The following is a 51,154-nucleotide window of genomic DNA, read 5'->3' as shown; positions in this document are numbered from 1 at the left end:
GAGCGAAACCGTAAGTGGCCGTTACCGCAGGAATGGATATGTACACCTGCAAGAGATTGGTCGGCTGTCAGGCCGCCTTCGCAGGCAAGCCAGCTCCCACAGTTTTGATTGGTGTACATCTGCGGGAGATGGGTCGGCTGTCAGGCCGCCATCGCGAGCAAGCTCGGCTCGCACAGTGGAACGAGTGCATTCATGGAATCCCGGGCAATAAAAAACCCGCTGAAATCACTTCAGCGGGTTTCTTGTTAAAGCGCAGGAAGATCAGAAATCTTCCAGCCGCCACACCTCGTAAGCCGGCGTCTCATAGGGATGACTCTGCTTCAGAGCCGCCACCACAACACCAATCAACTCATCGCTGACCACCAGCTCAACCTTCCATTCCTCAACCTGCTCGACCAGCCCCGCCTGACCAATAAACGGCTGACTACCGTCCAAAGGCCGAAACTGACCCAACCCAAGCACCTGCCACGAACAGTGATCATAAGCACCGATCCGCCCACCACCGGCAGCGAACACAGCACCCTTGACCACCTCAACATGGCTCTGAGGAACAAAAAAACTGAGCTTGTACACAGCGCTTAGTTCACCCACACACGAGCGTTACGGAACATACGCATCCACGGCGCGTCTTCGTTCCACTCTTCCGAGCGCCACGAGTTCTGCACGGCACGGAACACCCGCTCCGGGTGCGGCATCATGATCGTCACGCGACCGTCACGGCTGGTCAAACCGGTGATCCCGCGCGGCGAGCCGTTCGGGTTGGCCGGATAGCGCTCGGTAACCTTGCCGTGGTTGTCGACGAAACGCATCGCCACGCAACCCGACAGATCGGCTTGCAGCAACGCTTCTTCGCTGGCGAACTCGGCATGACCTTCACCGTGAGCGATGGCGATCGGCATACGCGAACCGGCCATGCCCTGCAGGAAGATCGAGTTCGATTCCTGAACCTGAACCATCGCCACACGCGCTTCGAACTGCTCGGAACGGTTGCGCACGAAGTGCGGCCAGAACTCGCTGCCCGGGATCAGCTCGTGCAGGTTGGACATCATCTGGCAACCGTTGCACACGCCGAGGGTGAAGCTGTCGGTACGTTCGAAGAAGCCCTGGAACGCATCGCGAGCACGGCTGTTGAACAGCGCCGATTTCGCCCAGCCTTCACCGGCACCCAGTACGTCACCGTAGGAGAAGCCACCGCACGCCACCAGACCTTTGAACTCGTTCAGGTCGACACGGCCAGCAAGGATGTCGCTCATGTGCACGTCGATCGCGTTGAAACCGGCGCGGTCGAACGCTGCGGCCATTTCCACCTGACCGTTGACGCCCTGCTCACGCAGTACGGCAACCTGTGGGCGAATGCCTTTCTTGATATAAGGCGCGGCAACGTCCTGGTTCACGTCGTAGCTCAGCTTGACGCTCAGGCCCGGGTTGTCTTCTTCCAGCAGCACGTCGAACTCTTGTTCGGCGCAGTCGGCGTTGTCACGCAGACGCTGGATTTGATAGCTGGTTTCAGCCCACTGACGTTGCAGCAGACGACGCTGGCCTTCGAACACGGTGTCGCCGTTGAAAGTGATGCTGATCTCGCCGTTGTTCATCGGCTGGCCGATCACCGACACGCAGTCGCCCAGACCTGCGGCGCTGAATTGAGCAAGGATGTCCGGCGTCGAGTCCTGACGAACCTGGATGACAGCACCCAGTTCTTCGTTGAACAGGATCGCGGCGATGTCGGCAGATGTTTCTGCCAGACCGTCGAGGTTCAGGCTCAGGCCGCAGTGGCCGGCAAAGGCCATTTCCACCACGCTGGTCAGCAGACCACCGTCGGAACGGTCGTGGTAAGCCAGCAGGTGACCGTCGGCGTTGAGGCCCTGGATCACCGCGAAGAAGGCTTTCAGGTCTTCGGCATCATCGACGTCCGGTGCCTGCTTGCCGAGCTTGCCGTGAACCTGCGCGAGGATCGAAGCACCCATGCGGTTCTGGCCGCGGCCCAGGTCGATCAGGATCAGGTCGGTGGTGCCCTTGTCCATGCGCAGTTGCGGGGTCAGGGTCTGACGGATGTCAGTCACTGGCGCGAAACCGGTCACGATCAGGGACATTGGCGAAGTTACGGTCTTGTCGACGCCTTCGTCATTCCAGCGCGTGGCCATGGACATCGAGTCCTTGCCCACCGGAATGGTGATGCCCAGTTCCGGGCACAGTTCCATGCCGACCGCTTTCACGGTGTCGTACAGACGCGCGTCTTCGCCCGGGTGGCCGGCAGCCGACATCCAGTTCGCCGACAGCTTGATGTCGGAGATCTTGCCGATGCGCGAGGCCGCGATGTTGGTCAGGGTTTCGCCGATGGCCATGCGGCCCGACGCCGGAGCGTCCAGCAGTGCCAGCGGGGTACGCTCGCCCATGGCCATGGCTTCACCGGTGTAGACGTCGAAGCTGGTGGCGGTGACGGCAACGTCAGCCACGGGAACCTGCCACGGGCCGACCATCTGATCACGGGCCACGAGGCCGGTGATGGTGCGGTCGCCGATGGTGATCAGGAAGCTTTTGCTGGCCACGGCCGGGTGATGCAGAACGCGCTCGACGCAATCGGCAATGGTCAGGGTCGACGGATCGAAATCGTCGCCCAGTTCGGTTTCACGAACAGCCGAACGGTGCATGCGCGGAGCTTTGCCCAGCAGCACTTCGAGCGGCATGTCGACCGGGCTGTTGCCGAAGTGGCTGTCGGTGACAGTCAATTGCGGCTCGGCAGTCGCTTCGCCGACAACGGCAAACGGGCAACGCTCACGTTCGCAGATTGCCTTGAAGCGTTCGAAGTCGGCCGGGCCAACCGCCAGGACGTAGCGTTCCTGGGATTCGTTGCTCCAGATTTCGTGCGGGGCCATGCCCGGCTCGTCGTTTGGAATGTTGCGCAGTTCGAAGCGGCCGCCGCGGTCGCCATCGTTGACCAGTTCCGGGAAGGCATTGGACAGACCGCCCGCGCCGACGTCGTGGATAAAGCTGATCGGGTTGCGTTCGCCCAACTGCCAGCAACGGTCGATGACTTCCTGGCAACGGCGTTCCATTTCAGGGTTTTCGCGTTGTACCGAAGCAAAGTCCAGGTCGGCCGAGCTGGTGCCGGTAGCCATGGAGGAAGCCGCGCCGCCGCCCAGACCGATCAGCATCGCCGGGCCGCCCAGCACGATCAGCTTGGAGCCCACGAGGATTTCGCCTTTCTTGACGTGTTCCTCACGGATGTTGCCCATGCCGCCGGCCAACATGATCGGCTTGTGATAACCACGCACTTCATCGCCACGCGGTGTGGTGATGGATTGTTCGAAGGTACGGAAATAACCGGTCAGCGCCGGACGGCCGAATTCGTTGTTGAATGCAGCGCCGCCCAATGGGCCTTCGATCATGATGTCCAGCGCAGTAACGATGCGCTCAGGCTTGCCGTACGGCACTTCCCATGGCTGTTCGAAGCCCGGAATTTGCAAGTTGGACACGGTGAAACCGGTCAGGCCAGCCTTTGGCTTGGCGCCGCGACCGGTCGCGCCTTCGTCGCGGATCTCGCCACCGGAACCGGTGGATGCGCCCGGGAACGGGGCAATCGCGGTCGGGTGGTTGTGCGTCTCGACTTTCATCAGGATGTGCACCGGTTCCTGCACCGCGCCGTACTGGCGGGTCTCAGGGTCCGGGAAGAAACGGCCGGCGACAGAGCCGACGATCACCGAAGCGTTGTCCTTGTAAGCCGACAGAACGCCTTCGCTGTGCATCACGTAGGTGTTCTTGATCATGCCGAACAGGCTTTTTTCCTGGCTCTCGCCGTCGATGTCCCAACTGGCGTTGAAGATCTTGTGACGGCAGTGCTCGGAGTTCGCCTGGGCGAACATCATCAGTTCGATGTCGTGCGGGTTGCGCTTCAAGCCAATAAAGGCGTTGACCAGGTAGTCGATCTCGTCTTCCGCCAGGGCCAGGCCCAGCTCGACGTTAGCGGTTTCCAGTGCGGCGCGACCGCCACCCAGAACGTCGATCGCCGTCAACGGCTTCGGTTCGGAGTGACTGAACAGGCCAGCAGCCTGTTCGAGGTTTTCCAGCACGATCTGGGTCATGCGGTCGTGCAGACCGTCGGCAATCAGCTGTGCTTGTGCGTCGGTGAATTCACCGGTCACGTAGAAAGCGATACCGCGCTCCAGGCGCTGGATTTTCGCCAGGCCACAGTTGCGGGCGATATCGCTGGCCTTGCTCGACCAGGGCGAGATGGTGCCGAAACGCGGCAACACCAGGAACAGACGGCCGGTCGGCTCTTGTACCGGAACACTAGGACCGTACTTCAGAAGGCGCGCTAGCACCTGCTGTTCGTCGCCGGTCAGGACGCCGGTGACTTCGGCGAAGTGAGCGAATTCAGCATATAAGCCACTGACAGCCGGGACCTTCTGGCTCAGTTGCTCAAGGAGTTTGCTGTGGCGAAAGGCAGAAAGGGCAGGAGCGCCGCGCAGGATCAACATCTTCGGGACAGCCTCGGAAGGGGGTGTGCTTTGAGGCCGTGCATTCTAGCCTAAACCGCCCGCGACAGCACCCGAAACGCTACACCCGGTATTGTCCGAACGTCGGCCCGGGGCTCAAAGCCTGTAACCCATGCGCATCAAGGGGCACGCCGGGGGTTATTTTTGTTGTCACAATCAGGCCCGAGAGCCTGTTCTTGCGGGCTTTTGCCGATTTTTGAACGCTCTAGCAGACAAGCCCTTTACTGTCGAGATATGGCGGCCGTGGTCCTTTGCGTATACTGCGCAGATGTTTTCCCCAACGGCTTTGCGTCCGCGATTCGCCAAATGGCTCATCGCAACCGGACTCTTCCTGATGCTCAGTGGCTGTGTTGATAAACCCAACACACTGGAGCGCGTAAAGGAGGATGGCGTGCTGCGTGTGGTTACCCGCAACAGCCCCGCTACCTACTTTCAGGATCGCAACGGTGAAACCGGCTTCGAATACGAGCTGGTGAAGCGCTTCGCCGACGATCTGGGCGTGAAACTCAAGATCGAAACCGCAGACAACCTCGACGACCTGTACGGTCAGTTAGGCAAACCTGGCGGCCCGGTGCTGGCTGCCGCCGGTCTGGTCGGCAGCGACAAACGCAAACAGCAAGTGCGGTTTTCCCACTCGTATCTGGAAGTCACCCCACAGATCATCTACCGCAACGGTCAGTCTCGGCCGACCTCGGCAGCCGATCTGGTCGGCAAGACAATCATGGTGCTCAAGGGCAGCACCCACGCCGACCAACTGGCCGCGCTGAAAAAGAAATACCCCGGCATTGAATACGAAGAGTCCGACGCGGTTGAGGTCGTTGACCTGCTGCGCATGGTTGATGAAGGTCAGATCGACCTGACACTGGTCGACTCCAACGAAGTCGCGATGAACCAGGTGTACTTCACTAATGCGCGAGTCGCCTTCGACCTGGGCGACGCCAGCAACCAGAGCTGGGCGGTGGCCGCCGGTGACGACAATAGCCTGCTCAACGAGATCAACGACTTCCTCGACAAGGCGCAGAAAAATGGCACCCTGCAACGGCTGAAAGACCGCTATTACGGGCATGTCGATGTACTCGGCTACATGGGCGCCTACACCTTCGCCGAGCACTTGCAGCAACGACTGCCCAAGTACGAGAAGCACTTCAAGGCCTCGGCCAAGGAAGAGAAAGTCGACTGGCGACTGCTCGCCGCAATCGGATATCAGGAATCGCTGTGGCAACCGGCGGTCACCTCGAAAACCGGCGTTCGCGGCCTGATGATGCTGACCCAGAACACCGCGCAGGCCATGGGCGTGTCCAATCGCCTGGACGCCAAGCAAAGCATCATGGGCGGCGCGAAGTACCTGGCTTACACGAAGGATCAACTCGACGACTCGATCCAGGAGCCGGATCGCACATGGTTTGCGCTGGCGGCCTACAACGTCGGCAGCGGTCACCTGGATGACGCGCGCAAACTCGCAGCCAAGGAAGGACTGAATCCGGACAAGTGGCTGGACGTGAAAAAGATCCTGCCGCGCCTGTCGCAGAAACAGTGGTACAGCAAAACCCGCTATGGCTACGCCCGGGGCGGTGAGCCGGTGCATTTTGTGGCGAACATCCGGCGTTACTACGACATTCTGACGTGGGTCACGCAGCCGCAGCTTGAGGGCGATCAGGTCACCCAAGGCAACCTGCATGTGCCGGGCATCGACAAAACCAAACCGCCCGAAGAAAACCCACCGCTCTAGGCACACCCCTCCTCCCGTAGGAGCAAGGCTTGCCCGCGATAGCATCACCGCGGTGATTCAGGCGGACCGCGGCGCCTGCATCGCGGGCAAGCCTTGCTCCTACGGGTATGGGGTTGAACGTCAGGCTTTTGCTGCGGCGAGGATCAGCGCTTTCATCTCTGAAACAGCCGACTTGAACCCGACGAACAGCGCATGCGCCACCAGCGCGTGGCCGATGTTCAGTTCGTTGATGCCTTTGATCGCCGCAACTGCTTCGACGTTGTGGTAGTGCAGACCGTGGCCGGCGTTGACGATCAGGCCTTGCGTCAGGCCAAACGCCACGCCATCCGCCACACGCTTCAGCTCTTCAGCCACCGCAGTCGGCGTCTCGGCGTCCGCATAACGGCCGGTGTGCAATTCGATGGCCGGTGCGCCAACACGTTTCGAGGCTTCGATCTGGCGCTCGTCGGCATCAATGAACAGTGACACTTCGCAGCCGATTTTCGCCAGACGATCCACCGCCGCCTTGATCCGCGCTTCCTGCCCTGCCACATCCAGACCGCCTTCGGTGGTCAGTTCCTGACGGGTTTCCGGGACCAGGCAAATGTGCGCCGGACGAATGCGTTCAGCGAACGCCATCATTTCCTCGGTGACGCCCATCTCGAAGTTCATGCGGGTTTGCAGCACGTCCTTGAGCAACAACACGTCGCGCTCTTGAATGTGCCGGCGGTCTTCACGCAGATGCACGGTGATGCCATCAGCGCCCGCCTCTTCCGCGTCCAGCGCTGCTTTCACAGGGTCAGGGTAACGCGTACCCCGGGCCTGACGCAGGGTGGCAACGTGGTCGATGTTCACGCCAAGAAGAATGCGATTGCTGGTGGTCACGGAAGCGCTCCAGAAGAAGAGAAAGTTCGGTGCACAGCATACGGGTTGATCAGGGCTTGCGAAACAATTCGCGACTGACCAGTGGGCGACCGCCCAGGTGAACGGCCAACGCCTGACGCATCAAACGCTTGGCGGCGGACAAGGCACCCGGCGCGCTCCAGTCGGCGTCGGCCATGGCCAACAGTTCGGTACCGTTGAACAGACCAGGCTGCAGCAGGTAAACCCGCTCCAGACCTGCATCGACCTGCAAGCGATACAGGCCGTCGGGCGCGATAGGTTCGCCGTGGATATCCGCGTTCAGCGCAAAGCCGTAGCCCAGGTCATCGAGCAGCCGCCATTCGAATGAGCGCAACAAAGGCTCCAACGGACGCCCTTCGGCCAGCGCCAGCAAGGTCGCGGCGTAATGATCGAATACCGCAGGGTGAGGATCTTCGGACGGCAGCAGGCGGATCAGCAGTTCGTTGAGGTAGAGACCGCTGAACAGCGCTTCACCATTGAGCCAGGTCGAGACACCGGCGCTTTCCATGCGACCGACGTTCTTCAGTTCGCCCCGACCACGGAACTCGACTTCCAGCGGCACGAATGGCCGCGCCAACGTTCCGGCCTTGCCCCGCGCACTGCGCAACACCGCCCGCAGCCGACCTTGCGGCGTGAGGAAATCCACCAACGCGCTATTTTCGCGGTAGGCACGACTATGGAGCACGTAGGCGGGTTGGCCGGTTGGCGCGGTGGTCGACATCAGAGTCCAAATCTCAGAGGAGATCAACTGTGGCGAGGGAGCTTGCTCCCGCTGGGCTGCGAAGCAGCCCCGACATCAAGCAGCCGCGGAGAGTCAGGCACACCGGGGCAAATGGTTTTGGGGCCGCTTTGCGACCCAGCGGGAGCAAGCTCCCTCGCCACAAAGGCCAGCACAAGACCTTGAACCTTGTGCCGATCCTGATTACAGGTCGCCGTAACCCAGCGAACGCAGGGCGCGTTCGTCGTCGGACCAGCCGCCTTTCACTTTCACCCAAAGGTTGAGCATGATCTTGGAGTCGAACAGCAGCTCCATGTCCTTGCGCGCTTCGGTGCCGATGCGTTTGATCCGCTCGCCCTTGTCGCCAATGATGATTTTCTTCTGACCGTCACGTTCGACGAGGATCAACGCATGGATGTGCAGGGTTTTCCCCTGCTGCTTGAACTCTTCGATTTCCACGGTGATCTGGTATGGCAGCTCGGCGCCCATCTGGCGCATGATTTTCTCGCGCACCAGTTCGGCGGCGAGGAAACGGCTGCTGCGGTCGGTGATCTGGTCTTCCGGGAAGAAGTGATCGTTTTCCGGCAGGTGACCGGCGATCACCCGCTCCAGCGCATCGAGGTTGTGCCCGTGCTGCGCCGAAATCGGAATGATCTGCGCGTTCGGCAGCTGTTCCTGCAACCAGCTCAGGTGCGGCATCAGCTCGGCTTTGTCTTCGATGCGGTCGGTCTTGTTCAACGCCACGATCAACGGGCCCGTCACGTACTGAACGCGCTCGAGCACCATCTGGTCTTCTTCGGTCCACTTGGTGCGATCAACCACGAAGATCACCACGTCGACGTCTTTCAACGCGGCCGAAGCGGTCTTGTTCATGTAGCGGTTGAGGGCTTTCTCGCCACCTTTGTGCATGCCGGGGGTGTCGACGTAGATCGCCTGCACATCGCCTTCGGTCTTGATACCGAGCATGTTGTGACGGGTGGTTTGCGGTTTGCGCGAGGTGATCGCCAGCTTCTGACCCAGGATGTGGTTCAGCAGCGTGGATTTGCCCACGTTCGGACGGCCGACGATGGCGACATAGCCACAGCGAGTTGCAGTTGAATCAGTCATGGCCATTCTCCACGCCCAGGGCAATCAGTGCTGCGGCGGCCGCTACCTGTTCGGCAATACGACGACTCACACCCTGACCTCGGCTTTTTTCGTTCAGTAAGGTGATTTCGCATTCGACGAAGAACGTCCGGCAATGCGGCTCACCCTGGATATCCACCACTTCGTAACGCGGCAGTTCACAGGCACGCGACTGCAAGAACTCCTGCAGGCGAGTCTTTGGATCTTTGTTGGTGTCGACCAGCGTCAGGCTGTCGAACTCGGACGTCAGCCAGGCCAGCACGCGTTCGCGCGCCATGTCCATGCCGGCATCCAGGTAGATCGCACCGATCAACGCTTCGAGGGCATCGGCGAGGATCGATTCACGGCGGAACCCGCCGCTCTTCAACTCACCGGACCCCAGGCGCAGGTACTCGCCAAGATCGAAACCACGCGCCAATACGGCCAGCGTCTCACCTTTGACCAGGCGTGCGCGCAAACGCGACAGCTGGCCTTCGCGAGCCAGCGGAAAGCGGTCGAACAGCGCTTCACCGGCAACGAAGTTGAGAATGGCATCACCGAGGAATTCCAGGCGTTCGTTGTTGCGCCCGGCAAAGCTGCGATGTGTCAGGGCCAGGACCATCAGTTCCTGGTCCTTGAAGGTATAACCGAGCTGACGCTCGAGACGGCTTAAAGAGACGCTCACGGTTTACCCACGCTGAGTTCGTGGTCGACGTCCATCACAGCAACGCTGCTAGGCTCTTGGACAATTAACGCTGTGTTCAAAAATTACATCCTGAATATCGTTGGCTTCATGCATCTGCGGTGACCTTCTGCAGGCTCCAGAAATGCATTCGGCGCTGTGTTCAACAGCGCCGTGGGTGATTACTTGATCAGGCCAACCCGCGAGAAATTCGGCAGGTGACTGAGTTTGGGTTCCGGCCAGCTCATCCAGACGGCGAAGGCCTTGCCGACGATATTCTTGTCGGGAACCATGCCCAGCAGATCCTTGGGAATAGTTGGATCATCCCAGTAGCGACTGTCGTTGGAGTTGTCGCGGTTGTCGCCCATCATGAAGTAGTGCCCGGCAGGCACGGTCCATTGATGGTCCGGGGTTGCGCGGTAGCGGCTCATTTCCTTGCGGATCAGGTGCTCGGCGGCGCCGAGTTTTTCCTTGTAGAGCTCGGCACTGCCCAGCGTACCCGGCTCGGAGCCAACCAGCTGCTCTGCGATCGACTCACCGTTGACGAACAGACGCTTGTCGGCGGTGTAACGAATCTGATCACCCGGCAAGCCCACTACACGCTTGATGTAGTTGACGTTCGGGTCGCTTGGGTAGCGGAACACCATCACATCGCCACGCTGCGGATCACCCACCTGGATGACTTTCGTATCGAGCACCGGCAAGCGGATCCCGTAAGAAAACTTGTTCACCAGAATGAAGTCGCCAACGTCCAGGGTCGGCTTCATCGAACCAGACGGAATCTGGAACGGCTCCACCAGGAACGAACGCAAGACCAGCACGATGAACAGCACTGGAAAGAACGATTTGCCGTATTCAACCAGCATTGGTTCTTTGTTCAGTTTCTCGACCACCATCATGTCAGGCTCAGTGACGCTACCCTGATAAGAGGCAATGGCGGCACGCCGACGCGGCGCCAGAAAGATCAGGTCGAGCAACCCCAACAGACCGCAAACGAAAACGGCGATGACCAGCAACAGCGGGAAATTTAGTGACATAGGACCTAACTATCCAACCTGAGCACAGCGAGGAAGGCTTCTTGTGGAATTTCCACGTTGCCGACCTGCTTCATGCGTTTTTTACCGGCCTTCTGCTTTTCCAACAGCTTGCGCTTACGGCTAACGTCACCACCGTAGCATTTGGCCAATACGTTCTTTCTGAGTGCCTTGACGGTTGTCCGCGCCACAATCTGTCCGCCAATGGCGGCCTGGATTGCCACGTCGAACATCTGCCGCGGAATCAGTTCTTTCATCTTCTCGGTCAACGCACGACCTTTGTAGTGCGCGTTGTCGCGGTGCACGATCAACGCCAGGGCGTCGACTTTTTCACCGTTGATCAATACATCCAGCTTCACCAGATTAGCTGATTGATAACGATCGAAATGGTAATCCAGCGAAGCATAGCCGCGACTGGTGGATTTCAGACGATCGAAGAAGTCCAGGACCACTTCGTTCATCGGCAAATCGTAGGTCACCTGGACCTGGCTACCGAGGAACAGCATATCGTGTTGAATGCCACGCTTCTCGATGCACAGGGTAATGACGTTGCCCAGGTGCTCCTGCGGCACAAGAATATTTGCCCGAACGATTGGCTCGCGCATGTCTTCAATAGACGACAGGTCCGGTAGCTTGGACGGGTTGTCGACGTAAATCGTTTCACCGGTTTTCAGCAACAGCTCGAAAATAACCGTCGGCGCCGTGGTGATCAGGTCCAGGTCGTACTCGCGCTCCAGGCGCTCCTGGATGATCTCCATGTGCAGCATGCCGAGGAACCCGCAACGGAAGCCGAAGCCCAGGGCGTCGGAGCTTTCCGGGGTGTATTGCAGCGACGAGTCGTTCAGCGTGAGCTTTTGCAGCGCTTCGCGGAAGTCTTCGAAGTCGTCGGAGCTGACCGGGAACAGACCGGCATACACCTGCGGCTGAATACGTTTGAAACCTGGCAGCACGTCGACGTCCGGCGTCGAGCTCAAGGTCAGGGTGTCACCTACCGGCGCACCGTGAATGTCCTTGATGCCGGCGATGATGAAGCCTACTTCACCGGCTTTCAGATCAACGGTGGCGGTGTGCTTCGGATTGAACACACCGACGCTGTCGACCAGGTGGATCTTGCCGGTGGACTTCACCAGAATCTTGTCGCCCTTTTTCACGCGGCCGTGGCGCACGCGAACCAGGGAAACAACGCCCAGGTAGTTGTCGAACCAGGAGTCGATGATCAACGCTTGCAGCGGATCTTCGATGTTGCCGGTCGGCGCAGGAATGGTGTGTACCAGACGCTCGAGCACTTCATCGACGCCCAGGCCGGTCTTGGCACTGCACTCGACCGCATCGGTGGCATCGATGCCGATGATTTTTTCGATTTCTTCTTTTACGCGGTCCGGATCAGCCTGTGGCAGGTCGATCTTGTTCAGGACCGGCATCACTTCCAGGCCCTGCTCGATTGCCGTGTAGCAGTTGGCAACCGATTGCGCCTCGACACCCTGACCGGCATCGACCACCAACAAGGCACCTTCACAGGCCGCCAGCGACCGGCTGACTTCGTAGGTGAAGTCAACGTGGCCGGGGGTGTCAATGAAGTTCAGTTGGTACTTGATACCATCACGGGCGGTGTAATACAGGGTAACGCTGTGAGCCTTGATGGTGATCCCGCGTTCACGCTCAAGGTCCATGGAGTCCAGTACCTGGGCTTCCATTTCACGCTCGGCCAGGCCGCCGCACATCTGGATGAAGCGATCGGCCAGAGTCGACTTGCCATGGTCAATGTGGGCGATGATGGAGAAATTGCGGATATGACTCAAATCACTCACGGATCAACACTCAAAAAGGCTGCAGGCATAGCCCGCCGAAAAATAGCCGGGAATTGTACCTGATACACGACGCAAGCGTCACGTTCACAGGTCAACGGTATTGGATACAAAAACGCCCCGCTCTTGCGAACGGGGCGTTTGACTGTCAACCGGGGCAAGAAATACCCGCGATCAACCGGCTCGGCGCAGCATCCAGAGACCGGCCACCCCACAGATACCAGCTGGAACCAGCACCGCGAACAATGGCGAGAAGCCGAAGACCAGGCTTGAAGGCCCGAGCAAATCCTGAGCGATACGGAAGGTAAAGCCGACCAGTACCCCTGTAAACACACGCTGGCCCAGGGTCACCGAGCGCAGCGGGCCGAAGATAAAGGAAATCGCCATCAACACCAGGGCAACAGTGACCAGTGGCTGCAACACCTTGACCCAAAACGCCAGCCAGTAACGGCCATTGTTCAGACCCTGATCCGCCAGATAGTGGATGTAACCCCACAAACCGCTGATCGACAACGATTCCGGCGCCATGATCACGGTGTTCAGCAGTTGCGGGCTCAACGGGACTTCCCAGCGTTCTTGCGGGGCCGTGACCACTTCAGTACTGCCGTCATGGAACACCGTGGTGGTGACGTCGTTCAGCTGCCAATGATCAGTTTCGAACTGCGCACGCTTGGAGAAGCTCGAGGTTAGCATGTGACGCTCGCGGTCAAAACGATAGCGAGTCACACCGTACAGAATGCCGTCCGGCTGCACCGAGTTGATGTGAATGAACTCATCACCCTGGCGGTGCCACATACCGTGCTTGGCGCTCTGCGCATCACCAATGCCCTGAGCCAGTGAGCGATTGGCCTGGGCCACGTTTTCCGCAGCGGGCGCAACGTACTCGCCGACCAGTACGCCTGCCAGCATCAACACCAGCATCGGCTTCATCACCGCCCAGACGATCCGGCCGATGGACACGCCAGCGGCGCGCATGATGGTCAATTCACTGCTGCTGGCCAGGCTGCCCAGGCCGATCAGGCAACCGATCAGTGCCGCCATCGGCAGCATGTCATAGACCCGACGCGGCGCTGTCAGCGCCACGTAGCTCAATACGTCGGTGAGGGTGTAGGTATCCGTGACATCACTCATCTCGTCGATGAAGGCAAACAAGGTCGCCAGGCCAAGAATGATCCCCAGTACCGCCAGGATCGCCATGAAAACACTGCCACCAATGTAGCGATCGAGCTTAACCACGGGTCACCTCCAGCGCACTGCGGCGACTCGCCATTTTCAAGCGCAACGGCTCCCAATAGAGCAGTCCCAGGCCAATGGCCAGGAATATTGCGTGAACCCACCACAGACCCAGTGCCGGGGGGATCTTGCCTTTCTCCAGAGCACCGCGTGCGGCGATCAGGATCGTCAGATAAGCCATATAGAGAAGAATCGCCGGCAGCAACTTGAGGAAACGTCCCTGGCGCGGATTGACCCGCGACAGCGGCACCGCCATCAACGTCACGATAAACACCAGCAACGGCAGCGACACACGCCACTCGAGCTCGGCGCGTGCACGAATATCCGGATTGTCCAGCAGGGTGCGGGTCGGCATCGCATCGCGATCGGTCACCTCGTCGCTGACATCCGGCTTGGGCAGCAGCACGCCATAGGTGTCGTACTTGATGGCCCGATAGTCGGCCAGCCCCGGCTGACCGTCGTAACGGTAGCCATTGTCGAGAATCAGGTAGCGGTTGCCGTCTTCCTTGATTTCCTGACGACCCTTCTCGGCCACCAGTACGGAAATACCGCGATCCTTCTGATCGGCGGAAAGACGCTTTTCCGAGATGAAGACGCCGCCCAGATTGATCCGGTCATCGGACAGCTGCTCGGTGTAGGTCACCCGCGAACCATCGCGCAGCGCCTGAAAACGGCCCGGCACCAGCGTGTCGAACTCGGTCATGGCATCCTGCTTGTTCAGCAGCAACTGGAACTGATTGGCGCCTTGCGGTGCCAGGCTCAGGCTCAGCCAGGCCACGATCACGGCAACCAGCGCAGCCGGAAACAGGGTCATGCCCAGCAGACGCTGCTGGCTCATGCCGGTCGCGGAGAGCACGGTCATTTCACTTTCAAGGTACAGGCGACCGTAGGCCAGCAGGATCCCGAGAAACAGCCCCAAAGGCAGAATCAGTTGCAGGAAACCCGGCAGACGAAAGCCCATGATCAGGAACAGCGAGCCTGGGTCCAGGGCGCCCGAGGCGGCCTGGGCCAGGAACTTGATGAAGCGCCCACTCATGATGATGACCAGCAGCACAGCGCTGACGGCGCTCAAGGTCAACAGGACTTCGCGGGACAGATAACGGAAGACAATCAAACCAGACACTCCAGGGTTGTCAGGCTAAGGCGGCCAAACAAGCAAACATATCGGGCGACCCACAGGGCTGAGCCGCCGAAAAAGATGGCGCATTATCCTGTGATTGAACGCGCCTGTCACTGCGCACGCTCAAGCAGCCGCGCAATGGTGTAAAGATCACCTGCGCGAGGGTTGTCAGGCGCACGGAGCGAGGTTCAAACTGCGGCCTTTGTCGCTGGCCTGCACCAGCGTCTTTCTATAGATAGGCAAACGTGTGCGCGCATCGCGTAACACGCTGCACTTTGACCATTTATTCAGGGACCCGGACATGGAACTGGTTGTAAAAAGCGTTAGCCCAGAAACGTTGAAAACCGCCACTCTGGTGGTCGCCGTCGGCGAAGACCGCAAACTCGGCACGGTCGCCAAGCAGCTCGACGAGCTCTGCGGCGGCGCGATCAGCGCAGTCCTCAAACGCGGCGATCTGGCCGGCAAAGTGGGTCAGAGCCTGTTGCTGCACAGCCTGCCAAACCTCAAGGCCGAACGCGTGTTGCTGGTTGGCGTGGGTAAAGACGCCGAACTGGGCGACCGTCCATTCCGCAAAATCATCGCCGGCGTACTGAACTCCCTCAAAGGCCTGGGTGGCAGCGAAGCCGCTCTGGCGCTGGACGAAGTCGCGGTCAAAGGGCGTGACAGCTACGGCAAGACCCGCCTGCTGGCCGAAACCCTGGTCGACGGCGAATACACCTTCGAGCAGTTCAAGAGCCAGAAGGCTGATCCGCGCGCCCTGAAGAAAATCACCCTGCTGACCATCAAGGCCGCACAGGCTGAAGTCGAGCGCGCCGTGACTCACGCCACTGCAATCGCTAACGGCATGTCCTTCACCCGTGACCTGGGCAACCTGCCACCAAATATCTGCCATCCAAGCTTCCTCGCCGAACAGGCCAAGAGCCTGGGCAAGGCCAACAAGGGCCTGAAGGTCGAGATCCTCGATGAGAAGAAGATCAAGGAACTGGGCATGGGCGCGTTCTACGCCGTGGGCCAGGGTAGCGATCAACCGCCACGCCTGATCGTCATGCAATACCACGGCGCCAAGAAATCCGAGAAGCCTTACGTGCTGGTCGGCAAGGGCATCACCTTCGACACCGGCGGCATCAGCCTCAAGCCGGGCGCCGGCATGGATGAAATGAAGTACGACATGGGCGGCTCGGCCAGCGTCTTCGGCACCTTGCACGCAGTGCTCGAATTGAAACTGCCGATCAACCTGGTGTGCATCCTGGCCTGCGCCGAGAACATGCCAAGCGGCGGCGCGACCCGTCCTGGCGACATCGTCACTACCATGAGCGGCCAGACCGTGGAAATCCTCAACACCGACGCCGAAGGCCGCCTGGTGCTGTGCGACGCCCTGACCTACGCCGAACGCTTCAAGCCACAGGCGGTGATCGACATCGCGACCCTGACCGGCGCCTGCGTCGTCGCCCTCGGCGCCCACACCTCGGGCCTGCTGGGCAACAACGACGAACTGATCGGCCAGCTGCTGAGCGCGGGCCAACAGGCTGACGACCGCGCCTGGCAACTGCCGCTGTTCGATGAGTACCAGGAACAGCTGGACAGCCCGTTCGCCGACATCGCCAACATCGGCGGCCCGAAAGCCGGCACCATCACGGCGGCCTGCTTCCTGTCGCGCTTCACCAAGAACCTGAAGTGGGCGCACCTGGACATCGCCGGCACGGCCTGGACCAGTGGCGGCAAGGACAAGGGCGCCACTGGCCGTCCGGTTCCATTGCTGACCCAATACCTGCTGGACCGCGCCAAAGCCTGAAACTGAAGATCCTGAACGGCGTCATCCGCGGATGACGCCGCGCAGGCATCAGGAACCGCAATGACCAAAGTCGACTTCTATATCCTGCCCAGCGCCGATCCTTCAGCGCGGCTGGATTTTGCCTGCAAGCTCACCGAAAAAGCCTGGCGCATGGGCCACCGCATCTACCTGCATTGCAGCGATGCCGCCCAACGCGACGATCTCGATGCACGCCTGTGGGCGTTCAAAGGCGAAAGCTTCGTGCCTCACGGCCCCGCCGAAAACGAACCGGACGGTTTAGTGGTGCTTGGTCTGGGAGACGATCCAGGACAACACCAGGACTTGCTGGTCAATCTTGACCTCAAAGTCCCGTCTTTTGCCCAGCGCTTTGCCCGTGTGGCCGAAGTGGTGGTTGAAGACCCGGCTATTCGTCAGGCCGCGCGGGAGAGTTTCCGTTTCTACCGCGAACAGGGCTATCCTCTGCAAGATCACCGTTTACAGCGACTCTGAGCACATGATGGACACGTCAAACCAGCTGCAAAAGTCCGCACACCTGCTGGACGACCTCGAGTCGATCCGCCAGTTGCTCGGCGATGACAACCTGCAACCACCGCTGCTGACCGACACCGTCGAGCAAGTCAGTGATGAAGGCCAGATTCCGATGTTGTTCGATCAGGTCGGCGGCAAACCGCAGGCTGAAATCATCGAACCACCTGCCCCACCACCGACACCCGCGCCTGCGCCTGTCGCGGCTCCGGCTCCGGCTCCGGCTCCGGCTCCGACCTCATCTGTCCAGCAAGGCGCCGATGTCATGCTGCACCTGAACGACGAACTGCGCGCCGCCGCGCAATTGATCATGCAAGACGTGATCGACGACTTCGCCCCGCACATCGAAACCGAGATAAAGCGTCGGCTGGATGCGCGGATGGAGCGGTTGTTGAGTCAATATCAGTCCTGAGTCCGCCTCGCTTGAAGCCCCACGGCAGTTCGCTGCCGTGCCTGCCACGCAACAACGCGACACTGCACGCATTCGCGATGGCGCGTCTTAGACCGCTTGTCTGAACTGTTATTTCTGACAGTAGGCACGTCCCTGAAAAAACGCAAGTGTGATCCCTTCACACTTTTGCGGCAGGAGACGATGACATGAGCGCTATAACCGTATTTCAACCCATTACCAAGCTTCATCCCCAAGACAAGCCTCTGTTTTCAGGAAAAACGGCACCAGAGAAATCGCTTAACGTTTGCCAGTCCAAAACCGGGCTAGTGCTAGCCAAAACGACCTCAGATAAAAATGGCTCCTGGCTAGTGCGCAGCTCCGTCAGTTTGCCTGAGGGCGAGTACTCCATTTCGGCTTACGTTGAAGGTACTTCGGTATACGCCGACAACGTCCCTTTCGTCGTAGAGGCGCTCTCCTCCGGAGCCCTGCCCAACGGCAGCGCGCCCACGGTCACCAGTTCGACCACCGTGACCACCCTGCGCCCCCTGCTCAAGGGCAAGGCGACTGCCAACGCCACCGTCCATGTGTATCAAGCCAACGGCGGACTTTTCGGCAGCGCAATCGCAGATAAAAATGGCGACTGGGAATTGCAACTGACGCAAGACCTCAGCGTCTCTGCCTCTGGCACATCAGACATTGCACTGATCGCGTACAACACGGCAGGTGCACCGGTATCGGGCTGGACGAGTGTCACGCTGACCGTAAACGTTACTTCGGGCAGTACCGCCCTGCCCAGCGGCAGCGCGCCCACAGTCACCAGTTCGACCACCGTGACCATCCTGCGCCCCCTACTCAAGGGCAAGGCAGCCGCCGATATCGTCGTTTATGTCTATCAAGCCGGCGGCAGCACTCTTTTCGGCAAGCCAACGGCCGACAAAGTTGGCGACTGGGAATTGCAACTGACGCAAGACCTCAGCGTCTCTGCCTCTGACACATCAGACATTGCACTGATCGCGTACAACACGGCGGGTGCACCTGTATCGGACTGGACGAGTGTCACGCTGACCGTGAGCCGACCATAGAGCCCAGCTATAGAGACCGCGCAAGGTGCGGGATTGGAGGGCAAAAACTTGTTGACCATCAGCCCCTCCCCTTTCGAGCAATATTTGGAGGAGGGAGTTAAAAACATCAACGTTATAAGAGTTCACAGCAGGGAGGCAGTATAAAAAGCCACTCTCTGCTCGCGTATAAACCGGCGGGACTTAGCATATAAAACATTCTTACCCCACAAGTGCAACTGAGTATATGGATGCCCGCCTTCCACTTCGAAAAACGCTGCCGGACCAAAGCAAACTCCGACCGCTCATTCGTCGCAAGTCATGAACTGATTGCTAAGTTTAGCTAGCATCCAGCGCAGACCTCAAAAATTTAAACAACCGAAACATAAGTAAAAAAAGGGAGGCAAAGCCTCCCCAACTGAACAAATACCTACTTTATGCGCACAGAGTATTTAACCCTTTGAACCAGGAGGAGGCGTAACGAACCCGACACCACTCTCATTATTATATGTATTGCCAGATGAAAGACGCCAGCTTCTATCATTTTTGGCCGCTGTAAACTCAAGGTTATGCCCAGGATTAATTGAATGCTGACTACCATCCACATTATGGACGGTCGACTCATGAATCGTCCTGTTACACACAACAACTTTATTTTCAGTCGATGTAACATCATTCGTCGGCGGCAACTTCACTCCCCTGCCTTGCTGATAACTATCGTCAATATTAATCGTAGTCAAAACACCTTGTCCGCTCATCTCAAATACCTTTTATAGACTGGGCATCAAACACATTCATCGCATGCAAAAACTCACACAGGCTATATACAGCCACTTTCATGCAATACGTTTTCCGCCGGAGTGGTTTATTTAAACTTCCTACCCAAATAGGGGATCGAAAGCCAAACAACCTTAGCAACTCAGAAATCAGACATCAACTGTCACAAATGACAGTTGACAAGACAAACAACCTTCCGAAGTCTTACACTTTATTTCAACCTGACAGTCCACACATTCAAACACTTTCCTGCTCAACAGCCCTGCAGGGCCAGTCCTGCGAGGACTTTACTTCAATTCGCAACTTTCCCCACCCTAATAAAAATTACAGTTCGATAGAATAATAAAAATAGCCAGAGCATCGCCTTATAACTAATGCATCTCACCGCACGCCTGATAAGGTGGAGATCAGGATGTGAACAATTTCTTCTCCACCCTCCGTCAACACTAAAATCATGCACAGACCGAATGCACCGACGAACGGATCGCCGGGGCATTACTCACTCGCCCTTCGCCCCCTGCCCCGCTATACTTCCCGGCTTTTCCTGAATAAATGCCAATAGGGTCCCGCCGCGCATGGATAAGACCTACCAGCCGCACGCCATTGAAACTTCCTGGTACAACACCTGGGAGTCCGAGAATTATTTCGCCCCGCAAGGCGCGGGCGAGTCCTACACCATCATGATCCCGCCGCCGAACGTCACTGGCAGCCTGCACATGGGCCATGGCTTCAACAATGCGATCATGGACGCCCTGATCCGATTCCGCCGCATGCAGGGTCGCAACACCCTGTGGCAACCGGGCACCGACCACGCCGGTATCGCCACGCAAATGCTGGTGGAGCGTCAGCTCGAAGCCAAGGGCCAGAATCGCCACGATCTGGGCCGTGAAAAATTCCTCGAGAAAGTCTGGGAGTGGAAGGATGAGTCCGGCGGCAACATCAGCCGTCAAATCCGCCGCCTCGGCTCGTCTGTCGACTGGAGCCGCGAGCGCTTCACCATGGACGACGGCCTCTCGGAAGCGGTCAAGGAAGCCTTCGTGCGCCTGCACGAAGACGGTCTGATCTACCGCGGCAAGCGTCTGGTCAACTGGGACACCAAGCTGCACACGGCGATTTCCGACCTCGAAGTGGAAAACCACGACGAAAAAGGTTTCCTGTGGAACCTGAAGTACCCGCTGGCCGACGGCGCCAAGACCGCTGAAGGCAACGATTACCTGATCGTCGCGACCACTCGCCCGGAAACCATGCTCGGCGACGCCGCCGTGGCGGTTAACCCGAACGATGAACGCTACAAAGCCCTGATCGGCAAGTATGTCGTGTTGCCACTGGTTGGCCGCCGCATCCCGATCATCGCTGACGATTACTGCGACCCCGAGTTCGGCACCGGCTGCGTGAAAATCACCCCGGCCCACGACTTCAACGACTACGAAGTCGGCAAGCGCCACAACCTGCCGCTGCTGAACATCTTCGACAAGAACGCCGAGGTGCTGCCAGCAGCCCAGGTCTTCAACCTCGATGGCAGCGTCAACGAAGAGATCGACGGCACGCTGCCCGCCGAATACGCCGGCCTCAACCGTTTCCAGGCCCGCAAGGAAATCGTTGCTGCGTTCGAAGCCGCCGGCCTGCTGGTCAGCGTCGACGATCACGCGCTGAAAGTACCGAAAGGCGACCGCTCCGGCACCATCATCGAGCCGTGGCTGACCGACCAATGGTACGTTTCCACCAAACCGCTGGCCGAGCCTGCGATTGCTGCCGTTGAAGACGGCCGCATCCAGTTCGTGCCCAAGCAGTACGAAAACATGTACTTCTCGTGGATGCGCGACATCCAGGACTGGTGCATCAGCCGTCAGCTGTGGTGGGGCCACCGGATTCCGGCCTGGTATGACGAGTCGGGCAAAGTCTACGTCGGTCGCGACGAAGCCGAAGTGCGTGCCAAGCACAACCTCGGCCCGGACGTTGCGCTGCAACAGGACAACGACGTGCTCGACACCTGGTTCAGCTCGGGCCTGTGGACGTTCTCCACCCTCGGCTGGCCGCAGCAAACTGAATTCCTGAAGAAGTTCCACTCCACCGACGTGCTGGTGACCGGCTTCGACATCATTTTCTTCTGGGTTGCCCGGATGATCATGCTCACCATGCATTTGGTGAAAAACGAAGACGGCACGCCTCAGGTTCCGTTCAAGACTGTGTATGTGCATGGTCTGGTGCGTGATGGCCAAGGCCAGAAAATGTCCAAGTCCAAGGGCAATGTCCTGGACCCGCTGGACATCATCGACGGTATCGAGCTTGAAGCACTGGTAGAGAAACGCACCTCGGGCCTGATGCAGCCAAAACTGGCGAAGAAGATCGAGAAGCAGACCCGCGAAGAGTTCGCCGACGGTATCGCCAGCTACGGCACCGACGCCCTGCGCTTTACGTTCTGCTCGCTGGCCTCGACCGGCCGCGACATCAAGTTCGACATGGGCCGCGTCGAAGGCTATCGCAACTTCTGCAACAAAATCTGGAACGCTGCGCGCTACGTGCTGGACAAGGGCGAAGACTGCGGCCAGAACGGCGAGGCCTACGAGCTGTCGCTGGCGGATCGCTGGATCATTTCGCAGCTGCAACGCACCGAAGCCGAAGTGACCCGCCAACTCGACCAGTTCCGTTTCGACTTGGCGGCACAAGCCTTGTACGAGTTCATCTGGAACCAGTATTGCGACTGGTACCTGGAACTCTCCAAGCCGGTGCTGTGGGACGAAAACGCAGCCGTAGAGCGTCAACGCGGCACCCGCCGCACGCTGGTTCGCGTGCTGGAAGTCGCCTTGCGTCTGGCCCACCCGTTCATGCCGTTCATCACCGAAGAAATCTGGCAGCGCATTGCGCCACTGGCCGGTGTTCAAGGCAAGACGATCATGCTGCAGCCTTGGCCAGTGGCCGTTGAGGCACGCATCGATCAGGCCGCCGAAGACGACATCGAATGGCTCAAGGGCCTGATGCTTGGCACGCGTAACATTCGTGGCGAGATGAACATCGGCCCGGGCAAACCACTGCCGTTGTTCCTGAAGAACGTCAATGCCGAAGACCAGCGTCGCCTCACCGAGAACGAAGTCCTGCTGAAGAAGCTGGCCAAGCTCGAGTCGATCACCGTGTTGGCGGCAGGCGAAGAGGCACCACTGTCTGCTACCGCACTGGTGGGCGAGATGGAAGTGCTGGTGCCGATGGCCGGCCTGATCGACAAAAACGCCGAACTGGCGCGCCTGGACAAGGAAATCCAGCGCCTGCAAGGTGAAGTCCAGCGGGTCGGCGGCAAGCTGTCCAACGCTGGATTCGTTGACAAGGCCCCGGCCGACGTTATCGAGAAAGAACGCGCCAAACTGGCCGAAGCCGAACAGGCTTTGGGCAAGCTGGCCGAGCAGCATGCACGGATTGCCAGTTTGTAAGAGAAGGCTGGTCGAGTAAAAAGAAGACCCGCTCAAGCCAAAATGCCAGTCAGCTCAGCTGACTGGCATTTTTTTTTGATCGGATATTTCGATGATCAATGGCGGTTCATTTCCACCATTTGATAGCGTAACAAGTTGCAGTCCAGCCCCTAGTTCCTGCTCGATCATCTCAGGGGTCTTGTTGCACCGTAATGCTGCTGTTGAGCAGAGCCTGTTTCATCTTCCGCCCCCTCGCTGGGCTGTACGCAATTAAAACCAGCCAAACAAATGGCTATTTACGATAACTTTTTTAGCATTATTCATTATAAAAAACTGTCATTTATAACAGTACCCGGCGCCATCGCGTGGACCCATCATTAAAAAATCAAGCATCTATCAAAACCAATTACTTACTCTAATCATCGAGCGAGTCAAAAAGTGGGCGTACGCACGCCCACTCAACGCAAAATCCTGAAAGCACCCATCTTCGACTTTTCAACGGAGAAAATGACCCATGACTTCGGACACTAAACAACAAAGACTTCTTGACACGCTAAGCCCAAAGATACATGGCGTTTCTCCAGAAACGGGAAAATTTCATACATATGTTGATATTGCTGAATTGGTTGGGAACGACCAAGCCGGTCCATCTCTGGATGTTGGTTTACATTACAACCCAGAATACGCAGGGAGTTGTTATGCGAATTGGTCCTTGCGACTCAACATTACCCATGCCGTAATGTACCCACCCTCGCCCCTTGATACCTTCACACCAACTGTGACTGACGTCCATATGGCAAGTGGAGAAGCCTGGAGACTGAAAAGCACACAACTTTACACCCCAAACGCAATTGTGAATTTAGAACAGGACGCATCAGGACATGCTAGAGTCACTCATAAAAATGGCAACATCGAGCTACTAAGTGGCTATGCAGCAACATGGTTTGGCATTTCTATCATATATTATTTACCAACTACAATAATCTCCTCTTCTGGCCGTTCAATTACCCTGAAATGGGCGGAGTACGTAGACGATAGCTATACACATGGCCGGACCACCGGTTTCAGACTAGAGTCTATCGCAGATGAATCTTCAACTCTCCTGAAGATAACCCACCAGACCATTGAAAAACAATTATACGCCACCATTGACGTTTGGCCGAACACGCCACGCCATTACTTTTACACACTCGAAACAGGCGCATTCGAAATGCCGGTGCCTGACGGCCCGGTCGTCGAGTCGAGTGTATCGCTTCGCCGCCTTAACAAAATCACGCATACCGTCGATACTTATACAACCGAAGTCGAATACACCAATAACGACTATGAAATAAGTGTAATAAAACACTCATCCGGCCTCACAGAGTCCATTACCTACACCAATGAAAAGGTGTCCAAACACACCCGCACAGCCGGAGCATTCACGACAAGTGAGGAAGTTTACACCTATGAAATACTCGGTACCGAATCCGTAACCACTATTGTCAACAATTCAGGAACGACCCATCAGCATTATTTCAATGCTGAACACCAACAAACCAAAGAAGTAGTGACTCACTGCAAGTGCAAAAAAACAATTGAAGTGATGCGCACCTTTACGCCCAGCGACATGGATCTCTCTACCAATCCGGCAACAGAAAAAAAACCCGGCAAAATTGAAAACATCACCACAACAACCTTCGAGAATCCAGGCGGGCAAACCCGTTCTGAACAAGTCAGCGTCAGTCTGGATCTGCTGGGTAACATAATCGCCAAAACCGAAAAAGGAGTCACTACGGAGTGGACCTACTACCAAGGCGCACCAAGAGAGTCAATTTTAGTCAAGGAAGAAACCTATCACGAGCCCCCTAGCCTAGCGGTGGTAGCCGGCTGGATTGGTGACTACTCGAACCCCATCGGCCGGTATTTCGATACTTACAGCAAAGCGGGCCTGACCTGGGGTACCCGTGAAGTTCGCACCGTCACCCACTCGCCCTTTGTCACCGATACCGGCAAAAAAACCTTCAACCTGCCGGTGGACATTGTCTGCCACGGAGACCCCAATTACTTCAGGGTCTACGTCGAATCAGAAAAGGTGTACACCGTTAAAGACGGTAAACGAAACGATTTGCGCTGGACTTTTTTTGGCTACGGCGAATTACCGCTTAAAGAAGGGACGGAGGCTAAAGGCCCGGCGATCCGCCCCACGGTCAAGCTGACTATCCACAACCCTGTTACCGATTCTACTGGACAAAAACTCGCCTCCTGGCAAAACGACAGCATGACGGTGGAAGAAACTCAGTACTTCACTGACGTGAAATCTGCCGATCATGGCCGGGTGAAATCTACCACCCAGAAAATCCTGGACGCAGCTGGCAATGCCGTTGCTGGCTCAACCGTGGTCACTGCGTTCTTATACGTACCGGTAAATGGCCAACTGATCACCGCCACGAGCATCACCGCTGGCAATACCCCGGCCATCAAGCAAAAACAAACCACTCTGGCTCTCACTGGCCAGTTATTGGAAGCCACCGATACCCATGGAAACAAGACTACGTATAAGTACGACCAACAGGGACGGATGACCGAGCAGGCCGATTACGGGAACGAGGACAAGCCCTACGCTACGACCAGTCTGAAGTATGAGGACTCAGCAAAAGAAAGTACCGTGACTCGTACCAGCACCAACGGCGAACAAACCCGCGAGGTATACGATTCATTGGGGCGCCGGACTCAAACCCAGCGTCTTCATTCAGATGACAACACCTGGCTGACCCTGGCCAAAACCGATTACGACTCACAGGGACGTGAAAGCAAGATCACGGAGAATGACTACCGACCGGACGGCACACTATTTTTGAGCAGCACGCGGAATCTGGAGTATGACGATTGGGGGGCTGTTTCCAAGATCAAATGGGTAGGCGGCGCTACTCAGGGTGACGAGTATGACCCCATCTTACGGCAGCACACACATTGGACCACCTACGGCACATGCCATAGTGGAAGCATTTCAATAGTATTTGATGAGCCGGGAGGTGCACGTAGACAGGAAACCTGTACTTTCGTCAATGGCCAATTGCTAAACTCACGCACCGCCCACTATGACGCTTTGGGGAAACTCACCGAAGAGTCCTTCTCCAACGCTCCTGAACGCCGATACATCTACGATAATTTTGGGCGGCCGACTGATGTTACTGCCGCAAACGAGACAACCATCAATGACTATCCTGCCCATACCCTGAGTACCACAGCCAGTGCTGCTCGCCTGGTGTCCGGGACAGAGCGTTGTGAGTTAGGGTCACGCACGGTGGATAGCCTGGGACGCGTGACGAAAACCACGGTCGGTGGGCGGACCACCAACTTCACCTATACAAATAGCAGCGACTGGGGCAAGTCTGATAGCAAACCGAACAGCGAAATGCAACAGGCGATTCCAATCACCCTCACCACCGCCCATGACCCGAAGCTGAACCTGACGATGGAGACCACCACCGGCGGCATTGAGCGTGGCAGTGAGAATATCACCAGCAAGGTTCATTACATCCGATCATTACGTGGCATGGTGCTGAGTGAAACGGATGCATTTGGTAATACCACCACATTCAACTATGACGCTCAAGGGCGCATGAGCAGTACTTCAAGTGCAACAGCCAAAGTTAGTTTCAACTACGACAGTGCTGGCCGGTTAAAAACAGAAATCCTGGAGAATCTGGTCGAAAAGCGGTCAATGGTCACAAGCTTCACCTACGACGACAAAGACCGGGAAATTCAACGTAAGTTTGAAGTCATAGGCTTCAGCACATTGACGATCATTCAGGATTACAACAGCTCATCTCAAATAGCCAGCATGGCACTGCATGAGGGTTCGACGTTACTGCGAAAGGAGAGCTTCGCCTATAACGACAAAGGACAGTTGGCGACCTACTCTTGTGAGGGATCACGCAAACCTGTTACACCTGAGGGGCTGGTACTGGACAAGCAGTCTTTCACATACGACATCGCCGGCAATCTAGAACAGTGCGACAACATTTCAAACGGTGGAAGCTTTCAAGACACGTACCAGTATGATGGAACGGACCGGACTCAACTGGTCAGTGCTACTCGAGGGAAACCCGACAGAACCAATCGGACTTGCACCTTTAGCTACGATGGCCAAGGCAACCTGAGTTATAACAACGGCGAGCAGTTGCAATACAACGAACTTGGACGGTTGGGCAGACTAAAATTGCCGAAGGGTACATACGAATTCTCGTACAACAATCTTCGCCAGCTAGTAGGTTGTGCCGGCAACGATTATTACGAGCAGTTCTATTATCAGGGTGACAATCAATATGCACGTAAAGGGGTCTTCATAACTAACGGTCAATGGCATTATCGCACCTCCGTGCAGCTCAACAAAAGTGCCGCTTGTGTACTGCAGCAAAACACGCAGAAGATCGATGGCAATTCAATCGTCAGTCACAGCTTTGAGATCAAGGACATCAAGGGCACAGTAATTGCCAGCCACAACCTTCTCGACAACAGCTCAACCATTTTTGCCTACACGCCCTTTGGGTATCGCCCCTATGACTGGGCGCACCATTCTTGGATTGGCTTCAATGGCCAGCCTATCGATCGTGTCACCGGCTGTTATCACTTGGGCAATGGTGTAAGAGTTTACGACCCTGACTATCAGCGCTTTCAAACCCGGGACAAATTCAGCCCCTTTGGCAAAGGCGGTGCGAACAACCGCAGTTACTGCCACAACGATCCAGTGAACTATAGCGACCCCAGTGGGCAAGCAGAAATTGTTCATCAATATACCGTAGTCACCCATGGTCCCGCGATACGGGATCCCATAGTGCAAGCGGTGTTATTCGGTTCTGTGGGTATCTTGCTGGCGCCTTTTACCGGCGGCGCCTCAATCGGCTGGACAGCAGCGGCCGTAGGGATTGCAATTGTTTCCGCCGGGTTTGGCATCGCGTCGGCGGCTTTACAGGACAGCGATCCAAAATTGGCGACAGCGTTTGGCTGGGCCTCGCTAGGAACCGGGTTTGCCAGTGCCGGGGCAGGTGCTCTGGGGGCCAAGGTAGCGGCAAGGGCCAGCTTCAGGCTGGCACAAAGCAACCTGCCAGCGTCACAACGAATCGCACAAGGAACGATCTACCGCAGAGGGAATTTGCCAGCCGGGGACTCCACCACAGGGAATGTCAACGCCTTGCTGGAAGGAAAGCCTGTTAACTCAACCTACGAACTCTACAGTGGTGGCTTGGACAGTCGGATTTTATACATTGATGCTCATGGCACCGCGATGGCCTCAGAACACGTGCTCTCCCCCCTGTCAGCCGAGTTTCAATTTCGCTCCGCTCCAGGCGTCAAGGCTGCTGATGTCGGCACGAACTGGGAGACACGAGTACTGGGAAGAACAGCTTACAGGCATCCGCCTGGTGCGACGGATATCCCTAACTATATCCTTGACGAATTCACCGTCGCCGAACACGTAAAAATTGGTTCTCTCCCGTCAAATTATCAACCCATATTGAAGGAGCTGGCCAAGCAACTCAATGCCGACATACTGAGGCCGACCAGCATGGTATTGCTAAGTGATCTGATGACTGAAGTAACTCGCCAAGGCTACCACTACGACCGAATTGTCGGAAACTTTTGTCGGGGCACCATGGCGTACGACACACCGCCTCTCGTCCAAAGTATTCGGCGAGCCATCGGCGCATGGTAATGGAGCAGCAGGGACGGAATGCTCCATCAACTCGGGCGTCGTGCCAGATAGGTTAACGCTGGAACAAAGGGAAGACCCACGCAGACCTCTTGCCAGTCAGTTAAACTGACTGGCATTTTTTCTAATTGGATATTCCGGCGATTTAGGCCTGATGGTATTGGAAGTGCCGTCGCGTGTGCCTCACTCGTTCATCACCGAAGAAATCTGACCACTCGATAAAACAGTTGAGCCAGGCTGTCAGAATAACAACAAGGCCAAAACCGAACAGATCTTGAAAAAGTTAGTGGAACAGCTTGTACGGATAGCCAATTTTTCAATGAAAGAAAATGCCGGGCCCTGAAACAGATTCATATCTATTTCAGGGCCCGGCACATTAATCGGGTCGATTAATAGTGTTAATCAACTCTGCTCAGCCCGCGCTTGGCGGAGAGATATTCTGCTGACCGTCAGGCAGAGCGCCAGGAGGAAGAGGATCACTATATTTACGCACCCCTTGAGACACCCACTTTGCCCCATCAAACTTAAATTGCAGATTGGCTTTTCCGGGCAATTCGACATCAGCATTCAAGTTAGTATTAATCGATTTTACAGTCGTAGGCTTTTCTCCTTTATTCTCGATTTGAAGGAGGGTGCCAACATTGTACGTTGACTTGCCTGCCTCAATAGTAAGCGGGCTAGTATAACCACTCCACTCATCACCCAGAGTGTAAATATTAGCCCCCGCTCCTGACTCCGCCTTCACGGTGCCTGGAGGATTGTTCTCTTTGGGAGAGCCATCAATAGCCAGTACGCTCATTGACAACGACATTGCTCCGGCCAGTAAAAAAAATCTGTTCATATCCAACATCCTTATTAGTTATCTAAAATGCGAGAGAGGCAATTATTTTTCCTCAACGAAAAATTTAACACCGTTAAAAATATCGTCCACTGTCAAAACTAACAGTCGATCAGACCAATAAGAAATAACCTCAATTCTAACTATGCTATTTCGGGGAAGGAAGCGCCCACTACCGCACCTCGCATTTCCAAAAGTGGAGTCCCGTTTTCCAGCCGAAGATGTGGGACAATACTCGCCACTTTGAGCCAAAACCCTGAATCGACTTCCCATGACCGCCCCTAGCAAACCCAAAGCCCCGCGCCAAAAGCCAAAACCCGCAACCCCGGCCAAAGCCGTCGAGCCGCGCGAGAAGGCCAGCCTGCACCCGCGCAACCGCCATCAGGGCCGTTACGACTTCCCGGCGCTGATCAAGACCACGCCTGAGCTGGCGAAGTTCGTGATCATCAATCCCTACGGCAAAGAGAGCATCGACTTCGCCAGCCCGGATGCGGTGCGGGTGTTCAACCGGGCACTGCTCAAGTCGTTCTACGGCATTGCCCATTGGGATATTCCAGCCGATTACCTGTGCCCGCCAGTGCCGGGGCGTGCCGACTATGTGCACTTCCTCGCGGACCTGCTGGCTAGCGTTAACGATGGCGAGATCCCTCGGGGCGCGCCGGTCAAGGTGCTCGATATCGGCATGGGCGCCAACTGCGTCTATCCGTTGATCGGCTACAGCGACTACCGCTGGCACTTCCTCGGCTCGGAAATCGACCCGACCGCCGTGGCCGCCGCCAAAGCCATCGTGCAGTCCAACGGGTTGAACAAAGCCATCCAGTTGCGCCAGCAAAGCAATCCCAAGCACATTTTGCTGGGTCTGCTCGAACCCGGCGAACGCTTTGACCTGACCATGTGCAACCCGCCGTTCCACGCCTCGATGGACGAAGCTACCAAGGGCAGCGAGCGTAAATGGCGCGCACTGGGCCGCGCCGACCCGAAGCGCAAGCTGCCGGTGCTGAACTTTGGTGGCCAATCGGCCGAACTGTGGTGTGAAGGTGGCGAAGCACGGTTTGTGACGCAACTGATCGCCGAGAGCGCGCACTTTCAGCACAAAGTGCTGTGGTTCAGCACCCTTGTCTCGAAAGCCTCAAACCTGCCTGCCATCCAGACCGCACTGAAAAAGGCCGGCGTACTGGAGAGCCAGGTCGTGGAAATGTCTCAGGGGCAGAAGCAAAGCCGTTTTGTCGCCTGGACCTTCCAGACTAAATCCGAGCAGCAGGTCTGGCGCGAACGCTGGGTTCGCAAGAGCTGAGTAACTGACCAACGCAGATCAACTGTGGGGAGGGCCGGGCGACGTTCGCTTGCTCGCTCCCACATTGGCTTGCAGCATTTGCTGAATAGCGGATACAAAAAAACCGTGCCCGGGTTGTCCCGGCGCACGGTTTTTTTTACTGCGGTCTTACTTGTTAACAGCGTCAGTCAGGCCTTTAGCCACGACCAGCTTGATAACTTTCTTGGCAGCGATTTCGATGGCAGCGCCAGTCGAAGGGTTGCGGCCGGTACGGGCAGGACGCTCGGTCACTTTCAGCTTGCCGATACCTGGCAGAGTGATTTCGCCGCCGTTTTCCAGTTGATCAGCAACGATTTGGCCCAGTTGGTCCAGAGCGTTACGCGCGGTGGTTTTTGGCGCGTCGATAGCTTCAGCGATATCGGCGATCAGTTGGTCTTTAGTAAGAGCCATGTGGTGTTCCTTCCCTATCAAATTCATATGGATTGCAGAGTGCAGTGTCAGCCATCGAGCCCGATCTTCTGGATCTGGCACCCTCGGCTACAACACCGACGGGTCGGGGTTATAGATGCCGAAATCAGGGTTTGGTTCGACCTGACAAATGCTGAATGCACGCTTAACGCAGTGACTTCGCGTAAGACCGGGCAAAACTAGCACAGAGACGGGGAAATATCCGCCTCTACCTACCCATTTGGTCAGCTTTATTGCTCTAAATCCGGAAAAAAGCGCATAAGCCCGGTCAGACACGCCTCGAACACCCTTCAAGCACCGCCAAAACCAGCAGGTGCGGTACACTGGGCACTTTTTTGGGGGAGCACGCCCTCCTCTCTTCAATCAGCCGAGAAGCCCATGCCGATCCGTCATTGCATCGTCCACCTGATCGACAAAAAACCCGACGGCACTCCTGCAGTTCTCCACGCCCGCGACTCCGAACTTGCTGAGTCCACGGCCATCGAGAATATGCTCGCCGACCTCAACGAAAGCTATAACGCCAAACAAGGCAAGGCCTGGGGTTTGTTCCATGCCGAGTCCGGCGCGCACCCGTTCAGCGGCTGGCTGAAGGAATACCTCGACGGCGGCAAGGACTTCACGGCGTTCAGCCGCGTTGCAGTGGAACACCTGCAAAAGTTGATGGAAGAATCCAACCTGTCGACCGGCGGCCACGTGCTGTTTGCGCACTATCAGCAAGGCATGACCGACTACCTGGCTATCGCACTGCTGCACCACAGCGAAGGCGTGGCGGTGACTGACCAGCTCGACGTGACGCCGTCCCGCCACCTGGATCTTGGCCAGTTGCACCTGGCAGCGCGAATCAACGTGTCCGAGTGGCAGAACAACAAGCAGTCCAAGCAGTACATTTCGTTCATCAAGGGCAAGAACGGCAAGAAGGTTTCGGAGTATTTCCGCGACTTCATCGGCTGCCAGGAAGGCGTCGACGGTCCGGGTGAAACCCGCACCCTGCTCAAGGCGTTCAGTGACTTCGTCGAAAGCGAAGACCTGCCGGAAGAGTCCGCCCGCGAGAAGACCAAGACCCTGGTCGACTACGCCAGCAGCCAGGCAAAACTCGGCGAACCGATGGGCCTCGAAGAGTTGTCTGAGCTGATCGACGAAGAACGCCCGAAAGCGTTCTACGATCACATCCGCAACAAGGATTACGGCCTGTCGCCAGAGATCCCGGCAGACAAACGCACCCTGAATCAGTTCCGCCGCTTCACCGGCCGCGCCGAAGGCCTGTCCATCAGCTTCGAAGCGCACCTGCTGGGCTCGAAGATCGAATACGACGAAGAAGCCGGCACGCTGATCATCAAGGGCCTGCCGACCCAGCTGACCGATCAGCTGAAGCGCCGCAACTGATGCTGAACGGCGTACTGAAGAAATTCCTGCTGATCCTGCTGGCGGTTGTGGCCTACCAGAACTGGGGCAAGATCGAGCGGGTGTTCAATCCTTCACAAGTGGTGTCCGAGCAGACCCAGGCCAATGCCAGGGTCGTGCTCTACGCCACCGACTGGTGCGGTTACTGCAAACTGACCCGGCGCTTTCTCGACCAGAAAGGCATTCCTTACCGCGAGTTCGACATCGAGAAAGATGCCGAAGCGCGCAAGACTTATGAAGCGCTGGGTGGACGCGGAATACCGATGCTGGACGTGAACGGCACATTGATCCGCGGTTATGAGCCTGAGGCGATCCTCACTGCCCTGAAATAGACTGTGGCGAGGGAGCTTGCTCCCGCTCGAGTGCGCAGCGCTCGCAAACAGGTAAACCGGTTCTGTCAGGCAAAACGCGAATACCATTTCTATGACTGCTTCGCCCGAACGCGGACCGGCCGACGGGAGCAAGCTCCCTCGCCACAAATGCCCGTGCCCGGGTCAGCGTGCCTCGATGCGAAAGCCAAACCGCGGGAAGTGCACATGCACCAGCCCGCCCCGCTCATCTTCGCGGCGCAGGATCAGTTCTTCGCGCCCTACAAACAGCAACTCACCTACGACCGGATCAACGCCATAGTCAGTCGCCGCAATGACTACTTGCTGGCCGGCCTTGAAGCCGTTGGGTTCATCGAATTGCTCATCCGGCAAAGCCGCTGGTGTTGAATGACGCGAAACCTCCAGCGCCTCTTCAGAGGTCATTTCGCTGAATGCACCATGCCCGAAGCCCATGACCCGAACCAGCCATGCCGACACCGCCGGATAAACATCGACCAACGGTGCCGTCACCGGTGTGTCCTTGAGGAACCACAACGGGTGAGCCATGGCGAAGTCGGCAATCGAAGGTTCACCAAACAGGTAATCACCGTCCTCGCGCTGCAATTGCTGCTCAAGCCGCGCCATGATCGTCGGCCATTGATGCCTGGCCTGCTCGGCCGACAACCGCGTAGCGCTGCCACCGCTGAACAACCCGGCACGGTCAGCGACAAATGCCTTGATCGCTTCTGGAGACAACTTGGCAAAACGCACCGCCACCGATTCTGGCTGGAACACCAGGCTCACCGCATGCTGAAACACCACCGAATCAGCCCAGGCGGCAAAGCTCGCAGTGATCATCTCCCGACCTTCCGGGAACAATGCAGGCGAAGCCTTTTCCTGTTCCAGACGGCGGGCAATCAACGCGGTGTCGCAGTAGATATCGGCGCCAATCTGCAACACTGGGGTCTTGCGGTAACCACCGGTCAGTGCGGTCAAATCGGGTTTTGGCATCATTCGCGGGATCATCACGGAACGCCAGGACAAGCCTTTGAAACCGAGCAACAGTCGGGTTTTTTCTGCAAAGGGGGAAGTTGGGTAATGGTGAAGAATCAACTCTGGCATGCTGGGCCCGCCGCTGGTGTTAGATGTCAGCAGCTTAGCGCGCAATCGAATAGCGGCCTACCCATCTGCCTGATGGGCACTTATCAGTCAGATTGATAAACCCGCAGAGGCGCTCGCCACCAGACATTCCTTGGCGCTTTTCTTGAGTTTTTTGATCAGGCGTTCCTGACGCAGTGCTTCGCTTTTATCGCGGCAGGCTTCGGTGTACACCAAGGCAACAGCCGGGCTTGAGAGGAAGAAACGCGCACCTTTACCGCTTTGATGAGTGGCAAAACGCCGGACAGGGTCGTCACTGATCCCGCAGTACAGCGAACCGTTGGCCGCACGAACCAGATAGACGAACCAGGGTTTGCTCTGCGCGGGTGGGGTTGCAGGGTCGCTGACGGAGACTTCGCTCAAGGTGTTCACGTGACGATCAAGGCTTGTAGGAAACAAGCCGCGATCTTATCAGCGACTGGCCTGGAACGCCTTCAAGCCTTTCAAGGCCTGTGCGCGCACAGCGTTGCCCACCAATGGTGTCCAGCCCAGCAACAGACCTTTGAAACCCAATGCCTGACGCGACCAGCGCCACAGATCGAAATGGTCGTGGTGCTCGCAGATCTTGCCGTCACGGAAAACAAATCGCGCCTGAATGTCGTTGACCACCGTGTTGCCGGTCTGGCTGAACAGGTAGGTCGCCACCCAATGCGCACCGCCCGTACGCTCATCGGCGCGGACGTTATCGAAGGTCAGGGAAAAGTCTTTGGCGCGAGTCGTGAGCATGCGCCACATGTCGCCGGCATCGCGCCCACGCAGTTCGCCGAACGCCGGATCACTGAACACCACGTCGTCGGTGTAGCAGGCGCTCATGGCCTCGGCATCCAGCCGCTGGAAAGCTTGATAGAACTGGGTGATCAAGGCGCGGTTGGCATCACTCATGGGCAGGCTCCCTGCATGGGTAAAAATGGCTTCGAAAGATCCCTGCACGATAATCTGCCAATGCAGGGAAAACTACCGACATTCGCATCAGGAATATCGGCACTGCGCTGGCTTCAAACGCGTTCGCTTTCGACCTGTACGTACAGAGAACGCCCGGCACCGAGACCGGCGATGATCGCGCCTAGGCCAATAACCCCGAAGATCCAGCCCAACGCGGTCCAGCCGCCGGTCCAGTCATGTACCAAACCGACCGCAAAAGGTCCCATTGAGGCCAACGTATAGCCGAACCCCTGGGCCATGCTCGACAGGTTGGCCGCCACATGGGCATCGCGCGAACGCAGCACGATCAGGGTCAGCGCCAGGCTGAACGTACCGCCCTGCCCCAGTCCGAGCAGAATCGCCCAGCCCCACAGGCCTTCGATCGGCGCATAGAGGCAGCCGAACAGACCGCCGAGGGTCAGGAGCATGACGACGACGATCGCCAGTCGCTGATCCTTGCCGCGCGTCGCCAGCCACGGTGCCGCCAGCGAACTGGCCAACTGGATGATTACCGAGCCGGACAGCACCAGCCCGGCTTGGGTCGGGGTCAGGCCACGGCCGATCAGGATCGACGGCAACCAACCGAAGACGATGTAGGCCAGCGAGGATTGCAGGCCCATGTAAAGGGTCACTTGCCAGGCCAGCGGATCACGCAGCAAACCGCGCACCCGATACGCCACATTGTGCGCGCCGTATTTCTGGCCAACTTGCGGCAACCAGAACATCGCCGCGACCAGCGCCGGAATCACCCAGAAGCCCAGGCCGAGCGCCCAGCTTTCGTCGAAATGCTGGCTCAAGGGCACCGTCGCACCCGCCGCCATGGCCGCGCCCAGGCACAGGGCCATGGTGTAAACGCCGGTCATGGTGCCTGCGTGTTTGGCAAAATCACGTTTGACGATGCCCGGTAGCAGCACACCGATCACGCCAATGCTCGCGCCGGCCAGAATGCTGCCGGCGAACAGTCCGATCTCACCGAACGAACTGCGCAGAATGATCCCGCCAGCCAGCGCCAGCAAAATCCCCAGCACCACTCGCTCGGCGCCAAAGCGCCGCGCCAGCAGCGGTGCCAGCGGCGCGAACAGCCCAAGGCAAAGCACCGGCAAGGTGGTCAGCAAACCGGCCTGGGCCGCCGACAGCCCGAGGCTTTTCGACACCTCGCTAAGCAGCGGCGCCATGCTCGACAGCGCCGGGCGCAGGTTCAGCGCCACCAGAATCAGCCCCAGCAACAACAACCACGGGCGACGTAAAACCGGATGACTTTGCTGGACCTGTTCGTCATCGGCCTCGGCATCGATCAACAGCTCTTCGAGCTCAGCCGTGCGTTTGAGTTGGGTCGTGCTGCTGGTATTCGCCTGCTGGCTGGACATGAGGTTCTCGGTTTCAAGGTTCATTGATCAACTGCCTGGAAATGGCTTTGGCCCGTTCCGGATCGCGCTGCTCGACGGCATCGAGCAGTTCGATATGCAGATCGAACACCTCCTGACGTCTGGGAGTGATGTTGAGGGTCTGGCGCAGTTGCGCGCCGATGATGCTGGAGAAATAGCGATACAACTCGCTAAGCGTCGGGTTATGCGCGGCGTCCACCAAACGCCGGTGGAACACCAGGTCGCAGGCAATGTAGCTATCGAGATCGCCGTGGTAGTGACTGCCGCTGACACCCAGGGCTTCACGCAGTGCGATGAGGTCTTCATCGGTACGACGCAACGCCGCCAGACCGATGGCCTCGACCTCGAGGATGTGTCGGGTTTCCCGGGCCTGCTCGTGGGAGCAGCGGGACAAGGCTTTCATCGTGTCGAGCGGGTCGACGACCGCCCGCAGGTAACTGCCGTCGCCCTGCCGGATCTCGATCAAGCCGGAAAACGCCAACACCCGCATGGCTTCGCGCACGGTGTTGCGGCTGATACCCAGCTCGGTCGCCAGTTCAGGTTCAGTGGGCAGGCGCTGACCGACTGACCAGGTGCCGTTGTTGATGCGCAGGCGCAACTGCTCAAGGGCCTGATCGACCAGAGAACGCTTCACCAGTGGGGATGTGTCTGTCATTGAATTCGCCCTTTCATCCAATCATAGGATGAATTTTCTGACATGTTAGTCAGCTTCGTCCGAGAGGACAAGCTTCTAGGGTTAGGAGGCAGGAAAGGGAGCGGGATTTTCGATTGTTAAAATTACCCTTTAAGGGTAATTTGTATCTCAAGGTGCAAGGTCTCTTATGGAAAAGAACACACCTCATTACGACCTGTCAGTGGTCAAGGCGGAGGTAGTAAGGCTAGGTCCAAAAGCGTTTACCGGGAGTGCACGGGAAGGCGGTCGAAGGCTCGATTTGAGCCTTGCCCAAATGCAGCAAATCGTCTGCGCCCTGGAGCAGAAGATGCTCTACAAATCCATGACAACTTACGCGGACTATCAGATATGGCAGGACGTCTACCACACAAGAATTCGTGATAGGGAGATTTACCTCAAGGTGACCTGCCGCCCAGGCGGTGGTCCTCCGGTAATCTCCTTCAAGGAGAGAGACACATGAAAACACGGCAATGCTTCAGCTGCGGTACCCAGGACGGGATGCAGCATTTCGACGGGCGAAGCTTCACCATCGACTTCAGACAGTTGACGCGTCAGGTGCACGATATTTCCGGATGGGAATGCCAAGCCTGTAGTGAAATCGAATTCGACGACGGCAGTGCAGAACGTTACTCCGATGCGAGTGATCAATTGCTCGAGGACTCCCGGCAGCTCATGGCAGCCGAGATGAAACGCATCCGCCGCAAACTGCACCTTACGCAAAAAGAGGCAGTGAAATTGCTGTCAGGCGGTGGGCACAATGCCTTTTCCCGCTACGAGCGTGGCGAAATCGCTCCTCCTCAGCCGCTGTTCATGCTGATGCGCCTGCTTGATCGTCACCCTCACCTGATGGCTGAAGTGCAATCACTGAATGAAGGTCAGGATCTGCGCCAACGGCTGGAAATGAGGGATCAAGAACACGAAGGTGTTACCCCGCCTTAAACCCCGGACAAAAATAAACCCGGAACAGGTCCGGGTTTATTTCACTGCCTGGCTTTGATCAATGCAGGATCTGGCTCAGGAACAGCTTGGTGCGTTCGTTCTGCGGGTTGTCGAAGAAGTCGTTCGGCGCAGCCTGTTCGACGATTTCGCCCTTGTCCATGAAGATCACGCGGTTGGCCACGGTCCGTGCGAAGCCCATTTCGTGGGTCACGCAGAGCATGGTCATGCCGTCTTCGGCCAGGCCGATCATGGTGTCCAGAACCTCTTTCACCATCTCTGGATCGAGTGCCGAAGTCGGTTCGTCGAACAGCATGATTTTCGGCTTCATGCACAGCGCGCGGGCAATCGCCACACGCTGTTGCTGACCACCGGACAATTGCCCCGGATACTTGTGCGCCTGCTCTGGAATGCGTACGCGTTCCAGGTAATGCATGGCAATTTCTTCCGCCTTGCGCTTGGGCATCTTGCGCACCCACATCGGTGCCAGCGTGCAGTTCTGCAGGATGGTCAGGTGCGGGAACAGGTTGAAGTGCTGGAACACCATGCCGACTTCGCGACGAATCGCTTCGATCTGTTTCAGGTCGTTGGTCAGCTCTACACCATCGACCACGATGCGGCCCTGCTGGTGCTCTTCCAGACGGTTGAGACAGCGAATGGTGGTCGACTTGCCCGAACCGGACGGCCCGCACAGAACGATACGCTCGCCTTGCTTGACGTTCAGGTTGATGTCTTTCAATACGTGGAACTGGCCGTACCACTTGTTCACGCCCTGCATCTGAATAATGCCTTCAGGGCTCACAGGCTGTTTGATCGCTTCACTCATCACAAAACTCCTAACGCTTGTGGCCAGTGTCCAGCTTGCGTTCCAAATGCATGGAATAGCGGGACATACCAAAACAGAAAATCCAGAACACCAGGGCCGCGAATACATAGCCTTCAGTGGCCATGCCCAGCCATTTCGGGTCGGCGGCGGCTTGCTTGACGCTGTTGAGCAAGTCGAACAGGCCGATGATGATCACCAGGCTCGTGTCCTTGAACAGCGCAATGAAGGTGTTGACGATACCCGGAATCACCAGCTTCAGGGCTTGCGGCAGAATCACCAGGCCCATGCTGCGCCAGTAACCGAGGCCCATCGCGGCTGCGGCTTCGTACTGACCTTTGGGAATCGCTTGCAGACCACCGCGCACCACTTCGGCCACGTAGGCCGACTGGAACAGGATCACCCCGATCAAGGCCCGCAGCAACTTGTCGAAGTTCATGCCTTCTGGCAGGAACAACGGCAGCATCACCGAGGACATGAACAGCACCGTGATCAACGGCACGCCGCGCCAGAACTCGATGAAGGTCACGCAGACCACGCGAATCGCCGGCAAGTTCGAGCGACGCCCCAGCGCCAGCATGATCCCCAGCGGCAACGCACCGACAATACCGACCGTGGCGATCACCAGGGTCAGCATCAGGCCGCCCCATTGACTGGTTGCAACGTTGGTCAGGCCAAGAATGTCACCGTGCAGCAGGATGTAGGCAACGATCGGATAGAGCACCAGAAAGCTCAGCCCGTACACCGCTTTACGCGGGAAGCGCGAGATGAACAACGGAGCCACGCCAATGACCGCCAACCACACGGTCAGGTCGACACGCCAGCGCAGTTCAGGCGGGTAATACCCGTACATGAACTGGCCAAAACGCTGCTGAATGAACACCCAGCAAGCGCCTTCCTTGGTGCAGTCGGCGCGCGTGGTGCCCACCCAGTTGGCATCCAGAATCGCCCAGTGCAGGATCGGCGGCACTACCAGATAAATCAGGTAGAACGCGAACAGCGTGAGCAGCGTGTTGATCCAACTGGAAAACATGTGCTCGCGCATCCACGCCAAGATACCGATTCTGGTGCCTGGCGGTGGCATGTCAGGTTTGAAAATATGAGTCGTCATGCGCTTTTCCTCACCGCTCGATCAGCGCAATGCGCTTGTTGTACCAGTTCATCAGCAGGGAAATGCTGATACTGATCGCCAGGTACACGCTCATGGTGATGGCGATGACTTCGATCGCTTGCCCGGTCTGGTTCAGCACCGTGCCGGCAAACAGCGAAACCATTTCCGGGTAACCGATACCGGCGGCCAGCGAGGAGTTCTTCGCCAGGTTCAGGTATTGGCTGGTCAGCGGCGGAATGATCACCCGCAGGGCTTGCGGGATGATGACCTTGCGCAGGGTTGGGCCGTTGCGCAGCCCCAGCGAACGTGCCGCTTCGGTCTGACCGTGGCTGACCGAGTTGATCCCGGAACGCACGATCTCGGCGATGAACGCCGCGGTGTACACCGTCAGGGCCAGGGTCAGGGCCAGCAGTTCAGGAATCAGCACCCAGCCGCCGACAAAGTTGAAGCCTTGCAGCTTCGGCATTTCCCAATGCAGTGGCACACCGAAGATCAGCGCGCACAAGGCTGGAATCAGCAGAAACAGTGCCAGGCCGACCCAGAACTTGTGGAACGGCACGCCGGTCGCTTCAAAACGCTTGTTGGCCCAACGGCACATCAGCACGATGGCGACGATCGCCACCACGATGCTGATCACAAACGCCCAGAACCCGTTGGCCATCTGCGCGGCCGGCATGTTCAGGCCGCGGCTGCTGACAAAGAAGGTGTCGGCGAAGTTATGGCTATTGCGTGGCCCTGGCATGGTCAGGAACACCGCAAAGTACCAGAACAGGATTTGCAGCAGCGGCGGAATGTTACGGAAAGTCTCAACGTAAACTGTTGCCAGCTTGTTGATGATCCAGTTCTTCGACAGCCGTGCCACGCCAACGATGAACCCCAGAATCGTCGCCAGGATCACGCCGATAAAGGTCACCAGCAAGGTGTTGAGCAAGCCGATGACAAACACCCGGGCATAGCTGTCCGATTCGGTGTAGTCAATCAGGTGTTGCGCGATACCGAACCCGGCGCTGCGCTCCAGAAAGCTGAAACCGGAGGTAATGCCCCGGTGTTGCAAGTTGGTTTGAGTGTTGTTGAACAGGTACCAACCCATCGAGATCACCGCGACAATCGTGATGATCTGAAACAGCCACGCACGCACTCGCGGATCGCTGAGGCTGAGCCTCTGCTTTGGTGCGCCGATTGAATTTTGCATGAAGTGCCCCAGAAATAATGGAACAGAACATCACCCGGTGGTTGGCCCACCGGGTGATAGAACCATCAGCGCACTGGTGGTGCGTATTGAATGCCGCCGTTGGTCCACAGCGCATTCAGGCCACGGTCGATTTCCAGCGGAGTGCTCTTGCCGAGGTTTTTCTCGAAGACTTCGCCGTAGTTACCGACCTGCTTGACGATTTTCACCACCCAGTCTTTCGGCAGCTTCAGATCTTTACCGTACTCACCGTCAGTGCCCAGCAGACGGGCAACGTCCGGGTTCTTGGTCGACTTGGCTTCAGCCTCGACGTTTTTCGAGGTGATACCGGCCTCTTCGGCGTTGAGCATGGCGTAGCCAACCCAACGAACGATCGCCAGCCACTCATCGTCGCCGTTACGCACGACTGGCCCCAGAGGCTCTTTGGAAATGGTTTCTGGCAGTACCACATAATCTTTAGGCGAGGCCAGCTTGCTGCGCTGTGCATACAACTGGGACTTGTCGGAGGTCAGCACGTCGCAACGACCGGATTCCAGCGACTTGGCGCTTTCATCGGAGGTGTCGAAAGTAATCGGGGTGTACTTCAGGCCGTTGGCACGGAAGTAGTCGGACACGTTCAGCTCGGTGGTGGTACCGGCTTGAATACAGATGGTCGCACCATCCAGTTCCTTGGCACTTTTCACGCCCAGCTTGCTGTTGGCCAGGAAGCCTACGCCGTCGTAATAAGTAATGAAGCCAGGAAACTTCAGGCCCATGCCCGCGTCACGGGAACTGGTCATGGTGGAGTTACGCGACAGCATGTCGATTTCGCCGGATTGAAGCGCGGTGAAACGCTCCTTGGCATTCAACTGGCTGAATTTCACCTTGGTCGCGTCGCCGAATACGGCAGCGGCAACGGCGCGGCAGTAATCAGCATCGATACCGACGATCTTGCCGGTGGAGTCCGGAACCGAAAAACCTGGCAAACCGTCGCTCACGCCACATTGCACAAAGCCTTTCTTCTGCACCGCATCCAGGGTTGCACCCGCCTGAGCGAACCCACTGACACCGAGTACTGCGGCCGCAGTCACGACTGCCAGGGTGGATTTCAACATCTTCATTCAAACCTCCAGTTTTGCTCTTGTTGTGTCGGAGCTTGAGTCCTGCCGCACCCTTATGAGGCGCTGTTAACCCGTGTTGGCATTTCTTTGGGTCAAGCGGCGTAAGACCTTAGCTATGAGTCTAGTAGGAGAAAATCCACATAATGGAAAACTCACTTCTCACCAATCGGCCGAACGGGCTGTAGCCCTTTTACGTTCGCGAAGCCCGTAGCGGCCACTGGCGAACATCCATCACCGGATTCTTGCTATCCCACAGCCGACAGTGACTGATAGTGTTACCGCCGTGGCTGAGAGCAATCACTTCGTCTTCCCCATAGCAAGGCCCGTACCATAGTTGTGGCTTAAGCGTTTCAGCCATGGATCAATAGAAAAACTTATAGAATCACGACATTTTATTAACCAACAAACCAGTCGCGCCCTATCTTCTCGCACTGCCCGGGAGTACGCGCACCACAATGGAGCAACCATGACCGAGCCCTTGATTCTTCAGCCCAACAAGCCTGTCGATGCCTGCGTTATATGGCTGCACGGCCTGGGCGCCGACCGCTATGACTTCCTGCCGGTGGCCGAAGCCCTGCAGGAAAGCCTGTTGACCACCCGCTTCGTCCTGCCCCAGGCGCCGACCCGCGCAGTGACCATCAACGGTGGTTACGAGATGCCGAGCTGGTACGACATCAAGGCCATGAGCCCCGCCCGGAGCATCAATCATGAAGAGCTGGAGGTGTCGGCCCAAACCGTCATAACGCTGATCGAAGAGCAGCGAGCCAGCGGAATAGACGCCTCGCGGATATTTCTTGCAGGGTTTTCCCAAGGCGGCGCCGTCGTGCTGCACAGCGCTTTCCTGAAATGGCAGGGACCGCTGGGTGGCGTACTGGCCCTCTCGACCTATGCACCGACATTCAGCGATGAACTGGAGCTTTCAGCCAGCCAACAGCGGATCCCGGTGTTGTGCCTGCATGGCCAATACGACGATGTCGTGCAGAACTCCATGGGACGCAGTGCGTACGAGCATTTGAAGACCCGTGGTGTCACCGCGACATGGCAGGAATACCCAATGGGTCACGAAGTGTTACCCGAAGAAATTCGTGATATTGGCGTCTGGCTCGCGGATCGCTTGCGCTAATACAGAAACTTCCTGTAGCTGTATGAGCAACACACTACGCCGCGCCGGTTTCTTGCATTACACTGGCCGGCGTACATTCCTTAACCAATTGATGAGATGACCGTGCTCAAAGCACTCAAGAAAATGTTCGGTAAAAGCGAGGCTGAGCAGCTCGCGCCCAGCTCCAGCGCACCTTCCCACACACCCAGCAGCCGCACCGACGGTCATCAGCCTGGCCGGACCGCAGCTGTCGCGGCACCGAAACATACGCCCGCAAACACACCGGCCGCCGAGCCTGTTGCGGAAAAACCGCGCAGCGAGACGCCAAAACCTGCGCAACCGCGCCGCGAACGTGCGCCGAAACCGCCCGTAGTCGCCTGGAAACTCGAAGATTTCGTCGTTGAACCCCAGGAAGGCAAAACCCGTTTCCATGATTTCAAGTTGGCCCCGGAACTGATGCACGCCATCCAGGATCTGGGTTTCCCGTACTGCACACCGATCCAGGCGCAAGTATTGGGTTTTACCCTGGCCGGCAAAGACGCCATCGGTCGCGCCCAGACCGGCACCGGCAAAACCGCCGCATTCCTGATCTCGATCATCACCCAGCTGTTGCAAACCCCGCCGCCAAAAGAGCGCTACATGGGTGAGCCACGGGCGCTGATCATTGCACCGACCCGTGAACTGGTGGTGCAGATCGCCAAGGATGCGGCCGACCTGACCAAGTACACCGGTCTCAACGTCATGACCTTCGTTGGCGGCATGGACTTCGACAAGCAACTCAAGCACCTCGAAGCCCGCCACTGCGACATCCTCGTCGCGACCCCGGGCCGCCTGCTGGACTTCAACCAGCGCGGCGACGTGCACCTGGACATGATCGAAGTGATGGTGCTCGACGAAGCCGACCGGATGCTCGACATGGGTTTCATCCCACAAGTGCGTCAGATCATTCGCCAGACCCCACCAAAAAGCGAACGTCAGACCCTGCTGTTCTCCGCCACCTTCACCGAAGACGTGATGAACCTGGCCAAGCAATGGACCACCGACCCGTCCATCGTTGAGATCGAATCCGAGAACGTTGCCAGCGAAAACGTCGAACAGCACATCTACGCCGTTGCCGGCGCCGATAAATACAAGCTGCTCTACAACCTGATCACCGACAACGGCTGGGAACGGGTGATGGTCTTCGCCAACCGCAAGGATGAAGTGCGGCGCATCGAAGAACGCCTGGTGCGAGACGGCGTCAACGCGGCCCAACTGTCGGGTGACGTTCCGCAGCACAAGCGCATCAAGACCCTGGAAGGATTCCGCGAAGGCAAGATCCGCGTGCTGGTGGCCACCGATGTTGCCGGTCGCGGGATTCACATCGACGGTATCAGCCACGTGATCAACTTCACCCTGCCGGAAGTGCCAGACGATTACGTACACCGCATCGGTCGTACCGGTCGTGCTGGCGCCGAGGGCGTGTCCATCAGCTTTGCCGGTGAAGACGACTCCTACCAGCTACCGTCCATCGAGGCGTTGCTGGGTCGCAAGATCAGTTGTGAAACCCCGCCGACTCATCTGTTGCGAGCGGTTGAACGCAAACGCCCTTAAACTCGCGTCGCAACGACAAAGCGCAGCCGGAAACGGACTGCGCTTTTTTTGCGCCTGGATATTGCCAAACGGAACAATAAGTCCAGAATGGACAAATTAGTTTATTTGCGAATCCACGGAGCATCCGCATGCCCAGCACACCTTATGTGATCGCCAAACCCCAGGCCCGTGAACTGCTTGATCAAGTCGACGTGCCGAAGATCCTGCGCAAGCTGTTCCGCGATCTGGCCGCGGGTCAGGCCGTGCAACCGGCCCAGCAATGGGTGGAGTTTCCGCAAGGCGCCGGTGACTTCATCAACTACCTCGGGGTGTTGGCCGAAGACGGTGTGTACGGCGTGAAAACCTCGCCCTACATCGTGCGCCAGGACGGTCCGCTGGTGACTGCCTGGACGCTGCTGATGTCGATGCACACCGGCCAGCCGTTGCTGCTCTGCGATGCTGGTGAACTGACCACCGCGCGCACCGCCGCGACCACTGCTGTCGCCATTGATGCACTCGCCCTGCCGAACGCCACGCGCCTGGCAATCATCGGCAGCGGACCGGTCGCCCAGGCTCACCTGCATTACGCGAGGAGCGTGCGGCAATGGCAAAGCATCAATCTTTATTCACCGAATCTGGCGAAGCGGGATCCGCACTTGCTCGCACAACTGACGGCCATCGACTCGCGCCTGAAGGTGTTCGATAACCGCGAAGCCGCGATCCAGGACGCCGATGTGATCATGCTCTGCACCTCCTCTGCCGGTCCCGTCATCGACCCACGGACCCTGAGCAAACCGACACTGATTACCTCCATCAGTACCAACGCAGTGCGTGCCCACGAGGTGCCGCCTGCAACACTCAGCGAGATGCAGGTCTATTGCGACTATCGCCTGACCACTCCGGACTCCGCCGGCGAAATGCTGATTGCCAGTGAACAGCATGGCTGGGACAAAAGTGCGATTGCGGGCGACCTGGCCGAACTGCTGAGCGAACAGACGCCACGTCCGGCTTATGATCGCCATGTATTCTTCCGTTCCATCGGTCTGGGTCTGGAAGACATCGCTCTGGCCAATGCCCTTTACCATTTGCTGAAGTAACACCCCCCCTTTGGCTGCTCCTACAGGGGCATCTATACCATTGGCATTTACGCCCATCAGGAGACGTTCATGACCCAGGCAGACTTCATCATCATCGGCGGTGGTATCGCCGGTGCTTCCAGCGGTTTTTGGCTGTCACGACACGGTCGGGTAATCGTGCTCGAACGCGAATCCCACCCGGCCTATCACTCCACCGGGCGTTCGGCCGCTTTGTACACCGCCGCTTACGGTACGCCGCAAGTGCGCGCACTGACCCAGGCCAGCCGGGACTTCTTCGATGCGCCGCCTGCCGGTTTTTGCGAACACCCGCTGCTGACCCCTCGTGGAGAGATGACGGTCGACTTCACTGGCGACCCGAACGAGTTGAACAATCAGTACCTGAGCGCCAAGGCGACCGTGCCGCAGATGCAACTGCTCAGCGCCGACGAAGCTTGTGCCCGCATGCCGATCCTGCGTCGCGAGAAGGTTCACGGAGCGATCTACGACCCAACCGCCACGGACATCGACACCGATGCCCTGCATCAAGGCTACCTGCGCGGCATCCGCCGCAACCTGGGCGAAGTGCACACCGATAGCGAAGTGCTGAGCCTGACGCGCGATGCTGACAATCTCTGGCACGTGAAAACCGCCCGGCAGACTTTCAGCGCACCGATCATCATCAATGCGGCCGGCGCCTGGGCCGACCAACTCGGTGAGATGGCCGGCGCCAAACCTCTGGGCCTGGTCCCCAAACGTCGTGCAGCCTTCATCTTCGCCGGCCCCGAAGGTGTGGATATCCACGACTGGCCGATGCTGGTCAGCCTCGACGAATCGTTCTACATGAAGCCCGATGCCGGAATGTTCCTCGGTTCGCCGGCCAACGCCGACCCGGTCGAGCCGCATGACGTGCAGCCCGAAGAGCTGGACATCGCCATGGGCATTTACCAGATCGAAGAAGCCACCACCCTGACCATCCGTCGACCAACCCGCACCTGGGCGGGTTTACGCAGTTTTGTCGGCGACGGTGATCTGATCAGCGGCTTCGATCCGCATGTACCGGGGCTATTCTGGGTCGCTGCGCAGGGCGGTTACGGCATTCAAACCTCGCCCGCCATGGGCCAGGCCAGTGCCGCGTTGGTTCGTGGCGAAGCCTTGCCGGAAGAGCTCAGTCGCTTTGGCCTCAGCGCCGCGATGCTCTCGCCTTCCCGCCTTGGCTGAACCTGCCTGCGGGGTGACGTCTGCCCCCGATTACGGCAAACTCCCAGCGCCCTTTTTCTACAGGGCGCTGATTGCCTGGAGCAACACCCATGATTCCACCTCTTCAAGATCCCGCACTGGATAACTACCGGGCGATCGCCGACGCCATTGCCACGCTGTTTTTCCCCCACGCCGAGGTGGTGCTGCACGACCTGCGCACGCAGAAAATCGACTACATCGCCAACAACCTGTCCAAGCGTGAAGTCGGTGACGATGCCGCACTGGAAGACATGCTCAGCGAAGAAATCAGCGAGCGGAATATCGGTCCGTACGAAAAGCTCAATTGGGATGGGCAAAAAATCCGCAGCCTCAGCAGCGTGCTGCGCGACAGCGAAGGGCGTCCGATTGCCGTGCTGTGCATCAACCTGAATATCTCGCTGTTTGAAAACGCCAAGGCGGCGCTGGACCTGTTTCTCTCACCGAGTAAATTGATCCCGCAACCTGACGCGCTGTTTCGCGACGACTGGCAGGAGCGCATCAACACCTTCCTGCATAACTGGCTGCGAGAGCGACAATTGGGTCTGAATATGCTGACTCGCGAGCACAAACGCGAGCTGGTGCTGGCGTTGCACGCCGAAGGCGCCTTCAAAGGCAAAAGCGCTTCCAACTATGTAGCCAACGTGCTGAACATGGGACGGGCGACGGTGTACAAGCATTTGAAAGAGTTGAAAGGCTGAGATTAGCCATGTGGCGAGGGAGCTTGCTCCCGCTCGGCTGCGAAGCAGTCGTGAAGCCGGCAAACGCTTTGTACCTGACAAAGCGCACTGCCTGAGTTCAGGGCCGCTTCGCGCCCCAGCGGGAGCAAGCTCCCTCGCCACAGATCAATCAATCGCCGTAGATATCCGATTTGAAGTACTTGGCTTCAATCTTCTGGTATTCGCCATTGGCGCGAATCCCATCGATGGCATTGTTCAGTTGGCTAACCAATTCGGTGTTGCCCTTGCGCACCGCAATCCCGGCGCCCTCACCCACATATTTCGGATCCTTGAGCTCCGGCCCGACAAAGGCGTAGCCCTTGCCGCGTGGCATCGACAGGAAGTCGCTCAGCGGAATGGTATCGGCGAAAATGGCATCCAGACGCCCGGCGGCCAGGTCCATGTAGATCTCTTCATTGTTGCTGTAGCGCGCCACCTTGATGCCCTTGGGCTCGAAGACTTCCGTGGCGTAACGGTCGGTGGTGGTTGCCCGTTGCACACCAATGGTCTTGCCCTTGAGGCTTGCGTACTGGTCATCAACCACCGCACCGTCTTTCATCACCAGCCGCGATGAGGTGAAGTAGTACTTGTGGGTGAAATCCACCGACTTTTTACGGTCTTCGTTAATGGTCATGGACGACAGCGCAGCGTCGATTTTCTTCACCTTGAGCGAAGGAATCAAACCATCGAACTCGCCCTCGACCCACTCGCACTTGACCTTCATCTGGGCGCACAACGCGTTGCCGATGTCGTAGTCGAAACCGGTGATTTTTCCATCCGAAGTCTTGGAGGCAAACGGCGGATAGGCCGCTTCGATACCAATGCGCAGGGTTTTCTCGGCGGCAAACAGACTGCTGCACGCCAACAGGCTCAGGGCCAGGCCACCGATCAGGGGGAGCTTCTTCATGTTCGTTTTCTCGCGGGTTGTTGTTGGTTTGGCAAGACAGAAGAAAGTGAAACGGGAAACGCCTTTTTTGTACTTATAATTCCATACTGGACTTTTATGTATTTTCCGTCAATCGGGCGTGCGCAGTTCTTTGCGCCTCGGTCGGGCAGTGAATCAGAGAGAGTTTGGGCGCGTCTGTTGGCCTCATCGCGGGCAAGCCTTGCTCCTACGGTTTTATGTCGTTCGCGAATACGCGGTCGACTCAACACCTGTAGGAGCGGGGGGACGCCTAGTTCTTGCCCGCGATGACGTACTCAAGAGCGCTGAGGGACTACTTCTTCCAGCGATCAGCCGCCGCATGATCACTGTCGCGCCCTTCCACCCAGCGCGGGCCGTCGTTGGTGGTTTCTTTTTTCCAGAACGGTGCGCGGGTTTTCAGGTAGTCCATGACAAAGGCGCAGGCGTCGAATGCCGCCTGGCGATGGGCGCTGGCAGCGCCGACGAAGACGATCGGTTCGCCCGGCTCCAATGCGCCGACGCGATGTAGCACTTCCAGTTTGAGCAACGGCCAGCGTTGCTCGGCCTCGACGACAATCTTGCCGAGGGCCTTTTCGGTCATGCCCGGGTAGTGCTCAAGAAACATCCCGGCCACATCGAGCCCGTCGTTGAAGTCGCGGACATAACCGACAAAACTCACCACTGCACCGACGCCGACATTCGCCGCGTGCATCGCATTGACTTCAGCGCCAGGGTCGAACGCCGTGGACTGCACGCGAATCGCCATGGATCAGCCTCCGGTAACGGTGGGGAAAAACGCCACTTCATCACCATCAACGAGCGGTTCGTCGAGCTGGCACAAGTCTTCATTACGCGCGCACATCAGGTTCTGCTCGCTCAGCACCTCGGCGCCCTCGCGTTGCGCCAGCAGCAAACGCACATCGTCGACCGAAGCGAAATCACCTTCGACGCTCAACGAATCAATACCCAGCGCCTCGCGGTAACGGGCAAAAAACTTCACGGTCAGCTTCATTGATCGGCCACCTGATAGTGCCCGCTCTTACCGCCGAGCTTCTCCAGCAGGCGCACGGTTTCGATGACCATGCCTCGGTCCACGGCCTTGCACATATCGTAGATCGTCAATGCGGCGACACTGGCCGCGGTCAGTGCTTCCATTTCAACCCCGGTCTGTCCGGACAATTTGCAGCGGGCGACGATGCGCACCGCATCGAGGCCTTCGGCACTCAGTTCGACCTTGACGCTGGTGAGCATCAGCGGATGGCACAGCGGGATCAAATCGGAGGTTTTCTTCGCCGCCTGAATACCGGCAATGCGCGCCACGGCAAACACGTCACCTTTGGGGTGACCACCGCTGACAATCATTTGCAGGGTTTCAGGGAGCATACGCACAAGCGCTTCGGCCGTGGCTTCACGGAACGTCACGGCTTTTTCGGTGACGTCGACCATATTGGCGCGACCTTGGGAATCGAGATGAGTCAGCACAGCCTTACTCCTGATCAGGAGCACCGATTGTAAACCCGTGGGTCAATTTTTCGCGAGTTTGATTGTTGAATCGATACGCCCCTGTAGGAGCAAGGCTTGCCCGCGATGAACGATGACGCGTTACATCTGACAGACCGCGTCGTCGGTATCGCGGGCAAGCCTTGCTCCTACAGGAGGGGATGGTCGTCGGGCATAAAAAACCGGGCGGCTTTGGGGCCGCCCGGTTCTGGTGGGACATTTACAAATGCGATTCGGCGTATTCGGCCAGAATCGAACGTGGCACCCCTTGCAGGGTGATGTGCACCCCGTTGGGGAAGTCCTTGAAGCGTTCAGTCAGGTAAGTCAGCCCAGAGCTGGTCGCGGACAGGTAAGGGGTGTCGATCTGCGCCAGGTTGCCCAGGCACACCACTTTGGAACCGGCGCCGGCACGAGTGATGATGGTTTTCATCTGGTGCGGCGTGAGGTTCTGGCATTCGTCGATCAGGATCAGGCTTTGCTGGAAGCTGCGGCCCCGGATGTAGTTGAGGGATTTGAACTGCAACGGCACTTTGCTGAGGATGTAGTCGACGCTGCCATGGGTGCTTTCGTCATCCATGTGCAAGGCTTCGAGGTTATCGGTGATGGCGCCCAGCCAAGGCTCCATTTTTTCTGCTTCGGTGCCCGGCAGGAAACCGATCTCCTGGTCCAGCCCCTGCACGCTACGGGTGGCGATGATGCGCCGGTAGCGCTTGCTGACCATGGTCTGCTCGATTGCCGCAGCCAGCGCCAGGATGGTTTTACCCGAACCCGCAGCACCCGACAGGTTGACCAGGTGAATGTCCGGGTCGAGCAAGGCGTACAGCGCCAGGCTCTGATAGATGTCGCGTGGTTTCAGGCCCCAGGCTTCCTGGTGCAACAGGGGTTCCTGATGCAGGTCGAGGATCAGCAGCTTATCGACCTGGATTTCCTTGATCCAGCCGACAAATCCCTGTTCGTCGATGATGAACTCGTTGATATGCACGGCCGGCAGGTTGTCGATCAGTTGCACCTGGTGCCAGGTGCGGCCA

The 51,154-nt window shown here is 57.7% G+C and carries 44 protein-coding genes (1 of these 44 running past the window's edge); 17 read left to right on the top strand and 27 right to left on the bottom strand.

The window, feature by feature from the left end:
- Positions 1 to 261 precede the first annotated feature (261 nt).
- Both AC1RJ3_RS23495 and purL read right to left on the bottom strand, forming a co-directional pair.
- Positions 262 to 573 carry a YqfO family protein gene (locus AC1RJ3_RS23495; protein ID WP_054593868.1) on the bottom strand — a complete coding sequence of 104 codons (312 nt, stop codon included), beginning with the start codon at positions 571 to 573 and terminating at the stop codon, positions 262 to 264.
- Between the two features lie 5 nt (positions 574 to 578).
- The gene (purL, locus tag AC1RJ3_RS23490; protein WP_493080775.1) at positions 579 to 4,475 is read right to left on the bottom strand and encodes a phosphoribosylformylglycinamidine synthase; all 3,897 of its coding nucleotides are present in this window, start codon (positions 4,473 to 4,475) and stop codon (positions 579 to 581) included.
- A 286-nt stretch (positions 4,476 to 4,761) separates the two neighbouring features.
- Between purL and mltF the strand changes: the two genes are divergently transcribed.
- On the top strand, positions 4,762 to 6,222 hold the full coding sequence (mltF, locus tag AC1RJ3_RS23485; RefSeq protein ID WP_054593870.1) for a membrane-bound lytic murein transglycosylase MltF: 1,461 nt from the start codon (positions 4,762 to 4,764) through the stop codon (positions 6,220 to 6,222).
- A 120-nt stretch (positions 6,223 to 6,342) separates the two neighbouring features.
- On the opposite strand, the gene pdxJ is transcribed toward mltF, so the two are convergent.
- The 8 genes from pdxJ to lptF form a co-directional block, all read right to left on the bottom strand.
- On the bottom strand, positions 6,343 to 7,086 hold the full coding sequence (pdxJ, locus tag AC1RJ3_RS23480; protein WP_054593871.1) for a pyridoxine 5'-phosphate synthase: 744 nt from the start codon (positions 7,084 to 7,086) through the stop codon (positions 6,343 to 6,345).
- Between the two features lie 49 nt (positions 7,087 to 7,135).
- Entirely contained in the window at positions 7,136 to 7,825 is a 690-nt protein-coding gene (recO, locus tag AC1RJ3_RS23475) for a DNA repair protein RecO (protein WP_054593872.1), read from the bottom strand.
- 201 nt (positions 7,826 to 8,026) lie between these two features.
- Entirely contained in the window at positions 8,027 to 8,929 is a 903-nt protein-coding gene (gene era / locus AC1RJ3_RS23470; RefSeq protein WP_054593873.1) for a GTPase Era, read from the bottom strand.
- A complete protein-coding gene (gene rnc / locus AC1RJ3_RS23465) occupies positions 8,922 to 9,611 on the bottom strand; it encodes a ribonuclease III (protein WP_019691997.1) in 690 nt (229 codons plus the stop codon). The genes era and rnc overlap by 8 nt, the downstream gene beginning before the upstream one ends.
- Before the next feature lie 179 nt (positions 9,612 to 9,790).
- A complete protein-coding gene (gene lepB / locus AC1RJ3_RS23460) occupies positions 9,791 to 10,645 on the bottom strand; it encodes a signal peptidase I (RefSeq protein WP_493080771.1) in 855 nt (284 codons plus the stop codon).
- Positions 10,646 to 10,650: 5 nt separating this feature from the next.
- On the bottom strand, positions 10,651 to 12,450 hold the full coding sequence (gene lepA, locus AC1RJ3_RS23455; protein WP_054593875.1) for a translation elongation factor 4: 1,800 nt from the start codon (positions 12,448 to 12,450) through the stop codon (positions 10,651 to 10,653).
- A 171-nt stretch (positions 12,451 to 12,621) separates the two neighbouring features.
- Positions 12,622 to 13,683 carry an LPS export ABC transporter permease LptG gene (gene lptG / locus AC1RJ3_RS23450; RefSeq protein WP_054593876.1) on the bottom strand — a complete coding sequence of 354 codons (1,062 nt, stop codon included), beginning with the start codon at positions 13,681 to 13,683 and terminating at the stop codon, positions 12,622 to 12,624.
- Complete coding sequence (gene lptF / locus AC1RJ3_RS23445; RefSeq protein ID WP_054593877.1) at positions 13,676 to 14,794, bottom strand: LPS export ABC transporter permease LptF; 1,119 nt, start codon at positions 14,792 to 14,794, stop codon at positions 13,676 to 13,678. The genes lptG and lptF overlap by 8 nt, the downstream gene beginning before the upstream one ends.
- Positions 14,795 to 15,101: 307 nt before the next feature.
- Here lptF and AC1RJ3_RS23440 point away from each other — a divergent pair, with 307 nt between their 5' ends.
- The 4 genes from AC1RJ3_RS23440 to AC1RJ3_RS23425 all read left to right on the top strand — a co-directional run bounded on the left by AC1RJ3_RS23440 (position 15,102) and on the right by AC1RJ3_RS23425 (position 18,590).
- A complete protein-coding gene (locus tag AC1RJ3_RS23440) occupies positions 15,102 to 16,592 on the top strand; it encodes a leucyl aminopeptidase (RefSeq protein ID WP_054593878.1) in 1,491 nt (496 codons plus the stop codon).
- 60 nt (positions 16,593 to 16,652) lie between these two features.
- Positions 16,653 to 17,081, top strand: a complete 429-nt coding sequence (locus AC1RJ3_RS23435; protein ID WP_054593879.1) for a DNA polymerase III subunit chi — start codon at positions 16,653 to 16,655, stop codon at positions 17,079 to 17,081.
- 7 nt (positions 17,082 to 17,088) lie between these two features.
- On the top strand, positions 17,089 to 17,529 hold the full coding sequence (locus tag AC1RJ3_RS23430; RefSeq protein WP_493080767.1) for a DNA polymerase III subunit chi: 441 nt from the start codon (positions 17,089 to 17,091) through the stop codon (positions 17,527 to 17,529).
- A gap of 185 nt (positions 17,530 to 17,714) precedes the next feature.
- Positions 17,715 to 18,590: an Ig-like domain-containing protein gene (locus AC1RJ3_RS23425; RefSeq protein WP_493080765.1), complete on the top strand. Its 876-nt coding sequence runs from the start codon at positions 17,715 to 17,717 to the stop codon at positions 18,588 to 18,590.
- A 428-nt stretch (positions 18,591 to 19,018) separates the two neighbouring features.
- On the opposite strand, the gene AC1RJ3_RS23420 is transcribed toward AC1RJ3_RS23425, so the two are convergent.
- Positions 19,019 to 19,324 carry a hypothetical protein gene (locus tag AC1RJ3_RS23420; RefSeq protein WP_347927933.1) on the bottom strand — a complete coding sequence of 102 codons (306 nt, stop codon included), beginning with the start codon at positions 19,322 to 19,324 and terminating at the stop codon, positions 19,019 to 19,021.
- A gap of 594 nt (positions 19,325 to 19,918) precedes the next feature.
- Here AC1RJ3_RS23420 and AC1RJ3_RS23415 point away from each other — a divergent pair.
- Both AC1RJ3_RS23415 and AC1RJ3_RS23410 read left to right on the top strand, forming a co-directional pair.
- Positions 19,919 to 22,765, top strand: a complete 2,847-nt coding sequence (locus tag AC1RJ3_RS23415) for a valine--tRNA ligase (RefSeq protein ID WP_493080763.1) — start codon at positions 19,919 to 19,921, stop codon at positions 22,763 to 22,765.
- 493 nt (positions 22,766 to 23,258) lie between these two features.
- Positions 23,259 to 28,439 (top strand): RHS repeat domain-containing protein, encoded by a 5,181-nt coding sequence (locus tag AC1RJ3_RS23410; protein ID WP_493080761.1) that lies wholly within the window; start codon positions 23,259 to 23,261, stop codon positions 28,437 to 28,439.
- A gap of 409 nt (positions 28,440 to 28,848) precedes the next feature.
- On the opposite strand, the gene AC1RJ3_RS23405 is transcribed toward AC1RJ3_RS23410, so the two are convergent.
- Positions 28,849 to 29,277, bottom strand: coding sequence for a hypothetical protein (locus tag AC1RJ3_RS23405; protein WP_493080759.1), 429 nt, complete (start codon positions 29,275 to 29,277; stop codon positions 28,849 to 28,851).
- Positions 29,278 to 29,545: 268 nt separating this feature from the next.
- Here AC1RJ3_RS23405 and rlmF point away from each other — a divergent pair, with 268 nt between their 5' ends.
- Positions 29,546 to 30,568, top strand: coding sequence for a 23S rRNA (adenine(1618)-N(6))-methyltransferase RlmF (rlmF, locus tag AC1RJ3_RS23400; protein ID WP_123585122.1), 1,023 nt, complete (start codon positions 29,546 to 29,548; stop codon positions 30,566 to 30,568).
- A gap of 147 nt (positions 30,569 to 30,715) precedes the next feature.
- Here rlmF and AC1RJ3_RS23395 read toward each other — a convergent pair whose 3' ends face one another.
- Positions 30,716 to 30,997, bottom strand: a complete 282-nt coding sequence (locus AC1RJ3_RS23395; protein ID WP_007905514.1) for an HU family DNA-binding protein — start codon at positions 30,995 to 30,997, stop codon at positions 30,716 to 30,718.
- A 396-nt stretch (positions 30,998 to 31,393) separates the two neighbouring features.
- Between AC1RJ3_RS23395 and yejK the strand changes: the two genes are divergently transcribed.
- Positions 31,394 to 32,398, top strand: a complete 1,005-nt coding sequence (gene yejK / locus AC1RJ3_RS23390) for a nucleoid-associated protein YejK (protein WP_054593883.1) — start codon at positions 31,394 to 31,396, stop codon at positions 32,396 to 32,398.
- Entirely contained in the window at positions 32,398 to 32,748 is a 351-nt protein-coding gene (locus AC1RJ3_RS23385; protein WP_493080757.1) for a glutaredoxin family protein, read from the top strand. Before yejK ends, AC1RJ3_RS23385 begins: the two co-directional genes overlap by 1 nt.
- A 162-nt stretch (positions 32,749 to 32,910) precedes the next feature.
- Here AC1RJ3_RS23385 and AC1RJ3_RS23380 read toward each other — a convergent pair whose 3' ends face one another.
- The 5 genes from AC1RJ3_RS23380 to AC1RJ3_RS23360 all read right to left on the bottom strand — a co-directional run bounded on the left by AC1RJ3_RS23380 (position 32,911) and on the right by AC1RJ3_RS23360 (position 36,843).
- Positions 32,911 to 33,846: a glutathione S-transferase family protein gene (locus tag AC1RJ3_RS23380; protein ID WP_493080755.1), complete on the bottom strand. Its 936-nt coding sequence runs from the start codon at positions 33,844 to 33,846 to the stop codon at positions 32,911 to 32,913.
- Positions 33,847 to 33,933: 87 nt separating this feature from the next.
- Complete coding sequence (locus AC1RJ3_RS23375; protein ID WP_054593886.1) at positions 33,934 to 34,254, bottom strand: GIY-YIG nuclease family protein; 321 nt, start codon at positions 34,252 to 34,254, stop codon at positions 33,934 to 33,936.
- A 39-nt stretch (positions 34,255 to 34,293) separates the two neighbouring features.
- Positions 34,294 to 34,764 carry a nuclear transport factor 2 family protein gene (locus tag AC1RJ3_RS23370; RefSeq protein WP_054593887.1) on the bottom strand — a complete coding sequence of 157 codons (471 nt, stop codon included), beginning with the start codon at positions 34,762 to 34,764 and terminating at the stop codon, positions 34,294 to 34,296.
- Positions 34,765 to 34,877: 113 nt separating this feature from the next.
- Entirely contained in the window at positions 34,878 to 36,194 is a 1,317-nt protein-coding gene (locus tag AC1RJ3_RS23365) for a CynX/NimT family MFS transporter (protein ID WP_493080752.1), read from the bottom strand.
- Positions 36,184 to 36,843, bottom strand: coding sequence for a FadR/GntR family transcriptional regulator (locus AC1RJ3_RS23360; protein ID WP_103315706.1), 660 nt, complete (start codon positions 36,841 to 36,843; stop codon positions 36,184 to 36,186). Before AC1RJ3_RS23360 ends, AC1RJ3_RS23365 begins: the two co-directional genes overlap by 11 nt.
- A gap of 166 nt (positions 36,844 to 37,009) precedes the next feature.
- On the opposite strand from AC1RJ3_RS23360, the gene AC1RJ3_RS23355 reads away from it, so the two are divergent.
- A complete protein-coding gene (locus AC1RJ3_RS23355; RefSeq protein WP_493080750.1) occupies positions 37,010 to 37,321 on the top strand; it encodes a type II toxin-antitoxin system MqsR family toxin in 312 nt (103 codons plus the stop codon).
- Complete coding sequence (locus tag AC1RJ3_RS23350; protein WP_347927939.1) at positions 37,318 to 37,800, top strand: type II toxin-antitoxin system MqsA family antitoxin; 483 nt, start codon at positions 37,318 to 37,320, stop codon at positions 37,798 to 37,800. The genes AC1RJ3_RS23355 and AC1RJ3_RS23350 overlap by 4 nt, the downstream gene beginning before the upstream one ends.
- A gap of 58 nt (positions 37,801 to 37,858) precedes the next feature.
- On the opposite strand, the gene AC1RJ3_RS23345 is transcribed toward AC1RJ3_RS23350, so the two are convergent.
- The 4 genes from AC1RJ3_RS23345 to AC1RJ3_RS23330 all read right to left on the bottom strand — a co-directional run bounded on the left by AC1RJ3_RS23345 (position 37,859) and on the right by AC1RJ3_RS23330 (position 42,020).
- On the bottom strand, positions 37,859 to 38,623 hold the full coding sequence (locus AC1RJ3_RS23345) for an amino acid ABC transporter ATP-binding protein (protein WP_008053474.1): 765 nt from the start codon (positions 38,621 to 38,623) through the stop codon (positions 37,859 to 37,861).
- 10 nt (positions 38,624 to 38,633) lie between these two features.
- A complete protein-coding gene (locus AC1RJ3_RS23340) occupies positions 38,634 to 39,731 on the bottom strand; it encodes an amino acid ABC transporter permease (protein WP_054593890.1) in 1,098 nt (365 codons plus the stop codon).
- Positions 39,732 to 39,741: 10 nt separating this feature from the next.
- The gene (locus AC1RJ3_RS23335; RefSeq protein WP_054593891.1) at positions 39,742 to 40,923 is read right to left on the bottom strand and encodes an amino acid ABC transporter permease; all 1,182 of its coding nucleotides are present in this window, start codon (positions 40,921 to 40,923) and stop codon (positions 39,742 to 39,744) included.
- A 65-nt stretch (positions 40,924 to 40,988) separates the two neighbouring features.
- Positions 40,989 to 42,020, bottom strand: coding sequence for an amino acid ABC transporter substrate-binding protein (locus tag AC1RJ3_RS23330; protein ID WP_019691964.1), 1,032 nt, complete (start codon positions 42,018 to 42,020; stop codon positions 40,989 to 40,991).
- A gap of 466 nt (positions 42,021 to 42,486) precedes the next feature.
- Between AC1RJ3_RS23330 and AC1RJ3_RS23325 the strand changes: the two genes are divergently transcribed.
- From AC1RJ3_RS23325 to AC1RJ3_RS23305, 5 genes are all read left to right on the top strand, one after another.
- Positions 42,487 to 43,143 (top strand): alpha/beta hydrolase, encoded by a 657-nt coding sequence (locus AC1RJ3_RS23325; protein ID WP_054593892.1) that lies wholly within the window; start codon positions 42,487 to 42,489, stop codon positions 43,141 to 43,143.
- Positions 43,144 to 43,239: 96 nt separating this feature from the next.
- A complete protein-coding gene (rhlB, locus tag AC1RJ3_RS23320; RefSeq protein ID WP_493080747.1) occupies positions 43,240 to 44,715 on the top strand; it encodes an ATP-dependent RNA helicase RhlB in 1,476 nt (491 codons plus the stop codon).
- Positions 44,716 to 44,843: 128 nt separating this feature from the next.
- On the top strand, positions 44,844 to 45,791 hold the full coding sequence (locus AC1RJ3_RS23315) for an ornithine cyclodeaminase family protein (RefSeq protein ID WP_493080745.1): 948 nt from the start codon (positions 44,844 to 44,846) through the stop codon (positions 45,789 to 45,791).
- Between the two features lie 69 nt (positions 45,792 to 45,860).
- Positions 45,861 to 46,988, top strand: coding sequence for an NAD(P)/FAD-dependent oxidoreductase (locus tag AC1RJ3_RS23310; RefSeq protein WP_493080743.1), 1,128 nt, complete (start codon positions 45,861 to 45,863; stop codon positions 46,986 to 46,988).
- Between the two features lie 92 nt (positions 46,989 to 47,080).
- On the top strand, positions 47,081 to 47,704 hold the full coding sequence (locus AC1RJ3_RS23305) for a helix-turn-helix transcriptional regulator (RefSeq protein WP_493080778.1): 624 nt from the start codon (positions 47,081 to 47,083) through the stop codon (positions 47,702 to 47,704).
- Positions 47,705 to 47,852: 148 nt separating this feature from the next.
- Here the strand turns inward: AC1RJ3_RS23305 and AC1RJ3_RS23300 are convergent, their stop codons facing one another.
- The 5 genes from AC1RJ3_RS23300 to AC1RJ3_RS23280 form a co-directional block, all read right to left on the bottom strand.
- Complete coding sequence (locus tag AC1RJ3_RS23300) at positions 47,853 to 48,629, bottom strand: ABC transporter substrate-binding protein (protein ID WP_054593897.1); 777 nt, start codon at positions 48,627 to 48,629, stop codon at positions 47,853 to 47,855.
- A 310-nt stretch (positions 48,630 to 48,939) separates the two neighbouring features.
- A complete protein-coding gene (gene moaE, locus AC1RJ3_RS23295) occupies positions 48,940 to 49,392 on the bottom strand; it encodes a molybdopterin synthase catalytic subunit MoaE (protein WP_103315715.1) in 453 nt (150 codons plus the stop codon).
- 3 nt (positions 49,393 to 49,395) lie between these two features.
- Positions 49,396 to 49,638: a MoaD/ThiS family protein gene (locus AC1RJ3_RS23290; protein ID WP_493080740.1), complete on the bottom strand. Its 243-nt coding sequence runs from the start codon at positions 49,636 to 49,638 to the stop codon at positions 49,396 to 49,398.
- Entirely contained in the window at positions 49,635 to 50,108 is a 474-nt protein-coding gene (gene moaC, locus AC1RJ3_RS23285; RefSeq protein ID WP_054593900.1) for a cyclic pyranopterin monophosphate synthase MoaC, read from the bottom strand. Before moaC ends, AC1RJ3_RS23290 begins: the two co-directional genes overlap by 4 nt.
- A gap of 238 nt (positions 50,109 to 50,346) precedes the next feature.
- Positions 50,347 to 51,154, bottom strand: the 3' portion of a protein-coding gene (locus AC1RJ3_RS23280) for a PhoH family protein (protein ID WP_054593901.1). It continues 584 nt past the right edge of the window; only the last 808 of its 1,392 coding nucleotides appear in the window; the start codon falls outside the window, past its right edge; its stop codon occupies positions 50,347 to 50,349.

It is taken from the genome of Pseudomonas sp. GW822-FHT04C11 (assembly GCF_058800905.1).
Note: the sequence above shows the minus strand (reverse complement) of the source record. Positions and strands in the feature narration are given on the sequence as shown.

What these genes read in the sequence shown, in the direction of transcription:
- AC1RJ3_RS23435 (WP_054593879.1), top strand. Translation starts at nt 16,653, where the DNA reads ATGACCAAAGTCGACTTCTATATCCTGCCCAGCGCCGATCCTTCAGCG.
- AC1RJ3_RS23290 (WP_493080740.1), bottom strand. Translation starts at nt 49,638, where the DNA reads ATGAAGCTGACCGTGAAGTTTTTTGCCCGTTACCGCGAGGCGCTGGGT.
- recO (WP_054593872.1), bottom strand. Translation starts at nt 7,825, where the DNA reads ATGTCGACCACCGCGCCAACCGGCCAACCCGCCTACGTGCTCCATAGT.
- AC1RJ3_RS23410 (WP_493080761.1), top strand. Translation starts at nt 23,259, where the DNA reads ATGACTTCGGACACTAAACAACAAAGACTTCTTGACACGCTAAGCCCA.
- rhlB (WP_493080747.1), top strand. Translation starts at nt 43,240, where the DNA reads ATGACCGTGCTCAAAGCACTCAAGAAAATGTTCGGTAAAAGCGAGGCT.
- AC1RJ3_RS23420 (WP_347927933.1), bottom strand. Translation starts at nt 19,324, where the DNA reads ATGAGCGGACAAGGTGTTTTGACTACGATTAATATTGACGATAGTTAT.
- AC1RJ3_RS23370 (WP_054593887.1), bottom strand. Translation starts at nt 34,764, where the DNA reads ATGAGTGATGCCAACCGCGCCTTGATCACCCAGTTCTATCAAGCTTTC.
- AC1RJ3_RS23385 (WP_493080757.1), top strand. Translation starts at nt 32,398, where the DNA reads ATGCTGAACGGCGTACTGAAGAAATTCCTGCTGATCCTGCTGGCGGTT.
- AC1RJ3_RS23395 (WP_007905514.1), bottom strand. Translation starts at nt 30,997, where the DNA reads ATGGCTCTTACTAAAGACCAACTGATCGCCGATATCGCTGAAGCTATC.
- AC1RJ3_RS23340 (WP_054593890.1), bottom strand. Translation starts at nt 39,731, where the DNA reads ATGACGACTCATATTTTCAAACCTGACATGCCACCGCCAGGCACCAGA.
- AC1RJ3_RS23380 (WP_493080755.1), bottom strand. Translation starts at nt 33,846, where the DNA reads ATGCCAGAGTTGATTCTTCACCATTACCCAACTTCCCCCTTTGCAGAA.
- AC1RJ3_RS23345 (WP_008053474.1), bottom strand. Translation starts at nt 38,623, where the DNA reads ATGAGTGAAGCGATCAAACAGCCTGTGAGCCCTGAAGGCATTATTCAG.
- purL (WP_493080775.1), bottom strand. Translation starts at nt 4,475, where the DNA reads ATGTTGATCCTGCGCGGCGCTCCTGCCCTTTCTGCCTTTCGCCACAGC.
- AC1RJ3_RS23335 (WP_054593891.1), bottom strand. Translation starts at nt 40,923, where the DNA reads ATGCAAAATTCAATCGGCGCACCAAAGCAGAGGCTCAGCCTCAGCGAT.
- era (WP_054593873.1), bottom strand. Translation starts at nt 8,929, where the DNA reads ATGACTGATTCAACTGCAACTCGCTGTGGCTATGTCGCCATCGTCGGC.
- AC1RJ3_RS23325 (WP_054593892.1), top strand. Translation starts at nt 42,487, where the DNA reads ATGACCGAGCCCTTGATTCTTCAGCCCAACAAGCCTGTCGATGCCTGC.
- AC1RJ3_RS23425 (WP_493080765.1), top strand. Translation starts at nt 17,715, where the DNA reads ATGAGCGCTATAACCGTATTTCAACCCATTACCAAGCTTCATCCCCAA.
- AC1RJ3_RS23330 (WP_019691964.1), bottom strand. Translation starts at nt 42,020, where the DNA reads ATGAAGATGTTGAAATCCACCCTGGCAGTCGTGACTGCGGCCGCAGTA.
- AC1RJ3_RS23355 (WP_493080750.1), top strand. Translation starts at nt 37,010, where the DNA reads ATGGAAAAGAACACACCTCATTACGACCTGTCAGTGGTCAAGGCGGAG.
- moaE (WP_103315715.1), bottom strand. Translation starts at nt 49,392, where the DNA reads ATGGCGATTCGCGTGCAGTCCACGGCGTTCGACCCTGGCGCTGAAGTC.
- AC1RJ3_RS23315 (WP_493080745.1), top strand. Translation starts at nt 44,844, where the DNA reads ATGCCCAGCACACCTTATGTGATCGCCAAACCCCAGGCCCGTGAACTG.
- yejK (WP_054593883.1), top strand. Translation starts at nt 31,394, where the DNA reads ATGCCGATCCGTCATTGCATCGTCCACCTGATCGACAAAAAACCCGAC.
- AC1RJ3_RS23405 (WP_493080759.1), bottom strand. Translation starts at nt 29,277, where the DNA reads ATGAACAGATTTTTTTTACTGGCCGGAGCAATGTCGTTGTCAATGAGC.
- AC1RJ3_RS23360 (WP_103315706.1), bottom strand. Translation starts at nt 36,843, where the DNA reads ATGACAGACACATCCCCACTGGTGAAGCGTTCTCTGGTCGATCAGGCC.
- lepB (WP_493080771.1), bottom strand. Translation starts at nt 10,645, where the DNA reads ATGTCACTAAATTTCCCGCTGTTGCTGGTCATCGCCGTTTTCGTTTGC.
- AC1RJ3_RS23440 (WP_054593878.1), top strand. Translation starts at nt 15,102, where the DNA reads ATGGAACTGGTTGTAAAAAGCGTTAGCCCAGAAACGTTGAAAACCGCC.
- AC1RJ3_RS23300 (WP_054593897.1), bottom strand. Translation starts at nt 48,629, where the DNA reads ATGAAGAAGCTCCCCCTGATCGGTGGCCTGGCCCTGAGCCTGTTGGCG.
- rlmF (WP_123585122.1), top strand. Translation starts at nt 29,546, where the DNA reads ATGACCGCCCCTAGCAAACCCAAAGCCCCGCGCCAAAAGCCAAAACCC.
- AC1RJ3_RS23415 (WP_493080763.1), top strand. Translation starts at nt 19,919, where the DNA reads ATGGATAAGACCTACCAGCCGCACGCCATTGAAACTTCCTGGTACAAC.
- AC1RJ3_RS23350 (WP_347927939.1), top strand. Translation starts at nt 37,318, where the DNA reads ATGAAAACACGGCAATGCTTCAGCTGCGGTACCCAGGACGGGATGCAG.
- AC1RJ3_RS23310 (WP_493080743.1), top strand. Translation starts at nt 45,861, where the DNA reads ATGACCCAGGCAGACTTCATCATCATCGGCGGTGGTATCGCCGGTGCT.
- mltF (WP_054593870.1), top strand. Translation starts at nt 4,762, where the DNA reads ATGTTTTCCCCAACGGCTTTGCGTCCGCGATTCGCCAAATGGCTCATC.
- AC1RJ3_RS23430 (WP_493080767.1), top strand. Translation starts at nt 17,089, where the DNA reads ATGGACACGTCAAACCAGCTGCAAAAGTCCGCACACCTGCTGGACGAC.
- AC1RJ3_RS23365 (WP_493080752.1), bottom strand. Translation starts at nt 36,194, where the DNA reads ATGAACCTTGAAACCGAGAACCTCATGTCCAGCCAGCAGGCGAATACC.